This window comes from Aurantimonas sp. 22II-16-19i, assembly GCF_002088275.1.
Lineage (GTDB): Bacteria > Pseudomonadota > Alphaproteobacteria > Rhizobiales > Rhizobiaceae > Jiella.
In genome coordinates this window covers 1-54,246 of the sequence record NZ_AQQS01000041.1, presented here as the reverse complement: position 1 = coordinate 54,246, position 54,246 = coordinate 1, and the positions used below count along the sequence as shown (strand labels likewise).

The following is a 54,246-nucleotide window of genomic DNA, read 5'->3' as shown; positions in this document are numbered from 1 at the left end:
CGTGCCGATGTTCACATGCGGCTTGTTACGCTCGAATTTGCTCTTGGCCATAGTGCCACTCCATTCATTTCATCTTGGCTCAAGCGAGCCGAACTGGTCCGACCTGAAAGGGTCCTTAGGCGTATTTCTTCTGGATCTCTTCGGCGACCTGGTTCGGGACCGGCTCGTAGTGATCGAAAAGCATCGTGTACTGCGCGCGGCCCTGGGACATGGAGCGCAGCGTGTTGACGTAGCCGAACATGTTGGCCAGCGGCACCATCGCGTTCACGGCCTGAAGGATGCCGCGCGGCTCGGTGCCCTGGATCTGCCCGCGCCGGGAGTTCAGGTCGCCGATGACGTCGCCGACATAGTCTTCCGGCGTCACCACCTCGACCTTCATGACCGGCTCGAGCAGCCGCGGACCGGCCTTCTGGATGGCTTCGCGGAAGCCCGCCCGTGCGGCGATCTCGAAGGCGAGAACCGAGGAGTCGACGTCATGGAAGGCGCCGTCGGTCAGCTCCGACTTGATGTCGACCATCGGGAAGCCCGCGAGCGGACCCGAACCCATGACCGACTTGATGCCCTTCTCGACACCGGGGATGTATTCCTTCGGAACCGAACCACCGACGATCTTCGACTCGAACGAGAAGCCCGCGCCGATCTCGGCCGGCTCGAAGGTCATCTTGACGCGGGCAAACTGGCCCGTGCCGCCGGTCTGCTTCTTGTGGGTATAGTCCACTTCGGCCCGGCGGGTGATCGTCTCGCGATAGGCCACCTGCGGCGCGCCGATATTCGCCTCGACCTTGAACTCGCGCTTCATGCGATCGACGAGAATGTCCAGATGCAATTCGCCCATGCCGGCGATGATCGTCTGGCCGCTCTCTTCGTCGGTCTTGACGCGGAAGGACGGATCCTCGGCGGCGAGACGGTTGAGCGCGAGGCCCATCTTTTCCTGGTCGGCCTTGGTCTTCGGCTCGATCGCGATCTCGATGACCGGATCGGGGAATTCCATGCGCTCGAGGATGACGGGCTTCAGCGGGTCACACAGGGTGTCGCCGGTCGTCGTGTCCTTGAGGCCGGCCAGAGCAACGATGTCGCCGGCAAAGGCTTCCTCGATGTCCTCGCGGGAATTGGAGTGCATCTGCAGCATGCGGCCGATGCGCTCCTTCTTCTCCTTGACGGTGTTCTGGAGCGAGGTGCCCTTGGTCAGAACGCCGGAGTAGATGCGAGCGAAGGTGAGCGAACCGACGAACGGGTCGTTCATGATCTTGAAGGCGAGCATCGACAGTGGCTCGTCGTCCGAGGACTTGCGGATCATCTCCGCGTCGGTCTTCGGATCGATGCCCTTGATCGGCTTGACCTCGACCGGCGACGGCAGGAAGTCGACCACCGCGTCGAGCAGCGGCTGGACGCCCTTGTTCTTGAAGGCCGAGCCACACAGGACCGGCGTGAACCAGACGTCGCAGGTGCCCTTGCGGATCAGCTTGCGGATCTCGTCATTGTCCGGCATCTGGCCTTCGAGATACCGCTCCATCGCGGGCTCGTCGACCTCGACGGCAGCCTCGATCATCATCTCGCGATATTCTTCGGCCTGGGCGCGCATGTCCTCGGGAATCTCGAGGATGTCCCACTGGGCGCCGAGATTCTCGTCGCGCCAGACGAGCGCCTTCATCTCGATCAGGTCGATGACGCCCTTCAGCTCGTTCTCCGCGCCGATCGGCAGCTGGATGACGATCGGACGGGCACCGAGACGAGACTTGATCATCTCGACGCAGCGGAAGAAGTCGGCGCCGATCTTGTCCATCTTGTTGACGAAGATCATCCGCGGAACCTGGTACTTGTCGGCCTGACGCCAGACAGTCTCGGTCTGCGGCTCGACACCGGCATTGGCGTCGAGGAGCGCGATCGCGCCGTCGAGCACGCGCAGCGAACGCTCGACCTCGATCGTGAAGTCGACGTGACCCGGCGTGTCGATGATGTTGAAGCGGCGCTTCTTGCCGTCGCGGCCCTGCCAGAACGTGGTCGTGGCAGCGGACGTGATGGTGATGCCGCGCTCCTGCTCCTGCTCCATCCAGTCCATCGTCGCGGCGCCGTCATGGACTTCGCCGATCTTGTGGGACTTGCCGGTGTAGAAGAGAATCCGCTCGGTCGTCGTCGTCTTGCCCGCGTCGATGTGGGCCATGATGCCGAAATTGCGGTAGTCTTCGATCTTGTATTCGCGTGCCATCGGGCGTCGCCTTTCAGACGGAAGCTTGAATTACCAGCGATAGTGCGAGAAGGCGCGGTTGGCTTCGGCCATCCGGTGCGTATCCTCGCGCTTCTTGACGGCCGAGCCACGGTTGTTCGCCGCGTCCATCAGCTCGCCGGAGAGGCGGTCGACCATCGTGGTCTCGTTACGGTTGCGCGCCGCCGCGATCAGCCAGCGGATCGCCAGAGCCTGACGCCGCTCGGGGCGCACATCGACCGGGACCTGGTAGGTCGCACCGCCGACGCGGCGGGAACGAACTTCCACATGCGGCGCGATGTTCTCGAGCGCCTGGTGGAAGATCGCGACAGACTCCTGGCGGGTCTTCTCGTGCACGACGTCGAAGGCGCCATAGACGATGCGCTCGGCGACCGACTTCTTGCCGTCGTACATCACGGCGTTCATGAACTTCGACACGACGAGATCACCGAACTTCGGGTCCGGGTTGATCTCTCGCTTTTCGGCACTGTGGCGACGGGACATTCTATCGTCTCTTCAAACTGATCGCGGGTCGGTTACTTCGGACGCTTGGCGCCGTACTTCGAACGGCGCTGCCTGCGGTTCTTCACGCCCTGCGTATCGAGAACGCCGCGGATGATGTGATAGCGCACACCGGGAAGATCCTTCACGCGGCCGCCGCGGATCATCACCACGGAGTGCTCCTGAAGGTTGTGGCCCTCGCCCGGAATGTAGCCGATGACTTCGTAGCCATTGACGAGACGCACCTTGGCGACCTTACGAAGCGCCGAGTTCGGCTTCTTCGGGGTCGTCGTATAGACGCGCGTGCAGACACCGCGCTTCTGCGGGTTCGCTTCGAGAGCCGGGACCGTGTTACGCTCGGTCGGGCGCACCCGCGGCTTCCGGATCAATTGGTTGATGGTCGGCATCCAACCCTACCTTCTAAGTCTTCCAGTCCCAGGTTCATAACGATGCGTCAGCCCAGCTGACGAGGGTGACCTCGCCATGCGCGAAACCGGGCAGTGATCCGCATGTCTTGCGGATTGCCCGGCGAGAAGCAGAGGACCGCGAACGGTCATGCGCCAGAGATTGACGTCTCGTTGAACGAAGCCTTGTTTGAGGCGACTGTTTCCCGGACTTGGCGTCGACAGGAAGAATTCGGTCTCACATCGGCTTTGTTGAGGCGTAACTAAACGGTCGGCTTCCTCGCGTCAAGCGGCAGGACCCGCATTTCTGGGCCTTTTCCCCCTTATCGGCGCAGATCAGCCCTGCAAGCCCCGGTTCGCTCGTAATAGGCCACCCGCTTGGCGCCCCCCGGGAGCGCTGCGTCACCGATCCGGCGGAATCCGAGCGCCTCATGGAATCGGATGGAGCCGGGATTCGGCGGCTCGACGTTGATCTCGCAGACGACTCGGTCGATTCCCGCCGCCGACGCCGCCGCGAACAGCGATTCGTAGAGCGCCCTCGCCAGCCCCCTCCCCCGTGCCGCGGGAGACACGACCAGCCGGTCGACATAGACGTAGCGCTGGAAGCGCGCGCGGAACCAGAGAAAGTTGGGGCTGTCGTAGTCGCTCGCCTGATCGAAGGCGATCAGCAGGGCGGTCGCGTCCTCCGTCTGCAGCGCCAGGAAGGCCGTGTCGATCAGCCGCGCGAATCCGGGCCCGTCGAGGAGCGAGAGTTCGGCGGCGTGGTCGTTGTTGAGGACGAGGAGCAGCGGCTGATCCTCTGCCCTGACGGAGATGATCGCCGGTCTGCCGCCGTCCACGGGATCGGCGCCCGTTCTGCCATCCGCCATCGCTTCCGCTCCTTGTCGTGCCGCGATCTCGCTCCGGCGCGGGCCGCTCGCAGCTGCGTCCCCGGTGACCGGCGCTCCTCGGAGTGGCAGCGCTTCTCGCAGGCCCCTCATAGCGAAAGGCCGCCCCCTTTCGGAAGCGGCCTTTCACAGGATTGTCGATCAGATGCGGCCGACGTCACTCGGCGGCGTCGTCCACCGCGGTGAGCATCCGGTCGGTCTCGGCGGCGTTCGCCGCCTTGCGGCGATCCTCGATGATGAGGTCGTCGCGCGAGCCGGCGATGCGGCGCATCTGGGTCATCATGCCACCGGTGCCCGCCGGGATCAGGCGGCCGACGATGACGTTCTCCTTCAGGCCCTGCAGCGTATCCGTCTTGCCGGCGACCGCGGCCTCGGTGAGGACGCGGGTGGTCTCCTGGAAGGAGGCCGCCGAGATGAAGGACGGCGTCTGCAGCGAGGCCTTGGTGATGCCGAGCAGGACCGGGTTGCCGGAAGCCGGCTTCTTGCCCTCTTCCTCCAGCTTCTCGTTCAGCTCCGCGAGCTCGATCCGGTCGACGTGGTCGCCCGGGATGTAGCCGCTATCGCCGGATTCGACGATCTCGACCTTCTGCAGCATCTGCCGGACGATGACCTCGATGTGCTTGTCGTTGATCAGAACGCCCTGCAACCGGTAGACTTCCTGGATCTCGTTGACGAGGTAGCTCGCGAGAGCCTCCACGCCGCGGATCGCCAGGATGTCGTGCGGCGCCGGGTTGCCGTCGAGGATGTAGTCGCCCTTTTCGATCACGTCGCCTTCCTGAAGATGGAAGGGCTTGCCCTTCGGGATCAGGTATTCGACGGGCTCGACGCCATCCTCGTGCGGCTCGATGATGATGCGGCGCTTGTTCTTGTAGTCGCGGCCGAACTTCACCGTACCGTCGATCTCCGCGATCACCGCGTTGTCCTTCGGCTTTCTGGCCTCGAACAGCTCGGCGACGCGCGGCAGACCACCGGTGATGTCCTTGGTCTTGGCGCTTTCCATCGGAATGCGCGACAGGACGTCGCCGGCCTGGACCCGCTGCCCCGGCTCGACCGACAGGATCGCGTCGACCGACTGGAAGTAGCGGGCGTCCGAGCCACGGGCGAGCTTCAGGATCTCGCCATTGTCGCCCTTGATGATGATCGCCGGCTTCAGGTCCGTGCCGCGCGGGCTGGCCCGCCAGTCGATGACCGCACGCTTGGTGATGCCGGTGGCCTCGTCGGCCTGTTCCGACACCGAGATGCCGTCCACCATGTCCTCGTAGTCGACCGTGCCCTCGAGCTCGGTCAGCACCGGACGGGTATAGGGATCCCACTCGGCGATACGCTGGCCGCGCTTCACCGTGTCCCCGTCGTCGACATAGACGCGCGAACCGTAGGTGACGCGGTGCGAAGCCCGCTCCTTGCCGCTCGGATCCATGATCAGGATCGCCATGTTGCGGCCCATGGCGACGAGCTTGCCGCCCGAATCGCGAACCACGTTGCGGTTGCGGATCTTCACCGAGCCCTCGTAGGAGGCCTCGAGGAAGGAGGAGTCCACCACCTGCGCGGTTCCGCCCATGTGGAAGGTGCGCATGGTCAGCTGGGTGCCCGGCTCGCCGATCGACTGCGCCGCGATGACGCCGACGGCCTCACCCATGTTGACCGGCGTGCCGCGGGCGAGATCGCGCCCGTAGCAGGTGGCGCAGATGCCGGTGCGGATTTCGCAGGTCAACGCCGAGCGGATCTTCACCGACTGGACGCTGGCCTTCTCGATGATCTCGACATCCGGCTCCTCGATGGTCACGCCACCCTTGACGATGACCTCGCCGGTGAGCGGGTGGAGGATGTCCTCCAGCGCGGTCCGGCCGAGGATCCGCTGGCCGATCGAGGCGACCACCTGGCCGGCGTCGACGATCGGCTGCATCGTCAGGCCCTTCTCGGTGCCGCAATCGGTCTGCGTGATGATGCAGTCCTGCGCCACGTCGACGAGACGACGGGTGAGATAGCCCGAGTTGGCCGTCTTCAGGGCGGTGTCCGCCAGGCCCTTGCGGGCGCCGTGGGTCGAGTTGAAGTACTCGAGCACGGTCAGACCTTCCTTGAAGTTCGAGATGATCGGCGTCTCGATGATCTCGCCCGAAGGCTTGGTCATCAGGCCGCGCATCGCCGCCAGCTGGCGCATCTGGGTCGGCGAACCACGCGCACCGGAGTGCGACATCATGTAGATCGAGTTCATCGGCTTCTGACGGCCGTTGTCGTCGAATTCGATGGCCTTGATGCGGGCCATCATCTCCTCGGCGATCTTGTCGGTGCACTTGGCCCAGGCGTCGACGACCTTGTTGTACTTCTCGCCCTGGGTGATCAGGCCGTCATTGTACTGCTGCTCGTATTCCTTCGCGAGCGCCTGGGTCTCGCCGATCATCCGCGCCTTGGTCTCGGGGATGAGCATGTCGTCCTTGCCGAACGAGATGCCCGCCGTGCAGGCATTGCGGAAGCCGAGCTGCATGATCCGGTCGCAGAAGATCACCGTCTCCTTCTGACCGCAGTGGCGATACACCGTGTCGATCATCTTGGAGATGTTCTTCTTCGTCATCAGCTGGTTGCAGATGTCGAAGGGGATCATGTGGTTCTTCGGCAGCAGTTCGCCGATCATCATGCGGCCGGGCGTCGTCTCGTGGATGCCGGACACCGGCTTGCCTTCGGCGTCCACGGTCTTGAACCGGCCGCGGACCTTCGAATGCAGGGTGACCGACTTCGTCGCCAGCGCATGGTCGAGCTCGCCCATGTCGGAGAAGGCCATGCCCTCGCCCGGCTCGTTCTCGTTCATGATCGACAGGTAGTAGAGGCCGAGCACCATGTCCTGCGACGGCACGATGATCGGTGCGCCGTTCGCCGGATGCAGGATGTTGTTGGTCGACATCATCAGGACGCGGGCTTCGAGCTGCGCCTCGATGGACAGCGGCACGTGGACCGCCATCTGGTCGCCGTCGAAGTCGGCGTTGAAGGCCGTGCAGACCAGCGGATGCAGCTGGATCGCCTTACCCTCGATCAGCACCGGCTCGAAGGCCTGGATGCCGAGACGATGCAGGGTCGGCGCACGGTTCAGAAGCACCGGATGCTCGCGGATCACCTCGTCGAGGATGTCCCAGACCTCCGGACGCTCCTTCTCGACCAGCTTCTTCGCCTGCTTCACCGTGGAGGAGAAGCCCTTGGCGTCGAGACGGGCATAGATGAACGGCTTGAACAGCTCGAGCGCCATCTTCTTCGGCAGGCCGCACTGGTGCAGCTTCAGCTCGGGACCGGTCACGATCACCGAACGGCCGGAATAGTCGACGCGCTTGCCGAGAAGGTTCTGCCGGAAGCGGCCCTGCTTGCCCTTCAGCATGTCGGACAGAGACTTCAGCGGACGCTTGTTGGCGCCCGTGATGACGCGGCCGCGACGGCCGTTGTCGAACAGGGCGTCGACGGCTTCCTGCAGCATCCGCTTCTCGTTGCGGATGATGATGCCCGGCGCGCGCAGCTCGATCAGCCGCTTCAGACGGTTGTTGCGGTTGATGACGCGGCGGTAGAGATCGTTGAGGTCGGACGTGGCGAAGCGGCCGCCGTCCAGGGGGACGAGCGGGCGCAGGTCCGGCGGGATCACCGGCACGACCGTCATGATCATCCATTCCGGGCGGTTGCCGGATTCCAGGAAGTTCTCGACGATCTTCAGCCGCTTCATCAGCTTCTTCGTCTTGAGCTCGGACGTCGTGGTCGCCAGCTCCTCGCGAAGGTCGACGGCGATCTTCTCGAGATCCATCGAGGCGAGCAGGTCCTGGATCGCCTCGGCGCCGATGAGGGCCGTGAAGGAATCCTCGCCGAACTCGTCGATGGCGATCATGTACTCTTCCTCACTGAGGAGCTGGTGCTCCTTCAGCGAGGTGAGGCCGGGCTCGGTGACGATGTAGTTCTCGAAATAGAGGACCCGCTCGATGTCCTTCAGGGTCATGTCGAGCAGCGTGCCGATGCGGCTCGGCAGCGACTTCAGGAACCAGATGTGGGCGACCGGCGCGGCGAGCTCGATGTGGCCCATGCGCTCGCGCCGCACGCGCGAGAGGGTGACCTCGACGCCGCACTTCTCGCAGATGATGCCCTTGTACTTCATGCGCTTGTACTTGCCGCACAAGCACTCGTAATCCTTGATCGGACCGAAGATGCGGGCGCAGAACAGGCCGTCGCGCTCCGGCTTGAAGGTCCGGTAGTTGATGGTTTCCGGCTTCTTGATCTCGCCGAAGGACCAGGAGAGGATCTTTTCCGGGCTCGCCAGCGAGATCCGGATCGAGTCGAACGTCTGCGCCGCAGCCTGCGGGTTGAAGATGTTCATGACCTCTTGGTTCATGGCTTTCTCCTTTCGAGGCGCTGGGCCTCATTCATGCCACCCGAGATGACACTGAAAAATCAGCTCTCAAGAGGCGGCCGTCCTGCCGCCCCGCTGGATCGTGAGCGAACGATCCCCAAACCATGCTTCAACTGACGAAAGACCGCACCAGAAGCGCCACGATTCCGGCCACGCCGATCCCGGTCATCCATTTCAGGACGGCGAGATCAGTCCGGATCTCGCCGATCTGCTTTTGGTAGTCGGCGACTTCCTCAGCCGCCTTCCTCGCCTTTTCGTCGTCGACATTCGCCGAGCGGAGGGCGTCATAGAGTGATCCCATCATCAATGCCATGACGCCCCTCCCCGCTCGTTCGTTTGCCTCTTACTCTGCCGCATCCGGCAGGTTGGTCGGCGTCGCCGGCGCCGGCAGTTCGGCCGCTGTGTTCTGCAGGTCGACGTCGAGGCCGAGCGAGCGCATCTCCTTGACGAGAACGTTGAAGCTCTCCGGAATGCCCGATTCGAACGCGTCGTCGCCCCGGACGATCGACTCGTAGACCTTGGTGCGGCCCGCGACGTCGTCCGACTTGACCGTCAGCATCTCCTGCAGCGTGTAGGCCGCGCCGTAGGCTTCGAGGGCCCAGACCTCCATCTCGCCGAAGCGCTGTCCACCGAACTGCGCCTTGCCGCCGAGCGGCTGCTGGGTGACCAGCGAGTACGGTCCGATCGAACGGGCGTGGATCTTGTCGTCCACCAGGTGATGCAGCTTCAGCATGTAGATGTAGCCGACGGTCACCTGCCTGTCGAAGGCCTCGCCGGTCCGCCCGTCATAGAGCGTGACCTGGCCCGAGCCGTTCAGCCCGGCCCTCTCCAGCCATTCGACGATGTCCTTCTCGTTCGCCCCGTCGAAGACCGGGGTCGCGATGGACACGCCCTTGGTCATCTGCTTGGCGAGCGTGACGACGCTGGCGTCGTCGTAGGACTTCACCGGCTCGTTGCGGTCGTTGTCGCCGAGCAGACCGGCGATCTCGTCGCGCAGCGGCGAGGCGTCGTGGGTCTGCTTGTAGACCTCCATCATCTCGCCGATCTTCTTGCCCATGCCGGCGCAAGCCCAGCCGAGATGGGTCTCGAGGATCTGCCCGACATTCATCCGGCTCGGCACGCCGAGCGGGTTGAGAACGATGTCGACATGGGTGCCGTCCTCGGTGAACGGCATGTCCTCGACCGGCACGATCCGCGAGACCACGCCCTTGTTGCCGTGACGGCCGGCCATCTTGTCGCCCGGCTGGATCTTGCGCTTGACCGCGACGAAGACCTTCACCTGCTTCATGACGCCCGGCGGCAGCTCGTCGCCGCGCTGGACCTTCTCGACCTTGTCCATGAAGCGCTGCTCGAGCGTCTTCTTGGACTCGTCGTAGACGTTGCGCAGGTCCTCGAGCTCGGCCTGCAGCTTCTCGTCCTCGACGGCGAACATCCACCACTGCGAACGCGGATACTCCGCCATCGCCTCGGCCGACAGGGTCGAACCCTTCTTGAAGCTCTTCGGCCCCGCGATCGCGGCCTTGCCGTCGAGCATCTCGACGAGACGGCCGTAGACGTTGCGGTCGAGGATCGCCTGCTCGTCGTCGCGGTCCTTGGCGAGACGCTCGATCTCCTCGCGCTCGATCGCCATGGCGCGCTCGTCCTTCTCGACGCCGTGGCGATTGAAGACGCGCACCTCGACGACGGTGCCGTAGGTGCCGGGAGGCATGCGGCTCGAGGTGTCGCGGACGTCGGACGCCTTCTCGCCGAAGATGGCGCGCAGGAGCTTCTCCTCCGGCGTCATCGGGCTTTCGCCCTTCGGCGTGATCTTGCCGACCAGGATGTCGCCCGGCTGCACTTCCGCGCCGATATAGACGATGCCCGCCTCGTCGAGGTTCTTCAGCGCTTCTTCCGAGACGTTCGGAATGTCGCGGGTGATCTCCTCCGGTCCGAGCTTGGTGTCGCGCGCCATGACCTCGAACTCCTCGATGTGGATCGAGGTGAAGACGTCGTCGGCGACGATCCGCTCGGAGAGCAGGATCGAGTCCTCGTAGTTGTAGCCGTTCCACGGCATGAACGCGACGAGCACGTTGCGGCCGAGCGCCAGATCGCCGAGATCGGTTGAGGGACCGTCGGCGATGATGTCGCCCTTCGCCACCCGGTCGCCCACCGCCACCAGCGGACGCTGGTTGATGCAGGTGTTCTGGTTCGAACGCTGGAACTTCATCAGCCGGTAGATGTCGACGCCGGACTTGCCGGCCTCGAGGTCTTCCGTGGCGCGGATGACGATACGCGTCGCGTCGACCTGGTCGACCACGCCGGTGCGGCGGGCGCCGATCGCGGCACCCGAATCCCGGGCGACGATCGGCTCCATGCCGGTGCCGACGAACGGCGCCTCGGCGCGCACAAGCGGCACCGCCTGACGCTGCATGTTCGAGCCCATGAGGGCGCGGTTGGCATCGTCGTTCTCGAGGAACGGGATGAGCGCCGCGGCGACCGACACCAGCTGCTTGGGCGAGACGTCCATCAGGTCGACGTTGTCGCGCGGCGTCATGAAGACGTCGCCGGCATGACGGCAGACCACGAACTCGTTCTGGAACGTGCTCTCGTCGGTCAGGATGGCGTTCGCCTGGGCGACGTGATGCTTGGATTCCTCCATCGCCGACAGATAGACGACCTCGTGGGTCACCTTGCCGTCCACGACCTTGCGGTACGGGCTCTCGATGAAGCCGTACTTGTTGACGCGCGCGAAGGTGGCCAGCGAGTTGATCAGGCCGATGTTCGGGCCTTCCGGCGTCTCGATCGGGCAGATGCGGCCGTAGTGGGTCGGATGGACGTCGCGGACCTCGAAGCCCGCCCGCTCACGCGTCAGACCGCCCGGTCCAAGCGCCGAGAGACGACGCTTGTGGGTGATCTCGGAGAGCGGGTTGGTCTGGTCCATGAACTGCGAGAGCTGCGAGGAACCGAAGAACTCGCGCACGGCGGCGGCCGCCGGCTTGGCGTTGATCAGATCCTGCGGCATGACCGTGTCGACTTCGACCGAGGACATGCGCTCCTTGATCGCCCGCTCCATGCGGAGCAGGCCGACGCGGTACTGGTTCTCCATCAGCTCGCCGACCGAGCGCACCCGGCGGTTGCCGAGATTGTCGATGTCGTCGATCTCGCCGCGACCGTCGCGCAGGTCCACCAGCGTCTTGACGACGGCGATGATGTCCTCCTTGCGGAGCACGCGCACGGTATCCTCGGCGTCGACTTCCAGACGCATGTTCATCTTGACGCGGCCGACGGCCGACAGGTCGTAGCGCTCACTGTCGAAGAACAGCGAGTGGAACATCGCCTCGGCGGTTTCGATCGTCGGCGGCTCGCCCGGGCGCATGACCCGGTAGATGTCGAACAGCGCGTCCTGGCGCCCTTCGTTCTTGTCGGCGGCAAGGGTCGAGCGGATGTAGGCGCCGACATTGACGTGGTCGATGTCGAGCACCGAGATCTCGTCGTAGCCCGCGTCGATCAGGACCTTCAGGGTCTTCTCGTCGATCTCGTCGCCGGCTTCGAGGAACACCTCGCCGGTGGAGAAGTCGACGATGTCCTCGGCGAGATAGTAGCCGTAGAGATCGGCTTCCGTCGCGCGCAGGGCCTTGACGCCCTTCTCCTGCATCTGCCGGGCCTGGCGGGCGGTGACCTTCTTGCCGGCCTCGACCAGCACTTCGCCGCTGTCGGCGTCAATCAGGTCGACGGCGGCGTTCTGGCCGCGGACGCGGTCGACAGAGAAGGGCACGCGCCAGCCGTTCTTGTCGTACTTGAACTCGAGGACGTTGTAGAAGGTCGAGAGGATTTCCTCGCCGTCCATGCCGAGCGCCATGAGGAGCGACGTCACCGGGATCTTGCGGCGGCGGTCGATGCGCGCGTGGACGACGTCCTTGGCATCGAACTCGATGTCGAGCCAGGAGCCGCGATAGGGGATGACGCGGGCGGCGAACAGCAGCTTGCCCGAGGAATGCGACTTGCCCTTGTCGTGGTCGAAGAAGACGCCCGGCGAACGGTGCATCTGGGAGACGATGACGCGCTCGGTGCCGTTGACGATGAAGGTGCCGTTCATCGTCATGAGCGGCATGTCGCCCATGTAGACGTCCTGCTCCTTGATGTCCTTGATCGACTTGGACTGGGTGTCCTCGTCGATATCGAACACGATGAGGCGCAGCGTCACCTTCAGCGGCGCCGCATAGGTCAGGTCGCGCTGACGGCATTCGTCGACGTCGAACTTCGGTGCCTCGAATTCGTACTTGACGAATTCCAGCATCGCCTGGCCGGAAAAATCCGTGATCGGGAAGACCGACTTGAAGACGGCCTGGAGACCCTCGTCAGCCCGCCCGCCTTCGGGCTCGTCCACCATCAGGAACTGATCGTAGGAGGCCTTCTGGACCTCGATGAGATTGGGCATCTGTGCCACTTCGGGGATGTGCCCGAAGACCTTGCGCACCCGCCTGCGACCGGAAAATGTCGTCGTCTGGGACATCGTCGCTCCTTCTCGTAACGCCTTCGCCCTTGACCCAAGGGCTGACCCTGCTATCCCTCATCACATGAGGGCTGCCGCTTCGCAGCGGCAAATCGATTTGCGGGCGATGACCCCGTTTCCGGCCAAGCGGCCGGCAAGCCCCGCGCCATTCCGCAAGCCAGCGGAGGCGGCGCCCTCCCCGCAGCAAGCGGGGACATCCCTACGTCCTTGCGTCGAGCCGCCCGGCCCGCATCACCCAACACCCGCGCCGTCATCCGGGAGTTGAGAGATACGCCCTCGCATTCTCGACACCGCCCTGAATCCGGACGGCCGCCCGGCCTTCGCCGGGCCGTTGCCGGCCCCTGCATCTCGCAGCGGCCGGCAGGCACGGAAGGCGGGACGGCGAAACGCCGCCCCGCCCACCGAATTCGTCGTTGCGCCGGAGCGCCCCGATTACTTGACTTCGACCGTGGCGCCAGCCTTCTCGAGCTGGTCCTTGATCTTCTGGGCCTCGGCCTTGTCGACGCCTTCCTTGACGGGCTTCGGCGCGTTGTCGACGAGGTCCTTGGCTTCCTTGAGCCCGAGGCCCGTGAGCGCGCGGACTTCCTTGATGACGTTGATCTTCTGAGCGCCGGCGGAAGCGAGGATGACGTTGAACTCGGTCTGCTCCTCGGCAGCCTCGGCGGGGGCCGCACCGCCGGCAGCGGCAACCGCGACCGGAGCGGCGGCGGAGACGCCCCACTTCTCTTCCAGCATCTTCGACAGCTCGGCCGCCTCGAGGACGGTCAGGCTCGACAGGTCTTCAACGATCTTGGCGAGATCAGCCATGTTACATTTCCTTCAGGTTCGAACTTTGGTTTGAGCAGCGAGGAACCAACCTCACGCCGCCTCGTCCTTCTTGGCATAAGCCCCGAATACGCGTGCGAGCTGCGCCGCAGGCGCCTGGACCACCCCGGCGATGCGCGTGGCCGGCGTCTGAATCATGCCGACGAGCTTCGCCCGCAGTTCATCCAGCGACGGCAGCGAGGCGAGAGCCTTCACACCGTCCGCATCGAGGGTTGAGGCCCCCATCGCCCCGCCGAGGATCACGAGCTTGTCGTTGCCCTTGGCGAAGTCGTTGGTGACCTTGGCCGCCACCACTGGATCGCTGGAATAGGCGATCAGTGTCTGGCCCTCGAACAGGTTCGAGATGCCTTCGGCGTCCGTGCCTTGAAGAGCGATCTTGGCGAGACGGTTCTTCGCGACTTTGACGGACCCGCCCGCATCGCGCATCTTCGAACGATAGTCGTTCATCTGCGCCACGGTGAGTCCGGCATAGTGGGCCACCACGACGGTCGACGAGGCCTTGAAGGTCTCGTTGAGGGTCGTGACGAATTCGCGCTTTTCCGCTCTGTCCACTGCCTCTCTCCAGTTGACCGAAACACCCCTTGCGGAGCATCGCGGTCGGTTTGCCTTTTGCCGCCCGGATCAGCCGGGCGACGCTCGGAGATCCTGTCCCCTTACCCGTTACCTGCGGATGGAACCCGCGGGCGGCGCAAGGCATTCAGAGTTCGAACCCGGCCCCGGCAATCGCCGGAAAACGGTTCTTCGCTCGTCTCATGCGGGCTTTCTGACGATTAAGACCGGAACCGAAGATGGTTCGCGGCCGCCCACAATCTCGGACAGGCATGCGTGGAAGGCCCCGTGAGGCCTTCCTGTTCCGGGTCACCCCGGAATTCTTCGAAATCGCAAGCACCGGATATAGTTGCCCGGCGCGGCGATTGTAAGGGACCCGGCCGATCAGGCCGAGGCAGCGCCCGACAGGGTCGACGGGTCGATCTTGACGCCCGGGCCCATGGTCGAGGAAATCGCCACGCGCTTGACGTAGTTGCCCTTGGCACCCGACGGCTTGGCCTTGGTCACCGCATCGGCGAAGGCGCGGATGTTCTCGGCGATCTTCGCCGCGTCGAAGGACACCTTGCCGACGCCGGCGTGGACGATGCCCGCCTTCTCGACGCGGAACTCGACTGCGCCGCCCTTCGACGCCTTGACGGCAGCCGTGACGTCCGGCGTCACCGTGCCGACGCGCGGGTTCGGCATCAGGCCGCGGGGGCCGAGCACCTTGCCCAGGCGGCCGACGAGGCCCATCATGTCGGGCGTCGCGATGGCACGGTCGAAGTTGATGTTGCCGGCCTGGATCTCGGCGACGAGATCCTCGGCACCGACGATGTCGGCGCCCGCGGCCTTGGCCTCGTCCGCCTTGTCGCCGCGCGCGAAGACTGCGACGCGGACGGTACGGCCGGTGCCGTTCGGCAGGTTGACGACGCCGCGGACCATCTGGTCGGCGTGGCGCGGGTCGACGCCGAGATTCATCGCGACTTCGATGGTCTCGTCGAACTTGACGCTCGACTTGCCCTTGATCATCTCGATCGCCTCGTCGAGAGTGTAGAGCTTGGTGCGCTCGACACCTTCGCGGGCGGAGCGGATACGCTTGCCAGTGTTCGCCATGATGCCTACTCCGTGACCTCGAGACCCATCGAACGCGCGGAGCCTTCGATCATCGCAGTCGCGGCGTCGAGGTCGTTGGCGTTGAGGTCGACCATCTTCTTCTCGGCGATCTCGCGCAGCTGGGCGCGGGTGATCGTTCCGGCACTGGCCTTGCCCGGGGTCTTGGAGCCGGACTTCAGGTTGACCGCCTTCTTGAGGAAGTAGCTCACGGGCGGAGTCTTCATCGCGAAGGTGAAGGACTTGTCCTGATAGTAGGTGATGACGACGGGGATCGGCTGCCCCTTCTCCATCTCCTGAGTCTGCGCGTTGAACGACTTGCAGAACTCCATAATGTTGATGCCACGCTGACCGAGCGCCGGACCGATCGGGGGCGACGGCGTCGCCGAACCGGCCGCGACCTGCAGCTTCAGCTGGCCCGCTACCTTCTTAGCCATTTTTCCTGCCTTCTTTCGTCATGCCGGAGATCTCGGACCATCCGGCGGTTCGCAGTCCGCGCGGTACGGCGTGGCATGGGCCGGCTTGAAGAGCCCACGACGCCTTCCGCACGACAATGGCGCCCGCATCGGCGGGCGCCGCTCTTCGGGTCAGGTCTTTTCGACCTGGCCGAATTCCAGATCGACCGGCGTCGCGCGGCCGAAGATCGAGACTTCCACCTTGAGGCGGGCGCGCTCCTGATCGACTTCCTGGACGACACCGCTGAACGAGGCGAAGGGGCCGTCGGAGACCCGGACGTTCTCGCCGATGTCGAAGGACATGGTCGGCTTGGGGCGCTCGACGCCATCCTGGACCTGGTTCAGGATGTGGGTTGCCTCGGCCTCCGAAATCGGCACCGGGCGATTGTCGGGCCCGAGGAAGCCGGTCACCTTCGGGGTGTTCTTGATCAGCGAGAAGACCTGGTCGGTCAGCTCGGCCTTGACGAGGACGTAGCCGGGGAAGAACTTGCGCTCCGCATCGACCTTGCGGCCGCGGCGCACCTCGACGACCTTCTCGGTCGGAACGAGGATCTTCTCGAACTTGTCGGAGAGCCCCTTCTGGCGGGCCTGCTCCTCGATCGACTCGGCCACCTTCTTCTCGAAATTCGAATAGGCGTGAACGATGTACCAGCGGGCGGTCATGTAAACTTCAATATCTCCTGCGGCAGCGTCAGACGCCCGCATTCATGATCAGGCCGACGGCATAGCCGAGCGCCTGATCCGCGATGAAAAAGAATGCCGCCGCGAATGCGACCATGACGAAGACCATGAGCGTCGAGATCATGGTTTCGCGCCGGGTCGGCCACGTCACCTTCCCCGTCTCGGAACGCACCTGCTCCAGAAATTTGAACGGATTGGTCTTGGTCGCCATCGACTGCTCACGGCTAAAGCGCGTGAAGAGTGCCTCAACACCCCACGCGCCGTTTCCATTGGATGGGTCTTCTAACGGCCTTTGCCCCGATTCACAAGCCCCTGGCAAGGCGAAAAGTCGTGAACATAGGGTAAAGATTCGGACGGTCCATCGGCGATCGGACGGCTGTGGCTTGCCCTTCCCCGACCGCCGGGAAAAACATGGGATCAGTCGAACGCGTCCGCAAGATCGGACCGCGCCCGCGCCAGGTTCCAGCGCAGGATCGGGAACAGAACGGCCGCGACGAGGAGGAAGTTGGCGAGCGCCAGCCCCGCCGCCGCCAGCACGGTGACGGCGGCATCCGCGACGGGAGCCAGCGGCGAAGCCTCCGCCGGAACGAAGTCGGCGAGGCGCACCGCCAGCCAGAAGGCGATCGCGTCGAGCGGCAGGACGCGCGCCAGGAACCCCAGCGCCATTCCGAGGAGCAGCGAAGCGAGCCCGTAGGCCAGCGAGAACTGCAGCGCCACCCGCAAGGCGAGCCGGGCGACCGTCGACCGCGCGTTCCCCACGCTCCCGGCCCGGCCCCTCACATCACCTCGTAGACCGGTCCCTCGCCGCCCTGTGGCGGGACCCAGTTGATGTTCTGGTTGGGATCCTTGATGTCGCAGGTCTTGCAGTGGACGCAGTTCTGGGCGTTGATCACGAACTTGTCCTCGCCGCCCTCCTTCACCCACTCGTAGACCCCCGCAGGGCAGTAGCGCTGGGACGGGCCGGCATAGACGCCGAGTTCGGAAGATTTCTGGAGCGCCGGGTCCTTCACCTGGAGATGGACCGGCTGGTCCTCCTCGTGATTGGTGTTGGAGAGATAGACCGACGACACCTTGTCGAAGGTGAGTTCCCCGTCGGGCTTGGGATAGGCGATCGGCTTGTGCTTCTCTGCCGGCTCCAGGCAGGCATAGTCCGGCTTGCCATGGCTTTTCGTTCCGAAGAAGGAGAAGCCGAGGAGAGAATTCGTCCACATGTCGAGACCGCCGAGCATGATGCCGATGCGGGTTCCGTATTTCGACCACAGCGGCTTGACGTTGCGCACCGGCTTCAGGTCCTGCCCGATCGGCGAAGAACGCCACGTATCGTCGTAACCGGAGAGGAGATCGTGGGAGCGGCCGGCCTTCAGCGCCTCGGCCGCCTGTTCGGCCGCCAGCATGCCCGAGGTCATCGCGTTGTGGACGCCCTTGATGCGCGGCACGTTGACGAAGCCCGCCGAACAGCCGATCAGCGCGCCACCCGGGAAGACGAGCTTGGGCACCGACTGGTAGCCGCCCTCGGTGATCGCCCGCGCGCCATAGGCGATGCGCTTGCCGCCCTTGAGCAGCTCGGCGACGTCCGGATGCGTCTTGAAGCGCTGGAACTCCTCGAAGGGCGAGAGATAGGGGTTCTTGTAGTTCAGGTGGACGACGAAGCCGACATAGACCTGATTGTCGCCGAGATGGTAGAGGAACGACCCGCCGCCGGTCTTGTCGCCGAGCGGCCAGCCGAAGGAATGCTCGATGCGGCCGGGCTTCGCCTTCTCCGGCTCGATCTCCCACAGCTCCTTGATGCCGAGGCCGAACTTCGCCGGCTCGCGCCCCTGGTCGAGGCCGTAGGCGTGGATCGCCGTCTTCGCCAGCGACCCTCTGACGCCTTCGCCGAGGAAGACGTACTTGCCGAGCAGCGCCATGCCGCGCTGATACATGCCGCCGGGTTCGCCCGAGCGGGTGACGCCCATGTCGCCGGTGGCGACGCCGATGACGGCGTTGGCGTCGTCGAACAGCAGTTCGGACGCGGCAAAGCCCGGATAGATCTCGACGCCGAGGGCTTCGGCTTTTTCCGCCAGCCACTTGCAGACGAGGCCGAGCGAGACGACGAAATTGCCGTGGTTCGACATCAGCTTCGGCATCAGGGCGTTGGGCAGGCGGACCGAGCCCCCCTCGCCGTAGAAATAGAAGCGGTCCTCGGTGACGGCGGTCTTGATCGGCGTCTCCTCCTGGCGCCACTCCGGCAAGAGCCTGTCGAGGGCGGAGGGATCGAGGACGTTGCCGGACAGGACATGCGCCCCGACCTCGGCGGCCTTCTCGAGGACGACGACGGAAATCTCGGGGTCGATCTGCTTCAGCCGGATGGCCGCTGCCAGCCCGGCGGGCCCGGCGCCGACGATCACGACGTCGAACTCCATGGACTCGCGTTCGGGGGACTCGCGTTCAGGGGATTCGCGTTCCGGCGTCTCGGCTGCTTGGCTCAATGTCGTCTCCCTCGATTGGTCTTGCCGCCCCTGCGGCCGCCTCGCGCCCGCCACGTCCCGAGGCGGAGGCCAGGGCGCCTTCATAGCCGGCGCTTTTGTAGTCGTTCTAGTCCTTTCGCGCCAAAGATCGACCGGAACGGCCGAATTCGCCCGGATGCGTCCCGCCCACCGGCGGTTGACGGGGCCGATCGGGAGGGTGCTAAAGCGGGGCGAAATCGGAAGACGGCGGAGCGATGTCATGAATGCGGTCTATCTCGGCGTCGCCATCGTCTGCGAGATCATCGGCACCAGCGCGCTGAAGGCATCCGACGGCTTCACCCGGCTCGCGCCGTCGCTGGTCACCGTCCTCTTCTACGCCTTCGCCTTCTATTTCCTCTCGCTGCCGCTGCGCACGATGCCGGTCGGCGTCGTCTATGCCATCTGGTCCGGCTGCGGCATCGCCATGCTGGCGATGATCGACCTCTTCTGGTTCCGCACCCAGCTCGACGCCGCAGCCTTCCTCGGCCTCGGCCTCATCGTCGCCGGCGTCCTGGTCATCAACCTGTTCTCCTCGTCCGTCGGGCATTGAGGCGGGCTGCAATCGTGGCGGGGATCGGCTAGGGATCGGGGATGCTCGAGGAAACGCCCCGTCTGACCCGCGACGCCGCCGTCGCCCTGCTCGCCTGGTACCGCGAGGCGGGGATCGAGTCGCTGCTTCTCGACCAGCCGCGCGACCGCTTCGCCGAGACCGCCGCGGAGACCGAACGGCGCAAGGCGAAGGCGCGGCCGGCCGGCACCGCGGCGACGCAGGCTCAGGGTCGGCCGGACGGACGGCCAGACGGACGGGCCGAGAGCGTGCAGCGCGAGCGCGGCGCGCCGTCGGCCCCGCCATCGCCACCGAGCCGGCAGGCCTTCGGCGAACCTTCCCCCACCACCATGGGCGATTCGGCCTTTCCCTCGACGCGGATCGCGATCCCCGACGACGCAGCGCTTGCCGACGCCCGGGAGCGGGCGGTGAGCGCCGCCTCGCTGGCAGAGCTGCGCGAGCTGCTTCATGGCTTCGGGGGCTGCAACCTGAAGATCACCGCCAAGCACACCGTCTTCGGCGACGGGCCGGACAAGGCCGAGCTGATGCTGATCGGCGAGGCGCCCGGCCGTGACGAGGACATGGCGGGCGTGCCCTTCGTCGGCCGGTCGGGGCAGCTCCTCAACCGCATGCTCGCCGCCATCGGCATCGAGCGCGAGAGCGTGCGCGTCACCAACACCGTGCCCTGGCGCCCGCCCGGCAACCGGGCGCCGACACCGGCCGAGACGCGCATCTGCCTGCCCTTCGTCCAGCGGCAGATCGAACTGGTGGCGCCGAAGGTCATCGTCTGTCTCGGCTCGCCCTCGGCCAAGGCGATCCTCGGCTCGGCGGAGGGGATCCTCAGGATCCGGGGCAAGTGGCAGAGCTACAGCTTCGACATCGATCCGGGCGCAACGATCCCGGCGATCGCCATGCTGCACCCGGCCTATCTCCTGCGCCAGCCGGCCCAGAAGAAGCTCGCCTGGCAGGATCTCCTGGCCCTGAAGGCGAAGCTGGACGAGCTCTGAGCGCGGGCGCAACGACCTGTCGCTCCGGCCGGACGGCGTGCCCGAAATCCGTAACATTGCGCCCTTACAAGTCCTCGCCAAACACGGCCCGACGACGTAAGGCACGGCGGATCGATTCCCTCCGGCGCCGACCGCCGCAAATCCTCCTGCCGCGCGAGCTCCCGATGCACCTCCTGCCCATCGCCGCACTCCTCACATCGACCTTCTTCCTGATGGCGGGAGCGGGTCTGATGGGCATCCTGTTGCCCGTGCGCGGCTCGATCGAGGGCTGGACGAGCTACGAGATCGGCGCCTTCGGCACCAGCTACGCCCTCGCCTTCACCCTGGGCTGCGTGGTGATCCCGTGGATGGTGCGCAGCGCCGGCCATGTGCGGACGTTCTCCAGCCTCGCTGCCCTGCTGGCGATCTCGATCCTTCTCTGCGGCCTCTTCGTCGATCCGGTCGGCTGGGTGGTGTTCCGGGCACTGTCGGGCTTTGCCCTTGCCGGCAGCTACATGGTCATCGAGAGCTGGCTCAACGAGCGCGTCACCAACGAGACCCGCGGCACCATCTTCTCGGTCTACATGATCGTCACCATGGCCGCGATGATGGGCGGCCAATACGTCATGCCGCTGTCGAACCCCGGCGTCGCCGCGCCCTTCATGCTCTGCGCCATCGTCTTCGCCCTGTCGGTGATCCCGACCGCGCTGTCGCGGGCCCAGTCGCCGTCGCCGATCGCCACCGTCAAGATCGACGTCCTCATGCTGTTCCGCAATTCGCCGGTGGCGGCCGTCGGCATCCTCCTCGCCGGCATCCTGTCGGCCGGCTGGGGCAACATGGCGCCGGTGTTCGGCCAGCAGACCGGCCTGTCGACCACCGACATCGCCACGCTGACGGTCTCGGCGATGTTCGGCGGCGCGGTGTTCCAGATCCCGCTCGGCCGGATCTCCGACAAGACCGACCGACGCTACGTGATGACCGCCGCCGGCATCATCGGCGTCGGCGCGGCGGTCGCCGGCGTCTATCTCGCCGGCTCCTCGCCCATCGCCCTCTTCGCCACGGCCTTCGTCCTCGGCGGGATCATCTATCCGGCCTATTCCCTCGCCGTCGCCCATGCAAACGACTATGCCGCCGACGCCGACTTCGTGAAGGTGTCGAGCGGCCTTTTGATCCTCTACGGCATCGGCACGATGATCGGGCCGATCTACACCGCCGTCCTGATGGAGACGATCGGGCCGGTCGGCCTCTTCCAGGCGATGGGCTCGGCCATGGCGATCTACGCCGCCTACGCCTTCTACCGGACCTTCCGCCGCGTCGCGATCCCGGCCGACGAACGCCCGGACTTCCAGACCATCCCCTTCGCCCGCGTCCAGACGCCGGCGAGCTTCAGCCTCGACCCCCGCGCCGAGGCGAGCCTCGAGGCGGATGCCGTAGCGAGCGAGCACGATCTGGAAGACACCGGCAGGCCGCGGTCCGGCGGCAACCGGGAAGCCGCCTGACGACGCCCGGGACGCGCGATCAGATCGCCCCCCCGGGAAACCGCGTCGCCACCCAGTCGATGAACACCCGCACACGCCGCGACAGCTGGCGGTTGCGGGGGTAGAGAACGACCAGCGGCGTCGGCTGCGGCGGGCTCTCCGGCAGAACCTCGACGAGCGTGCCGGCCGCAAGGTCCGCCGCAAAGCGGTAATATGGCGCCTGCACGAGCCCGAAGCCGCGCCGCGCGAGATCGGCCATCACCTCGGAGCCGTTGACGGTGATGCGAGCCGGAAGGGCGATGGAGCGGACCTGCCCCTCGACGGTGAATTCCAGCGGCAGCACGGTGCCCGTGCGCGACGAGACGAAACCGACCGCCTCGTGGTTCGTCAGGTCCTCCACCGATCGAGGCGTCCCCGTCTTCGCCAGATAGGCCGGGCTTGCCACCGTGACCTCGCGGATGAAGGCGAGGCGCCGGGCGATCATCGAGCTGTCGTCGAGTTCGCCGGCACGAAGCACGCAGTCGACGCCCTCCCGCACGAGATCCACCATCCTGTCGCCCTCGCCGATGAACAGCTCGATCTCCGGATAGAGCGCGAAGAACGCGTCGAGGTGGGGCAGGATGAACGACATCGCGATGCGCGGGTGGACGTCGATGCGCAACCGGCCCTTCGGCCGCACGTCGGCGAACATCGCGTCGGCATCGTCGATCTCGTCGAGGATCTGCAGGCAGCGCCGATAATAGGCCTCGCCGTCCGGCGTCGGGGCGACGTGCCGCGTCGTGCGCGTCAGGAGTTGGGTCGCAAGCCGCGCCTCCAGCCGCTTGATGGCATCGGTCGCGGTCGAGCGCGACAGGCCGAGATCGCCGGCCGCGACCGTGAAGCTGCGGGTTTCGACGACGCGGGCGAAGAGGCGCATCTGATCGATCTGGTCCATTGTTCCCCTCGTCCGAATAGTCTTGCCGGTTGTCAGGGGATTATACCGGTCGGCCGATGATTTATCTCCCGGTCATCGTCCACGGACCGGGAGAGAACCATTGTCCAGAACAGCCACCAGGGTGGCGATCGTCACCGGCGGCTCGCGCGGCATCGGCGCGGCCATCGCGGCCCGGCTCGCCCATGACGGCTTCGCCGTCGTCGTCAACTACGCCCGCAACCGCGCTTGCGCCGATCAGGTCGTCGGCACGATCGAGGCGGCGGGCGGCAGAGCCCTCGCCGTTCAGGCGGATGTGGGCGCGAGGGACGGCCTGAAAAGCCTCTTCGACGCTGCGGAGGCGGCATTCGGCGGCGTCGACGTGCTCGTCAACAACGCCGGGATCATGAAGCTTTCCCCCATCGCCGGGGTCGATGACGAGAGCTTCGACGCCCAGGTCGCCGTCAATCTCGGCGGCGTCTTCCGCGGCATGCTGGAGGCGGCGAACCGGCTGCGCGACGGCGGCCGGATCGTCAGCGTCTCGACCAGCGTCGTCGGCATGAAGCTGCCCGTCTACGGCGTCTATGCCGCGATCAAGGCGGCCATCGAGACCCTGACGCCCATCCTCGCCAAGGAGCTCGGGCCCCGCGGCATCAGCGTCAACGCCGTCGCGCCGGGGCCGGTGGAGACGGAACTCTTCCTTTCGGGCAAGAGCGACGAACAGGTCGCGGCGATGGCCGCCATGAACCCGTTCAAGCGGATCGGCCGGCCGGAGGAGATCGCCGGCGTCGTCGCCTTTCTCGCCGGCCCGGACGGCGGCTGGGTCAACGGCCAGACGATCCGCGCCAATGGCGGCGTCGTCTGAGGCGGAGCAATCTCCCCCTTCATCAACTGCAAACAGGAGAACGGCCATGCCCTTCGCCAATTTCAAGACGCCGGAAGGCGCCCTCTCTAAGGCCCAGAAGGAAGAGATCGTGCACCGCACCACCGCGATGTTCGCCGAATATTTCGGCGAGGGCGTCAGGCCCTACACGATGGTGCTGATCGAGGAGGTCAAGGATGGCGGCTACGGCCGCGCCGACGAGGTCTTCGAGATCCCGACGGAGTATCGCGCAACCTGATCAGTCTTGCGCAGGCAAGACAGGACGGATAGGTCGATGACCGCCCGTCCTGTTCTTCAGCGAGCGCAGCGGCAGCGTCGAAGGGTTGATCTCGCAGATGCGAGATGGCAAGAAAGCGGCATAAGGACCCATTCGCTTGGGTGGCTATGCCGGGCGCCTATCCCTCGGCCAACCTCGAGAACATTCTGTTCGGGCCGCATTTTCAGGCCCCGTTTCTCCGCGCAAGCTGAAGACATCCATGACCTTTGCTGAAACCCTCCGCCACGAGTGGTTCGGGAACGTGCGAGCCGACATCCTGGCCGGCCTCGTCGTTGCCCTCGCCCTCATTCCCGAGGCCATCGCCTTTTCCATCATCGCCGGCGTCGATCCGAAAGTCGGCCTCTACGCCTCCTTCTCGATCGCCGTCCTGATTTCCTTCACCGGCGGGCGGCCGGGCATGATCTCCGCCGCCACCGCCGCCACCGCGGTGCTGATGGTCACGCTGGTGCGCGACCATGGCCTGCAGTATCTGTTCGCGGCCACCGTACTTGCCGGTATCCTGCAGATGATCGCCGGCGTCCTGAAGCTCGGCAACGCCATGCAGTTCGTCTCGCGCTCGGTGATGACCGGCTTCGTCAACGCGCTGGCGATCCTGATCTTCATGGCGCAGCTGCCCGAGCTGATCGGCGTGCCGCCGATGACCTACGTCATGGTCGCGGCGGGCCTCGCCATCATCTATCTCTTCCCCAGGCTGACCACGGCGGTCCCCTCGCCGCTGGTCGCCATCGTGGTGCTGACGGCGATCTCGCTGGCCTTTCCGATCGATCTGCGCGTCGTCGGCGACATGGGCGAGCTGCCGGATTCCCTGCCCTTCTTCCTGCTGCCGGACGTGCCGCTGACCCTCGAGACGCTGCTGATCATCCTGCCCTATTCGGCCGGCATCGCCGTCGTCGGCCTCTTGGAGTCGCTGATGACCGCGCAGATCATCGACGACCTGACGGACACCGGCTCGAACAAGAACCGCGAATGCGTCGGCCAGGGCGTCTCCAACACCGTCACCGGCTTCTTCGGCGGCATGGCAGGCTGCGCGATGATCGGCCAGTCGATCATCAACGTGAAGTCCGGCGGCCGCGGGCGGCTGTCGACCTTCTGCGCCGGCATCTTCCTGCTCATCCTCATCGTCGGCCTCGGCGACTGGGTGGCGATCATCCCGATGGCGGCCCTCGTCGCGATCATGATCATGGTGTCGATCGGCACCTTCTCCTGGTCCTCGATCCGCAACCTGAAGGACCATCCGCGCCGCTCGTCGGTGGTGATGCTGGCGACCGTCGTCGCCGTCGTCTGGACCCACAATCTGGCGATCGGCGTGGTCATCGGCGTGATGCTGTCCGGCGTCTTCTTCGCCTCCAAGGTCGCGCAGATCTTCCGCGTCACCTCGGCCCTGTCGCCCGACGGGCGCACGCGCACCTATAGCGTCGAGGGGCAGGTGTTCTTTGCCTCGACCGAGCGCTTCGCCTCGGCCTTCGACTTCAAGGAGGCGCTGGACAAGGTCATCATCGACGTCGGCGCGGCGCATATCTGGGACCTCTCCGGCGTCGGCGCGCTCGACCGGGTCATCCTGAAGTTCCGCCGCGAGGGCGCCGAGGTCGAGCTGCGCGGCATGAACGAGGCGAGCGCCACGCTGGTCGACAAGATCGCCGTCCACGACAAGCCCGGCGCGCTGGATCAGCTGGCGGCGCACTGACGGGGCCCGGCGTGGGGCGACACCAGCCCCGCGCGTCTGCTACGCTTCGTGGCGGGCAGCCCTTCGGTCGATGGTTCAAGAAAAGAGAGAGGGTCCCATGGCGATCATTCCTGGGGAGGAAACCATGCAGACGATCCTGGCCTGCGTCGACGGGTCGATCTACGGCAAGAGCGTCACCGACCACGCCGCCTGGGCTGCGACGCGGCTGTCTGCGCCCGTCGAGGTCGTGCATGCGATCGGCCGACGCGAGGCCGGCGGCGGCGCCTTCGACATGTCGGGCAATCTCGACCTCGACGAGCGCAGCATCCTGATGAGCGAATTGTCCGAACTCGACGAGAAGCGCGCCAAGATCGCCATGAAGCGCGGCCGGGTCGTGGTCGACGAGGCGGTCGCGCGGCTGAAGGCCGCCGGCGTTGCCGAGGTGAGCGGGAAGCTGCGCCATGGCGACATCGCCGACACCATCGCCGACCTTGCCGAAGAGACCCGTCTCGTCGTCGTCGGCAAGCGCGGCGAGGCGGCGGATTTTGCCAAGGGCCATCTCGGCTCCAACCTCGAGCGGGTGGCGCGCTCCGCCAAGCGCCCGCTGCTGATCGCGTCGCGGGCCTTCCGGCCGATCGGCAAGTTCCTCGTCGCCTTCGACGGCGGCAAGAGCTCGGCGCAGATCGTCGAACGGCTGTTCGCCAGCCCGCTCCTCAAGGACGTCCCCTGCCAGCTCTTCATGGTGGGCGAGCCGAGCGGCGATGCCGGCCAGCGGCTGCACGAGGCCGAAAAGCGCCTTCGTACGGCCGGGTATGCAGTATCCGTCCATATCGAGGAGGGCGATGCCGAGGAACTGATCGCCCGGAAGGTCGAGCGCGACGCGATCGACCTCGTGGTGATGGGCGCCTATGGCCACTCGCGCATCCGCACCTTCATCGTCGGCTCGACGACCACCGAGATCATCCGCCGCTGCGCGGTCCCGGCGCTGATCATCCGGTAGGCGTCGTCAGGCGTCGTCATCGCGGCGGCATCATCCGGTCGTCATCGCCGGGTGGCATCGTCGGTGCATTGCAGCGAATACGAGGCTTCCGATGCGACGCCTGACGGACATGCTTCGAGCGATCGCCCTTCGGGCCGGTCTCGCCCTTTGTCCCCTCGCCGCGGCGGCGCTTGCGGCGATGCCGGCGCAGGCCGAGACCGTCCGCGCCGCGATGGTCACCGTCGGCGATGGGTCCGGACGCTCCCACACACTCGCGGCGCTGATGCATGGCCAGCCGACGATCCTGCATGTCTGGGCGACATGGTGCGTTCCCTGCCGGGACGAACTGCCGGCCGTCGACCGTTTCGCGGCCGGTCTCGGGGCGGGCATCCGCGACCGCCTGATCGCGGTCTCGGTCGACACCCGGCCGCACGCCGACATCGCAGCGTTCCTCGCGGAGCTCGACGCGTCGCATCTGCGCCCCTGGCAGGTCACGGACGGCAATGCCGGCACCGCCTTCAGGCTGTTCGGCTATCCCGCGACGCTGCTCGTCGCCGCCGACGGGACGGTGGTCGAACGCTTTGCCGGGCCCGTCGACTGGGACGATCCGGCGGTTGCAATGCGGTTTGAGGCTTTCGTCAAAGTCGATCAGACCAGCGGTCTCGGAGATTGATTCCCGAGCTGCGAGGCCGCCCGGCACCTGAGCCCAAACCCCGTGGCGCCGGCCGAAGACCGAGCCGGACGGTCCAAGCAGCGGCCTCGGCTCAGTGCTGGTGCCCGGCGTGGCTGTGCTGGGTGGCGTCGGCGGCCTCGACCTGGACATGCATCTCCAGATGGCCGGTGTCGAATTCGAACTCGACCTCCAGCTCGTCGCCCTTCTGCAGCGGCTGCGCGAGCCCCACGAGCCGGATCGCCAGGCCCTTCGGCTGCAGGACGAGCTTGCGGCCGGGCTTGACCGACACGAAGGGCAAAGCGACGTAGGTCGGCTCGCCGTCCTTCAGCTGGAAGCCGACGAGCTCGGCCGTCTTCGCCGCCGCGCTCTCGGCGCCCTCGAGCTTCACCTCGGCCTCGCCCTTGTTCTCGATCGTCACGAAGACCAGCGCGGTGCCTTCGCTCGTCGCCCGCGTCCAGGCGTGCAGGGCCCGGACGCCCTCGATCTCGGCCAGATGGTGGGCCTCTTCCTCCTTGTGGCCGGGATGCCCCGCCTCGTCGTGGCCTTTCTCTTCGTGACCTTCCTCGTGGTGGGCTCCGGCCTGATCGCCATGCTGCCCGTTGGCGTCATGGGCAAGGCCCGGCGCGGCGAGAGCGACGAGAAGCGCGAGCGCGGCGGCGGTGGTTCGGATCATCGGGAAGGCTCCGGAGATGGTTGACCAGGCAGCATTCAGGATCGCAGGTCGGTGATGACGTCGCGCGACAGGGCGCCGAAGGCGGGGAGCAGCGCGATAAGGACGGTGAGGCTGACGAAGCCGGCGACGAGATGGAACTCCGGCCAGCCGAGGGTCGCCTCGACCAGGATGTCGGTGCGCGCGGTGACGATCCGCGAGATGATCCCGACGGCGGCGAGGCCGACGCCGATGCCGAGGACGGCGCCGGCGCCGATCAGCGTCGCGGCATAGGTCCAGACGACGGAAAACACGAAGCGGTCCGGCGCGCCGAGAGCCCGCAAAAGGGCGAGGCGCCGGGCATAGAGCCGGATCAGCACGGCGAGGCCGGCGAGGACCCCCGCGGCGACCAGGAGCTGGGTGACCACCGCCATCACCGACATCACCTGCCGCACGTCGCCGAGGAGTCCATGGAGCTGGGAGAGCACCGCGCCGGGGAAGAAGGCCATGGTCCGCTCCGTGGTGAATTCGGAGCGCAGGGCATAGTTCGCCCAGAGCTGGTCGGCGCGTACCAGGATCGCCGGCGTGCCGGGAAAATAGTCCGGGTCGAAGGGCGGCCCGATCTGCCCCTCCCGCTCCGGCCCATGGCCGAGCGGCAGGCCGTGGACCTTCCAGACGCTCTCGACCGGCACGAGGATCGCCTTGTCCCAGGGATTGCCGGTCGGCGCCATCCGGCCGACGACGCGCAGCGACACGCCGTCATGGGCGTGCTCCTCCGCCCCGTCGCCGACGCCGTGCGAGGGGGTGAACAGGGCGCCGACGTCGAGGGGAACCCGGGCGCCGACCACGGCCTCCTCGATCGTTGCAAACATCCGGCCCTCGGCGAGATCTCCGGACAGGTGGGTGACAAAGGCCGCCGTGGTGCCGACCACCGAGGAGTCGCGGTACGAATCCCCGTAGGCGATGGGCGCGGCCAGGGCGACGTCCTCGTTGGTCGCGATCTCATCATAGGTCGCACCGTCGATGAGCGGTACGTCGACCGGCTGCAGATAGACGGTGGCGAGCATCATCTGCACCTCCGAGCCGGGCGCGGTGACGACCAGGTCGAACTTCTCCGCCGCCCGCGCGGTGCCCTTCCGGATGCCGCGCTCCTGGGCGATCAGCCCGACGCCGAGGCCGACCGAGACGGCGATGAGCAGGACGAACAGCGCATTGGTCCAGCGATAGCGCCAGATCATCGCCCGGACGAGCGAGAACGGCCGGTAGGACCACACCACCGCCACCCCGGCGAGGAGCGCCGGCAGCAGCAGGAGGACGAACCAGAGCGCATCCTGCGCGACGACGGGCAGCCCATACCAGAACTCGGACCAGAACTCGGAAACCACGCTCGGCCTCTTGCAGCGGCAGGAAACTTCAGACGAGCGGGCGCCCGTCGACGACGTCGATGACGCGGTCCATGCGGGCATGGAGCGCCGCGTCATGGCTGACGGCGATGAGCGTGCGGCCGGTCTCGGCCGACAGCGCCGCCAGATCGTCGATCAGCCGGTCGGCGGAGGCCCGGTCGAGGCTTGCCGTCGGCTCGTCGGCGAGGATAATGGCGGGATCGTTGGCCAGCGCCCTCGCGACCGCGACGCGCTGGCGTTCGCCGCCGGAAAAGCTGTCGACCCGGCGGCCGCCGAGCGCTTCGAGACCCAGCCTCGCCAGTCCGGCCCGGGCGGTCTCGACGATCCGGCGCCGGGAGGAGCGCCTCGCATAGCGGGCGGCGATCGCCGCATTGCCGAGGGAGGAAAGCTCCTCGAACAGGAGGAAATCCTGGAACACCAGCCCGACATTCTCCCGGCGAAAGCGGGCGCGCTCGGCCGCCCCCATTTCCGAGACGAGATGCTCGCCCCAGGCGACGGCACCGCTGGCCGGCTTGAGGAGACCGGCGACGGCGAACAGCAGCGTCGACTTGCCCGCACCGGAGGGCCCTCGGATGCCGATCCTCGCACCCGCCGGAACGTCGAGCCGCTCGACGGTCAGGAGCGAGCGGCCCTCGCGGGTCGCAACGACGAGATCGCGGATCTGAAGGTCGAGGGACATCCGCCCTGCCTCAGCTTCGCTCGTAGACGGCGTCGGCGAGGCGCACGCGGCTGACGAAGCCGAGCTCGGGATCCTTATAGGTGCCGAGTTCGAGCTTGCCGTTCGTGACGATCTTCACGTTGAACGGCACCTGGTCGATGATGCGCTGGGTGTAGACGGCGAGGATGTCGTCCGGCCACTGCGCCTCGCTCTCGCAGAACGGGCAGACGGCCATCGGCCGCTTGGTGAGGACGAAGAAGTTCGATTCGGCCTTCAGAGGCGGCGCCATGAAGCCTTCGACGGCGATCCGTTCGCCCTCCCGCTCCTTGGCGTAGTCGGAGAAGGTGAGATCCTTGTTGTAGAGATCGCGCATGCGGACCGGCCCATCGCCGGCCGGGGTATCGGCCCTGGCAAGGTGCGGAACCAGAAGCGTGGCCGCCGAGGCCACCAGAAACTGACGTCGCTGCATCGCTCGTCTCCTCTGTCGTTATCGTCGACGCGTCGTGACAGTCGGGGAATCTGCGTCGAGGATCAAAAACGGGAAAGACCCGGCACGGCGGCCGGGTCCCTCCATTTGGTGTCGAGACGCCTTACTTGGCGGTCTCGCCGTCCTGAACGGCCTTGTTCATGACGTGGAAGATGTAGTTCTGCTCGACGGTGCCGTCGAACAGGTGCGACCAGGGGCCCTTGGCGTAGATCGCGACGTCGGTGCCGGCGTGGGTTTCCGAGTTCATCGGGATCAGCGCCTGCTGCAGATATTCCTTGTCCTGCGCAGCTTCGTTGGTGACGTCTTCGCGCGCGCCGGAGAAGGTGCCGTCGGTCTGTTCCTTGAGCACCGAGCCGGCGCCGTTCAGGTAGCCGATGACGGTGTAGGGCTTGCCGTCGGCCGCCAGATTCGGTTCGGCGGCGTGCTTGTAGTTGCCGCCGGCGGTGTTGGTGTTGACGTCGTAGCACAGGCCGAGGATCGGCGAGCCGCGACCGCAATAGCCGTTGAGGGCGATGGCATGCTCGTGGTCGGCGGTGACGATGATGAGGGTGTCCTCGTCATTGGTCATCTCGTCGGCCATGGCGACGGCCTTGGAGAAGGCGACACCGTCGGTGAGGGTCCGATAGGCGTTGCCGTCATGGTTGGCGTGATCGACGCGGCCGGCCTCGATCTCGAGATAGTAGCCGTTCTCGTTCTTGGAGAGGTATTCGATGGCCGCCTTGGTCATGTCGGCGAGCGAGGGCTCGTCGGCGTCGGTGCGGTCGGCCTCGTACTTCATGTGGCTGCCCTCGAAGAGAGCGAGCACCGGCTTGTCGGCCGCAAGATCGAGGCCGCTGAAGGTCTCGGTGTTCCAGGCGTACTGCGCGCCGGCCTGGGTCGCCTCGTCGATGAGGTTCTTGCCGTCGGCGCGCTTGCCCTTGGTGCCTTCCTGATCGGCGAGCGTCGTCTCCGCACCGACGAACATGCCGCGGCCGCCGCCCATGGCGAGGTCGATCACGCCGGCCTTCATCTGGTCGACGAGCTGCGAAGCGATGTCCTTCTGCGTGGTGCAGCCTTCCGGAACCGATTCCTCCCAGTCGCGGGCGGCGGTCTTGGCGTAGACGGCGGCGGGCGTCGCATGGGTGATGCGGGCGGTGGAGATGACGCCGACCGACTTGTCGCTCTCGCTGACGATTTCGGCGAAGGTCTTGAGCTGGTTGCCCTCGACCGAGGCGCAATCTTCGAAGACGCCGTTCTCGGAGAGGTTGATGGTGTTGAACAGCTGCTTGACGCCGGTGTTCATCGCGCCGGCGGTCGGTGCGGAGTCCGGGGTCTGGGCGTTGAGGTTGTAGGTCTTGGCGAGGGCGAGATGCGGGAACGTCTCGAAGGGCAGGACGTAGTCGTCACCCATGCCACCTTCCTGCTGGCCCATGAAAAGGCGCGTCGCATAGTTGGTGGTGACGCCGTTGCCGTCGGAAACCAGCAGAATGACGTTCTTGGCGCGCTTGGTGTTGGGCTGGCGCGCCATGATCTCGTTGATCTTCGCCTGGGCGTCGGTGAACCACGGGCTGTTCGCCTGCGGCAGGGAATCCTGCGCGACGGCAGCGGTGGAAACGAGCGCGGCAACGCTTGCGAGCAGCAGTTTCTTCATTTTTGGGAGCCTCTCCTGTCGAGGGGCAACCGCGCCCCTCCCCGGCATCCCTCTAGCGGTGCCAGATGACAGGAATGTAATGCTCGGCCGTTCTCGGACGGTGCCATTGCCGCACCGCCGAGTCCGCCCCTGTCCTCGCAGGGCCTGGCTGTCGCCGATCCCCGGGTCGCCGCTGGGGCGGCCCGGGATTTCCTCCCCGTCAGACGCCGATCTTGCCGCCGCCCTGCCTGGTGATCGCCACGACCGCCGGACGCACCGGCATGTCGTCGCGAAAGTCCGGCCAGCGGGTGGAGAGATCCTCGTAATAGGACGGCCGGCCGAAGCCTTCCCAGTCGTCGCCGCCATCGGCCGGATGCTGGACCGCGACGAAGAAGGTGGTGAGATCCGGCGTCGGCAGCGGGCCGCACATCTCGGCGCCGATCGGCACGCGGAAGAACAGCTTCGAGGTCGGCCGCTCGCCCTCGGTCTCGACGGCCCACAGGCCGTCGGTCCGGCCGGTCGCCTTCGGCGAATTGCCGTCGGTCGACACCCACAGGCGCCCGTCGGAATCGACGGCGCAGTTGTCCGGCATGCCGAACCAGCCATTCCTGGTGGTCTCGGTCGAGAAGGTCGCACCGACTTCGGCGACGGACGGATCGCCGCACTTCAGGAGGATCTCCCAGCGGCCCTCGGTCGACGCGAAGTCGCCGCCCTCCTCGTTGATCTCGATGATGTGGCCGAAGGCGTTGTCGACGCGGGGATTGGCCGCATTGGCCTCCTTGCGCCGGGTGTTGTTGGTCAGCATCACGTAGACGCGGCCGTCGCCATGGGGCTCGATGTCCTCCGGACGATCCATCGGCGTCGCCCCGAGAAGGTCGGCGGCGCGGCGGGTCTCGATCACGACGTCCGCCTGGCTCGCAAAGCCGTTTTCGGCGGTCAGCGGGCCCTCGCCGTGGACCAGCGGCATCCAGGTGACGGTGCCGGCTTCCTCGAACTTCGCGACATAGAGGGTTCCCTCGTCGAGAAGGTTCATGTTGGCGGCGCGGTCGTTCTCATCGTAGGTGCCGGCGGTCACGAACTTGTAGACATAGTCGAAGCGCTCGTCGTCGCCGAGATAGAAAACGACGCGGCCGTCCTTGTTGACGATCGACTCGGCACCCTCGTGCTTGAAGCGGCCGAGCGCGGTGCGCTTCTTCGGCACCGAGTTCGGATCGGCGACGTCGACCTCGACGACCCAGCCGAAGCGGTTCGGCTCGTTCGGCTCCTTGGAGACGTCGAAGCGCTCGTGGAAGTTGCCCCAGGCATAGGAGCCGTCCGGCACGCCGTAGCGCTTGTAGTTTTCGGCTTCCGGATGGCCTTCCGGCAGTTCGCCGATGAAGTAGCCGTGGAAGTTCTCCTCGGCCATGATGTAGGTGCCCCAGGGCGTGACGCCGCCGGCGCAGTTGTTGATCGTGCCGAGAACCTTGGTGCCGGTCGCATCGGCGGAGGTCTTGAGGCGGTCGTGGCCGGCAGCCGGGCCGGTCAGCTCCATCTCGGTCGTGGACGTGATGCGACGGTTCCTGGCGCCGTCGCGCACCACCTGCCACTTGCCGCCGTCCTTGCGGATCTCGACGATGGTTCCGCCATGGGCGGCCATCTCGATGTCGACGCGTTTCCGGTCGGCCGGGGCCACCTCGACCTTGCCGTCGACGACCGTCACGATACCCGGGAACATCAGGTGCTCGTTGGTGTATTCGTGATTGACGACAAGCATGCCGTGCTCGGACGAGCCGTCGATCGGGATGAAGCCGACATAGTCGTTGTTGTAGCCGAACTGGCGGGCCTGGGCCTCCGGCGTCTGGTTCGCCGGGTCGAAGTCCGGCGAGTCGGCAAACACCGCGTCGCCCCAGCGCAGCAGGATGTCGGCGTCATAGCCTTCGGCGACGTGATGGGTCGCGTCGACGCCCGCCTCGACTTCGGTGAAGGAGAACTTCGCGGTCTGGGCCTTGGCCTTCCCGGCGGTCATCAGCGCCATCGGGCTGACCGTCGCGGCGATCGCGGTGGCCGCCAGCGAACCGCGCAGGAAGCCGCGGCGGGAGAAGCGCGCCGCGATGATCTCGCCCATTGTCCGGTTGCTGGTCGGATTGAGGCCGTCGCCGTCCGCTTCCTCGAGCCGGCTCGTGCGGAAAACCGACTGGTTCGATGTCTTGTCGCTCATCTCGTCTACCCCGTTGTCGAAGCGCGTCCCGCGCGGCCGGCTCGGTCCCGGCCCCATCAAGTTCGAACGCTTCCAGATTTTAAACGGTATAACGTAACAAGACAGTGACATGACGGCCGTCGCAGGTCGCCCGGCGGATGCCGGGGCGACATGGCAAGGCGTTGCGCGGAAAGATGGATCTGCGAGGGCCTTGCCCTCGCCCTCGGGGCCTCAGCTGCCGCCCGGCGGCGAGACGCGCCGCGCCTTGCGCCGCTCGATGCCGAGCTGGTGCTCGCGCCAGATGATGAAGATCCCGGCCGACACGACGATCGCCGCGCCGAGGACCGTCGTCCAGGCCAGCGGATCGCCGAACAGGAACACCCCGATGGCGACGGCGAGGATCAACGAGGTGTATTCGAAGGGGGCGATGGTCGAGGTGTCGGCGTAGCGGTAGCTCGCCGTCAGGAGCAGCTGGCCGACGCCGCCGAGGAGCCCGGCGACGATCAGCACCGCCGCCTCGCGAGGGGCGGGAAGCACCCAGCCGAACGGCACCGACAGGAGTGCCAGGAGCGACGAGGTCAGGGAGAAGTAGACGACGATCGTCGCGGTCTTCTCCTTCTTCACCAGCCGCCGGATCTGGATCATCGCGACGGCGGCGAGGCAGGCCGAGCCGAGCGCGCCGAGGGCGCCCAGCGCTTCGGCGCCGCCGAGCCCGCCCGCCGACAGAAGGCTGAGATTGGGCGCCGTCACCACGCAGACGCCGACGAGGCCGATCGCCACCGCGGTCCAGCGATAGGCCCGCACGACCTCTTTCAGAAAGATCGCCGCGAAGACCACCGTCAGCAGCGGCGCCGCGTAGGAGATCGAGATCCATTCCGGATAGGGCAGCCGCGCCAGGGAATAGAAGGACAGGATCATCGACGTGACGCCGACGACGCCGCGCAAGAGGTGGCCCGAGACGTCGTCGGTCACCAGCGATCGCCGCAGGTCACCGAGCCAGGCGAGATAGATGATGACCGGGATGAGCGCGAAGAAGGAGCGGAAGAAGACGACCTCGCCGGGAGGGACCTCCTCCCCGACCGTCTTGATCAGGGTCTGCATCGCGACGAAGACGACGACCGAGATGCATTTCAGGCCGATCCCCACCGTGGGGTTCGGGTCGGCCGGCGGCGACATCGCCATGATCTGGTTCCTGCCCGCGAGGCTTCGGCCCGCCGGCACCTTGTTCTCGATCGGAAAGACGCCGCCCGGCCGGCCGTCTGGGACGACATCAGGGCGCCGGGCGAAATGAGAGTGCGGAATGAAACTGATGAAAAATGGTTACGATAGTGCTGACGCGCCGCCGAACTTTTTGTGCGGCGGCGCGCCGGGACCGTTCAACCCTCTCAGGCCGCCGTCGAGCCGCCCTGCAGCGCCTGCCACACCCGCGACGGCGTCGCAGGCATGTCGATGTGGTCGACGCCCACCGGCCGCAGGGCGTCGGCGACCGCATTCATCACCGCCGGCGCCGCGCCGATCGTGCCCGCCTCGCCGGCGCCCTTGATCCCGAGGGCATTGGTGGTCGAGGGGACGTTGCGGGTCTTGAAGTCGAACATCGGCAGGTCCCAGGCGCGCGGCATGGCGTAGTCCATGAAGCTCGCCGAGACGAGCTGGCCGTCGGCCGAATAGACCGTGTCTTCCAGAAGCGCCTGGCCGAGGCCCTGCGCCACGCCGCCATGGATCTGGCCGGCGAGGAGGACCGGGTTCACCGTCACTCCGAAGTCGTCGACGATCGTGTAGGCGACGATGCGGGTGGCACCGGTCTCCGCCTCGATCTCGACCTCGCAGATATGGGTGCCGTTCGGATAGGTGCACTCGTCCTGCTTGAACTCGCCCATCGCCTTCAGATCGTCGGCGCTCTTCGCCGCGGCCGCGAGCGCGGCGAAGTCGATGGCCCGGTCGGTGCCGGCGACCCGGGCGAAGCCGCCCTCGATCTCGATGTCGGCCGCCGCCGCCTCGAGCTCGTCCGAGGCGAGCTTCTTCAGCTTCTCCGCCAGCGCCTGGCTCGCCCGACGCACGGAGACGGCGCCGAGCGGGATCGAGCGCGAGCCGCCGGTGCCGCCGCCGGTCGGCGTCTCGTCGGTATCGCCCTGGCGCACGTCGATCCGGTCGTAGTCGAGCTTCAGCGCCTCGGCGACGAACTGCGCATAGGCCGTCTCATGGCCCTGGCCGTTCGACTGGGTGCCGATCTTCAGGGTCACGCGGCCGTCGGAGGTCAGCTCCGCATAGGCCGGCTCGGAGCCGGGGAAGGCGCAGGCCTCGACATAGGTCGCCATGCCGATGCCGCGCAGCTTGTTTTCGGCCTTGGCCGCCTCACGCCGCGCCTCGAAACCCGCCCAGTCGGCGCGGCGCATGGCCTCGGCCATGTGCCCGGCGAAGTCGCCGGTGTCGTAGAGCCGGCCGAACGCCGTCCTGTAGGGAAGCTGCTCCGGCTTGACGAAGTTCTTGCGCCGGATCTCGTCCCGCGTCACGCCGAGTTCGGCGGCGCATTTGTCGACGAGCCGCTCGATCAGATAGGCCGCCTCCGGCCGCCCGGCGCCGCGATAGGCGTCCACCGGCACGGTGTTGGTGTAGTAGACCGCGCAGGAGACGTCGATCGCCGGGATGTCGTAGAGCCCGGTCGCCATCGACATGCCGAACCACGGGATCATCGGGCCGTATTGCGAGGAATAGGCGCCGAGATTGGCGGCGATGTCGATCTTCAGCGCGGTGAAGCGGCCGTCAGCGTCGATCGCCATCTCGCCGGACACGATGTTGTCGCGGCCGTGGGTGTCGGTGACGAAATGCTCGCCGCGATCGGCGGTCCATTTGACCGGCCGGCCGAGCTTCCGGCCGGCGAACAGCACCAGCGCGTATTCGCGGTAGAGGAAGGCCTTGGTGCCGAAGCCGCCGCCGACGTCGCGGGTGAGGACGCGGATCTTCGAGGGCTCGACCTTGAAGACGATGTTCGCCAGCGTGTCGCGCAGACCGTGGACGCCCTGGCTGCCGGAGGTCAGCTGATAGCGACCTTCCTCCTCGACGAACTCGCCGATGGCCGAGCGGACCTCCATGTAGTTGCAGACCAGCCGGTTCTGGACGAGATCGATCCGCACCGTCCGGGCGGCGGCGGCAAAGGCTGCCTCGCTCGCCGCCTTGTCGCCCACATGCATGCGGCCGGCGACGTTGCTGCCGGCTTCCGGCCAGACCAGCGGGGCGCCCTCGCCCATCACCGCCTTGAGGTCGGCGACCGCGTCCAGCGGCTCATAATCCACCTCGACCAGTTCGGCGGCATCCTTGGCCTGCATCGCGGTCTCGGCGACGACGAAGGCGACGGCGTCGCCGACATGGCGCACCACGTCGCGGCACAAGACCGGCGCGTTGCGCGCCGCGAAGGGCACGCCGTCCTCCATCGCCGGCATGCCGAGGCAGGGAATGTCGCCGAGCCCGGCGACGTCCGCATGGGTCAGCACCAGCTTCACGCCCGGCGCGGCCTTCGCAGCCTCGACATCGGCGATGGTGAACCTGGCGCTCGCATGGGGCGAGCGCACGACGGCCGCGTGCAGCATGTCGGGCCGGCTCTCGTCGTCGGTGTAGCGTCCGGCGCCGCGGATCAGGCGGTCGTCCTCGACGCGCAGCACGGACGCGCCAAGGCCAAACTTCGGTGTCATCACGGTCATTGTCGAACTCTCCGGCGACGATGGCTAAGGGTGCCTGCGTCGGCAACTGGCTGGCGGACGCTTGCCCATCGGCTCGGCGTGGAACACACTTCGACGGGCGAACGAGGATAACACTTATTGCGACGGACGAACGGCGTCGAGTGCATTGCTGCCAACAATGATGCCGCGCGGCCCGGTCGACGGCCGTCGCGGCCGGCTGCCATCCTCTCGCAGCACTTGCAAGCCGGCGCGACGCAGGCCATTGCGGGCGATAGCAGAAGACGCACCGGACGACGCGCCGCGCACTGCGCCGGACGCGGAGCCCGCCACTCGGCCAGCCACAGGGCCAGATTCCGGACGAGACACCGGGCCGGACAACGAGGATGACGATCATGCAGCGCACCGAAGACGGCCAGACCGTGAAGCTCGCCGACTACCGGCCGACCGATTTCGTCCTCCATGGCGTCGACATGACGCTGATGCTGTTCGAAGGCCATGCGGAGATTGCCACGACGCTGACGCTGGAGCGCCGCGCCGGCGTCGCGGCGGATGCGCCGCTCGTCCTCGACGGCGACGAGCTGATCCTCGAGAGCCTCGCCCTCGACGGCGAGACGCTGTCCCCGTCCCGCTACGTGGCGACGCCCGAGCAGCTGACGGTGACCGGGCTCGCCGAGAGCGGGCGCTTCGAACTCGCCATCGGGACACGCATTGCGCCCGAGGCCAATTCCAAGCTGATGGGCCTCTTCCGCTCCAACGGCATCTGGTGCAGCCAGTGCGAGGCCGAGGGCTTCCGCCGCATCACCTATTTCCTCGACCGGCCGGACGTGCTGGCACCCTACCGGGTGCGGATCGAGGCAGACCGGACGGCGGCGCCGATCCTCCTGTCCAACGGCAACCCCGTCGAGGCCGGCGATCTCGAAGGCGGCCGCCACTTCGCCGTCTGGGACGACCCGTTCAACAAGCCGTCCTATCTCTTCGCCGTGGTCGCCGGCGACCTCGACCTCCTCACCGACGAATTCGTCACCATGAGCGGCCGGCGGGTCGCCCTCGGCATCTACACCGAAAAGGGCCGCGCGCCCCAGGCGGCCTATGCGATGGACGCGCTGAAGCGCTCGATGGCCTGGGACGAGCGGCGCTTCGGCCGCGAATACGACCTCGACGTCTTCAACGTCGTCGCCATCGCCGACTTCAACATGGGCGCGATGGAGAACAAGGGCCTCAACGTCTTCAATCACAAATACGTCCTGCTCGACCAGGACATCGCCACCGACGGCGACTATGCCGGCGTCGAGACGGTGATCGCCCACGAATATTTCCACAACTGGACCGGCAACCGCATCACCTGCCGCGACTGGTTCCAGCTCTGCCTGAAGGAAGGCCTCACCGTCTATCGCGATCAGGAGTTCTCCGCCGACGAGCGCGAGCGCACGGTGCAGCGGATCGGCTCGGTCCGGCGGCTGAAGGCGCATCAGTTTCCCGAGGACCAGGGCCCGCTGCAGCACCCGGTGCGCCCGGGCGAATACCGCGAGATCAACAACTTCTACACGGCGACCGTCTACGACAAGGGCGCCGAGCTCGTCCGGATGATCGCGACCCTCGCCGGCGAGGCCGATTTCCGCAAGGGGATGGATCTCTACTTCGAGCGTCATGACGGCGAGGCGGCGACGATCGAGGAGTTCATCGCCTGCTTCGAGGACGCCGCCGGCATCGACCTGTCGCAATTCGCGCTCTGGTACGTGCAGGCCGGCACGCCGACGCTGGCGGTGAGCGAGAGCTGGGACGACGAGGCGCGCACCCATGTGGTGACGCTGCGCCAGTCGCTGGTGCCGGGCGCGGCCGGAACCGGCATCCAGCCGATGGTGCTGCCGGTGCGCTTCGGCCTCGTCGGCGGCAATGGCGAGGACCGGGACGCCGCAGCCAGCGTCAGCGGCGGCGCCAGCCTCAAGGACGACCTGATCGTCCTCACCGGCCGCGAGGCGAGCATCACCTTCACCGGGCTTCCCGACCGCCCCTATCTGTCGGTGCTGCGGGACTTCTCCGCCCCGGTGACGCTCGACCACGAGCAGGGCGAAGCCGACAGGCTCGCCCTCGCCCGCCTCGATCCGAACCTCTTCAACCGCTGGCGCGCCCTCGACGACCTCATCTCCGGCGCCCTGACCGAAGCCTCCGGGCGCCCGCTCGGCGACACCGCCCCGGTCATTTCGGAGGCCGTCGTCGAGGCGCTGCTCGCCTCGGCCGGTGACGACGGGCTCGACCCGGCGTTCCGGGCCCAGGCGCTGGCGCTTCCCGGAGAGGCGGACATCGCCCGCCAGATCGGCGTCGACGTCGACCCGGACCGGGTCCACGAGGTCGTCGACGCGGCGCGTCTGGCGATCGGCACCAGAGGGCTTGCGATGTTCGAGCGGCTGCATGGTCTCGCCGCCGACGCCCACTTCTCGCCCGATGCGGCCAGCGCCGGCCGCCGCGCCCTCGCCAATGCCGCCCTCGGCTATCTCTCCGCCGCGCGGCAGGAGCCGGCCGCTGCGCTCGCCCAGTACGAGGCCGCGACCAACATGACCGACCGGATCGGCGCGCTGGCGATCCTCGCCCATCGGTTCCCCGGCGAGGCGAGCACCGAGGCGGCTCTGGACGACTTCTACCGGCGGTTCGAGGGCGACGACCTCGTCCTCGACAAGTGGTTCGCGCTGCAGGCCGCGGCCCCCTTCAACGGCGCCCTGGAGACCGTCATCCGGCTCGCCGGGCATCCCCGCTTCACCATGCGCAACCCGAACCGCGTGCGCGCCCTCGTCGGCACCTTCGCCGCCAGCAACCAGGTCGCCTTCCACCGGCCGGACGGCGCCGGCTATCGCTGGGTCGCGGAGAAGCTGGCAGCGCTCGACAGGATCAACCCGCAGATCTCCGCCCGCATCGCCACGACCTTCCGGGCCTGGCGCAGCTTCGAGCGCGGGCGGCGCTCCCAACTTGAGCAGACCTTGCGTCAACTCTCTGAAATAAAAGGGCTTTCCAAAGATCTGCAGGATATTGTGGATCGTTCGTTGAAATAACGGTTCGGCTTATTGAAAATTTTACCGACCTGAGTCCGTCAGCTATGGACAAGGCGATTCGTGTCTGATCAATTCATTGCGATTCGGTAATGCGGATACCGGATCGATGATGCGGCAACGAGGGGTCTTTGATGCGAGCGGACGCGTCCAGCGCACCGAACGGGGAAGGTGTGTTTGCATGGCGGGGGCTGTTTCCCGGTGCGGCACGCACCGGGGCGGAACCGGCGCTCTGGGGGCCTGATCACGACGGACCTGACGGGAGCCGATCGCAAGAGCCGACCTTCCTGGTGTCCCGCAAGGTCATCCCGACCCTCGTCCTGCTCTTCCTTCTGACCCTGGCGGCCTCGCGCCTGGTCATGACGCTCGCCGACCGCTCCCTCTATGTCGACGGCGCCGAGAAGAATCTCTCCACCGTAACCGCGCTCATCGCGACCAGCCTGAAGCTGATCGAGACCAGCGGCGCCGAGTTCGACCAGCAGAGCTTCCTCGACGGTCTCGTCGTCGGCAACGTTCTCCCCGCCGAGGCCCTGCTCCTGGTGACCGACCGCGACGGTATCGTCATGGCCTCGATCCCCACGGACGCCAGCAGGATCGGCACGAGCATCTACGATCTCGTCGCCGACCCCCGCGATCTTCTCGGCTCGAAGGCCAGCGGCAGCATCCTCGACATCCACTACACCGGCGACATGGCGATCGCCGCTGCCGCCGACCTGCCGCGCCAGGACGGCAGGATCAGCCTGATCCTGCCGCAGGCCGCCTATCTGGCCAAATGGCGCGAGAAGACCGCCGTCAGCGTGTCGCTCTTCGCGCTGACCGGCACCATCATGCTTCTCGTCCTCAACGCCTATTTCCGCCAGACGCGCCGTGCCGAAGACTTCAGCGGGCTTTGCGCCGAGACCCACCAGCGGGTGGAGATCGCCCTGTCGCGCGGCCGCTGCGGGCTCTGGGACTGGGACATCGCACGGGGGCAGATGTACTGGTCGCGCTCGATGTACGAGATCCTCGGGATGGAACCGCGCGACGGCATCATGTCCTTCGCCGAGATCGCGCCGCTGATGCATCCGAGCGACGGCGGCCTGTTCCAGATCGCCCGCAGCGTCGCGGAAGGGCGGATCGACCATCTCGACCAGGTCTTCCGCATGCGCCGTGCCGATGGCGCCTACATCTGGATCAGGGGCCGGGCGAACATCGTGCACGGCAGCGACGGCGACATGCACCTGATCGGGATCGCCGCCGACATCAGCGAGCAGAAGGAGCTCGTGCGCCAGACCGACGAGGCCAACCACCGTCTCCAGAACACCATCGAGCACATCTCGGAGACCTTCCTCCTGTGCGATCGCGACGGCAAGGTGGTGATCTGCAACTCGGTCTACCGCAAGACCTTCGGTCTCGACGAGGCCGACGTCGTCGCCGGCACGCCGGTCGACATGGTGCTGCGCAAGGCCCGGCGGCCGATCCGCTCGATCGCCCTCGACGCCGACAACCTCGCCGCCGGCGAGAGCGCCGTCGAGGCGCAGATGCCGGACGGGCGCTGGCTGCTGATCTCGGAGCGCCTGACCACCGACGGCGGCACCGTCTGGGTCGGCACCGACATCACCCAGATCAAGCACCACAAGACGCTGACCAAGGATTCCCGCCAGAAGCTCCTCGCCACCATCGCCAAGCTCGAGGCGGCGACGGAAGATGCCGAGCGCAAGGCCGACCAGCTGAGCGAGCTCAACCTGCGCTACATCGCCGAGAAGGACCGCGCCGAGCGGGCCTCCCGGGCCAAGACCGCCTTCCTCGCCAACATGTCCCACGAGCTGCGCACACCGCTGAACGCCATCCTCGGATTCTCCGACATCATCCGCCAGCGAATCTTCGGCGGCATCGGCGAGAAATACGGGGAATATGTCGACGACATCCACACCAGCGGCAGCCACCTCCTGCGGATGATCGACGACGTGCTGCAGATGGCGACGATCGAATCCGGCCGCCTCGAGCTCAAGTCCGAGGAGGTCGAGTTCAGCGAGATCGTGCGTGCCAGCGCCGCGATGATCGAGCCGCTGGCGCGCAAGAAGGGCATCGACCTGACCGTCGAGGTGCCGGACACGTTGCCGATGATGTCCGACCGGCGGGCGACGTCCCAGGCCGTCCTCAATCTCCTGTCGAACGCGGTGCACTTCACCCCCGAGGGCGGCAAGGTCGGGCTGCGGCTGCGCCAGGTCGGCGACACGGCGTGCCTGTCGATCATCGACGACGGCCCGGGGATCCCGAAATCGGCCCTCGCCTTGCTCGGCGTGCCCTTCGCCCAGCTCGGCAGCGAACTGGTCCGGTCGAAATGCCACGGCACCGGCCTCGGCATTGCCATCGCCAAGGCCCTCGTCCATCTCCATGGCGGCCGGCTGCGCATCGGCTCTTCGGTCGGGCGCGGAACCCTGGTCAGCCTGCGCCTGCCGCTGAAGCGCGAGGCGGCGCGGATCGACAGGCCGCAGGAGCCGACGCTCGCACCGAACATGCGCCCCCGGCAGCGGACCGAGAAGCAGCAAAGCCGCGCCGCGGCCTGATCGGCGCGTCCTGGCGAAACAGCGGCGGCGGCCAGTCGCGGGGCCCACTCCGCGCGGCACCCCGTCGCGCCTCGCGCGATCCGACACGGCCAGACCACCGGTCCGACGACGCCGTCCGATCGACCTATGACGGCTCCGGATCGCCGAGGACATTCCGGAAGACCGCGCGCACCCGGGCCGTTTCCGTCTCCAGCGCGTCTCCCAGCGCCGACCAGCCGTCGAGACCCGCGGCCGAAACGATCGCCCGGGCAAGGCCCTCCGGCACGTCATCGGGGTTGCGCGCCTCGGCCGGCCCCAGCCGCAAGAGCTGGATGATGCGGGTGAAGCGATCCATCGCCCGCGCCAGCTCAGCGCCGTCGACGCCCTCGCCGAAATCGGCGGCGGCAAGCACCGTCGCGGTCGGCGCACCGCGAAGGTCGAGATCGGCCCGGCCGGTCAGAAGCGCCCATTGCGCCAAAAATTCCAGATCGATCAGGCCGCCCGGCCTGAGCTTCAGGTCGAGGGCTCCGGATGCCGGCTTGCCGGCCTCGATGCGCTGGCGCATCGCGGCGACGTCCCGCGTCACCTCTGCCGGATCGCGCCGCTCGGCGAGGATCGAGCGGATCGTCGCCGCGACCTCGGCGATGAACGCCGGATCCCCCGAGACCGCCCGCGAGCGCGTCAGCGCCATGCGCTCCCAGGTCCACGCCTCGTTCTGCTGGTAGCGCCGGAAGGCGTCGACATGGGTGGCGAGCGGCCCCTTGTTGCCCGACGGCCGCAGCCGGAAGTCGACATCGTAGAGGACGCCCTCGCGCATCGGCGCCGTCATCGCCGCGATCAGGCGCTGGGTCAGGCGCGCGAAATAGGTGCTGGGCGCCAGCGGCCGGGCGCCGTCGGATGCCTCGGCATCCGGGTGGTGGTCGTAGAACAGGATCAGATCGATGTCGGAGCCGGCGGTCAGCTCGCGGCTGCCGAGCCGGCCCATGCCGAGAAGCGCGATCCGGGCGCCGGGAATGCGGCCGTAGGTGAGCGCGAACTCGGCCTCGACAGCATCCAGCGTCGCCTTCAAGACGACGTCGGCGATGTTGGCGAAGGCGGCGCCCGCCTCGCCCGCATCGACGATGCCGCTCAGCATCCGGGCGCCGACGAGGAAGCGCTGCTCCGAGGCGAAGATGCGCAGGCGGGCGAGAGCGTCCTCGTAGTCCCGGGCAAGCCCCATGAACACCGACAGGCGCTCGTCCAAAAGATCGCGGTCCGGCACCTCGCCGAGAAAGGCCGGATCCAGCAGCGCGTCGAAGACGTGCGGGCGGGCCGCGATGGTCTCGCGCAGCGCCGGCGCCGCCGTGATGATGTCGGCGAGAAGCTGCAGGATCTTCGGGTTGGAGGCGATCAGCGAGAAGAACTGGATGCCCGACGGCAGACCGGCGAGAAACCGGTCGAAGGCGAGCAGCGCGGCGTCGGGGTCATGGGCCTTGCCGAAGGCCTCGAGCAGCGTCGGCAGGAGTTCGGCGAGCCGCTCCTTGGCGGTGGCCGAGCCGGTGGCGCGGTAGCGCCCGAGCGTCCAGCCATGGACGACGCGGGCGATATCGGCTGGCCGGCCGTAGCCGAGTGCGGCGATCGCCGCGATGGCCTCGTCGTCTTCGGCCGATTGCGCCAGGCGCTCCAGGGCGCCGGCGGCGCCGTGACCGGGGCTGTCGTCCCGCTCGCCGCCGAACAGCCGCCCGTAGCGCCGGTCGACCCGCTTCAGGCAGGGCAGCAGGGCCTCGCCGAGCGCCGTCTCGTCGGCAAAGCCGGCCAGCCGGGCAACGCCGCGCAGCTTCTCGGCATCCTCCGGCAGTGTGTGGCTCTGCTCGTCGGCGACCATCTGGATCGCATGCTCGATCCGGCGCAGCAGCCAGTAGTCGGCGGTGAGTTCCGCCGCCGTCTCGGCGTCGATCCAACCGCCGGCGGCAAGCTCCGCCAGCGCCTCGTCGGTCCGGCGCCGGCGCAGCTTCGGGGCCCGCCCGCCGGCGATCAGCTGCTGGGCCTGGGCGAAGAACTCGACCTCCCGGATGCCGCCACGGCCGAGCTTGACGTTGTGGCCGCCGATGCCGATGTCGTCGAAGCCGCGATGGCGGTCGATGCGCTGCTTCATGTCCTGGATGGCGGCGACGGCGGAAAAGTCGAGATATTTGCGCCAGACGAAGGGGGTGAGTTCCTTCAGGAAGACCTCGGCCGCCTCGACGTCGCCGGCGATCGGCCGCGCCTTGATCATCGCCGCCCGTTCCCAGTCGCGGCCCGAGCTTTCATAGTAGCCGAGCGCCATGGCGGTGGAGATCGCCAGCGGCGTGGCGCTCGGATCCGGCCGCAGCCGCAGGTCGGTGCGCGCCACGTAGCCGTCGCCGGTGCGCTCGCTGAGGATGCGGGCGAGCCGCCGCACCAGCCGCGACAGCGTCTCCGGCGCATCCAGCGGATCCTTGGTCAGCGCCCGCCGCTCGTCGTAGAGGACGATGATGTCGATGTCGCTGGAGTAGTTGAGCTCCTGCCCTCCGAGCTTGCCCATGCCGAGGACGAAGACGCCGGAGCCCTTCTCCGGCTCGCCCGGATGCGGCAGCACGATCTTATCCCGGCCGTGAAGGTCGAGCAGGCAGAAGCGCAGCGCCGCGGCGACGGCGGCCTCGGCGAAACCCGAGAGGATGCGGGTGGTCTCGTCCGGCGTCAGCGCCCCGAAGACGTCGGCAAGGCCGACGAACAGGGCGACGCGGCCCCTCGCCCGTCGCAGCGCCGCCATCACCGCCTTTTCGCTGTCCTGCGCGGCCGGAAGGCTGGACACCTCGACGATCGTCGAGCGTGCGAGTTCCACGGCGGACTGCCGCGTCAGCTCCTCGAGCCACTCCGGGTTTCGGAAGATCAGCGCGCCGAGATGCGGCGACAGATCGAGGACCGCGGCGAGCCGAGCGGCGTCGGGGTGGTCGCCGGCGAGCAGCGCCGACAGCCCGGAGAGGCCCCGTTCCTGGGCGAGGCCGGCGAGGTCGGCGCGCCAGCGGCCGGCCTTTTGCGCGCTCAGCGGCGCCGGCGACCAGTCTCCGCCGATCCGCAATCCACCGTCCCGTTGCTGTCCGTCATCCATCGCCTCGCCCGCTCCCCTGCCGTTCCTCCGTCGGCACATCGAGACGAACGGTCAGTCCGGGACCGGCATCGTCGAGCACCAGGCGCCCACCATGGACGCGCGCGATCGCCTGCACCAGCGACAGGCCGAGGCCGGAGCCGGGCATCGAACGGCTCTGGTCCAGCCGGTAGAAGCGCTCCAGCACCCGCTCGCGCTTCTCGCGCGGAATGCCCGGCCCATCGTCGCTGACGGCAAGGCTCCACGCACCGTCGCCCTCCGAGAGCGTGACGCGGATCCGGATCTTTCGTTCCGGATCGGTGGCATATTTCAGGGCATTGTCGACGAGATTGGAGAGCGCCTGGGCGATCAGCTCGCGGCTGGCGACGACGGTGAGGCTGGATGGCGCGTCGAGCAGCAGCTCGGCATTGGCGTCCTCGGCGAGAGGCTCGTAGAGGTCGACGACGTCGGCGGCGATGGCGGCGAGATCGATCGGCGACTTGATCACCTGGTCGGAGCCGGCCTCGACCCGCGAGATCATCAGCAGCGCGTCGAAGGTGCGGATCATCTGGTCGCATTCGGCGATCATCTGCTCCATCGCCTCCCGCGCCTCCCCGACATCCGGCGGCGCGGCAAGCGCCCCCTCGGCGCGGGTGCGAAGCCGCGTCAGCGGCGTGCGCAGGTCGTGGGCGATGTTGTCGGAGACCTGCTGCAGCCCCTCCTGCAGCAGCGAGACCCTCGCCAGCAGCGTGTTGAGATTGTCCGACAGGCGGTCGAACTCGTCGCCCGCCCCCGTCACCGGCAGCCGCTCCGACAGATCGCCGGAGAGGATCCGCGCACTGGAGGCGGTGACGCCGTCGAGCCGCTTCAGCGCGCTGCGGCCGACGACGAACCAGGCGATCAGCGCGGCGACGCCCATCAGGGCCAAGGCGAGGATCAGCGCGCTCTGGACGACGCCGCGAAACCGCACCTGCTCGCTCTGGTCGCGCCCGACGAGGATGCGCATGCCGTTGGGCAGGCTGACGACCTCGGCGATGGCGAGATGGTAGCGGCGGCCGGTATCGTCGGCGTAGCGCTCGTAGGAAAAGGCGTCCGGCGTCGGTCCCTGGTCGTCGAGGACGCCCGCCTGCAGGCTCTCGACATTGCCGGCGATGATCCGGCCGACGGGATCGGTGACGAGATAGAGCGAGGCGCCGGGCTGGCGCGAGCGCCGGTCGATGGTCCGCACCAGGCCGACGATGCCGCTCTGCTGGTAGACCTGCGCCAGGTCGGAGAGTTCCTCGGAGATCGCCCGGCGGCTCTGGTCCTCGACGATGGTCGAGGCGGTCGCCGTGACATAGACGACGAGGACCACCGCGCAGATGGCGAAGAGGAGGAAATAGACCGCCGAGAGGCGCACCGCGGTCATCCGCATCAGCGAGCGGAAGCGTCCCATGCGGCCGAGATTGAAAGGACGAAATCGTTGCACCGGCAGATCCTTGTCCGCGCGCCCGGCGCCGAAGGAAGGGCGGGAGAACGGCCGGGTCAGGCTTCGGCTTCGGCGCGCATGATGTAGCCGGCGCCCCGCACGGTGTGCAGGATCGGCGAGCCGAAGTCGCGCTCGATCTTCGAGCGCAGCCGCGAGATATGGACGTCGATGACGTTGGTCTGGGGGTCGAAGTGGTAGTCCCAGACGTTCTCCAGGAGCATGGTCCGGGTCACCACCTGGTTGGCGTGCTTCATCAGATATTCGAGCAGCCGGAACTCGCGGGGCTGCAGCACGATCGGCTTGCCGGCCCGGCGCACCTCGTGGGACAAGCGGTCGAGCTCGAGGTCGCCGACGCGGTAGGACGTCTCGACGTCCTTGGCGCCGCGTCGCCGGCCGAGCACCTCGACCCGTGCCAGCAGCTCCGAGATCGCGAAGGGCTTCGACAGATAGTCGTCGCCGCCGGCGCGCAGGCCCTTCACCCGGTCGTCGACCTGGCCGAGGGCCGAGAGGATCAGCACCGGCGTCGCCTGGCCGCTGTCGCGCAGCTTCGTGACGATGGACAGGCCGTCGAGCTTGGGCAGCATCCGGTCGACGATGAGGACGTCATAGCCGCGCGTCTCGGCCGCATGCAGCCCCTCCTCGCCGTCGGCGGCGTGATCGGCGACGTGTCCAGCCTCCTTCAGCGCCTTGACGAGATAGGCGGCGGCCTCGCGGTCGTCTTCGATGATGAGGATTCGCATGGACTCCGTCGACGTGGTGGCGGCTGGGGCTGGCATCATGTCACTTCCCTAGATCGACGACATCGGGTCCGAAATCAATGCGGCGGCGGCAACTGCTTGGTTGGCCGTCGCCAGGAGGCGGGCGCCGTACGGGACGGCACCCGCCTGCCCGGGGGGACGAAAAGCGGGCAACGCCGCTCCTCGAAAGACATGATCGCGATGGGGTCGGCCGGGGCTCGCCGGGGCCTGCGGAGGGTGGGAGCAGGCTGCCGGCCGTGCCGCCGGCGCCACCTCGAACGATCATGCCGATGCAACTGGCGGGGGCGAGGCGGCGCATGGTGCGCCGCCTCGCCCGTCCTTCATCGACCGATCAGCCCTTCGACAGCGGCAGCGCGACGAAGCGGTTCTGGTCGCCCTGGCGCAGCTGGAACAGCGCCGCCTTGCGGCCGGACTTCGCGGCATCGGCGAGCGCCTGGCTGACGTCGCTGCGGTTGGTCACGGCCCTGCCGTTCACCGAGACGATGACGTCGCCGGCCTGCAAGCCCTTTTCGGCCGCCGTCGAGTCCGGATCGATGTCCGTCACCACGACCCCGTTGCCGTCCTCCGAGGGCGTCAGCGTCAGGCCGTAGCCGGAGAGCGACGACGGATTGGTCGGCACGCGCTGGCTGCCCTGGCCGTTCGCCGAGGCCGCCTCGTCGAGGCTGGCAAGATTGCCGAGCGTGACGTCGAGGGTCTTCGCCTCGTTGTCGCGCCAGAGCGTGACCTCGACCTTGGTGCCCGGACGGTCGTTGCCGATCAGCCGGGCGAGCTCGCGCGGTCCCTCGACGGTCTCGCCGTTCACCGCGGTGATGACGTCGCCGGTCTTGATGCCCGCCTTGGAGGCCGGCGTCTCGTTGTCCGGCAGGGTGACGATGGCACCCTTCGCCTCGGCGAGGCCGACCGCCTCGGCGATGTCGTCGGTGACCGGCGCGATCTGCACGCCGAGCCAGCCGCGCTCGACCGAGCCGTTCTCCTTCAGCGACTGGATCACGTCCTTGGCGACGGAGGCGGGAATCGCGAAGGCGATGCCGACATTGCCGCCGGAGGGCGAGAAGATCGCGGTGTTGATGCCGACGACTTCGCCGTTCAGGTTGAAGTCGGGGCCGCCGGAATTGCCGCGGTTGACCGCCGCGTCGATCTGCAGGAAGTCGTCATAGGGGCCGGCGCCGATGTCGCGGCCGCGGGCCGAGATGATGCCGGCGGTGACGGTGCCGCCGAGGCCGAACGGGTTGCCGACCGCCACGACCCAGTCGCCGACGCGCACCTTGCTGTCGTCGCCCCAGCCGACATAGGTGAACTTGTGATCTTCGGCATCGACCTTGAGGAGCGCGAGGTCGGTGCGCGCGTCGGTGCCGATCAGCTTGGCGTTGTACTCCGTCCCGTCATCCATGACGACAGTGTATTTCGAGCCGCCGTCGACCACGTGGTTGTTGGTGACGAGATAGCCGTCCTCGGAAATGAAGAAGCCGGAGCCCTGGCCGGTCGCTTGACGCGGCGCCTGACGGCCGCGCGGCTGCAGGCCCGGCATGCCGGGGCCGCCCGGAATGTCGAAGAAGCGGCGGAGCGGATGATCGCGCGGCAGGTTGTCGAAGGGATTCTGCATCTGCTCGCCGTCGCCATCGTCGGAGGCCGGCGCGATGTCCTGGTCGACCCGGACCGAAACGACCGCCGGAGACACCTTCGCGACGACGTCGGCGAAACCGAAGTTCTGCTGGGGCGCCTCGACACGCACCGGCTCGGCGAAAACGGGAAGCGTGTTGGAGACCATGCCGCCTGCCAGCGCCGCGCCGGCGACACCCGCCGCCAGGGCACCCGCGACGAGCCGGCTGCGCTTCGTCCTCGGCTGATTTTGCTGTTGCATCGTGGTTCCTTTCCAGGGGTCCGTGATTTCGGAGCAACGGTAGGCGGAAACGCCGTGCCGTCCATTGCTTGGAAGTGAACCTAGCGATCGGGACGTTACGGGAGTTTTTCTCCCGGGTGAAAACTCGGTAAGGTTGGGGCGCCGCCCTGGGCGCTACCCGCGGCCGCCGGTGATCCTGGCGATCGCCTCTTCCTCGGCCGCCGACAGTTCCGGCGGTGCCTGGCGCCTGCGACGTCGCCCCGCGACCGTCGCCACGGCCAGCACGGCGCCGCCGAAGAGCACCACCAGCGGTGTCGCCCAGAGCGCCAGGTTCAGCCAGTCGAGCCGCGGCCGCAGCAGCACGAACTCGCCATAGCGCGAGACGAGATAGTCGATCACTTCCGTGTCAGTGTCGCCGGCCTCGAGGCGGGCGCGCACCAGGAGCCGCAGGTCCTTGGCGAGATCGGCGTTGGAATCGTCGATCGATTCGTTCTGGCAGACGAGGCAGCGCAGCCCTTCGGACAGCTTGCGGGCCCGCGCCTCCAGCGCCGGATCGGCCAGCACCTCGTCCGGATTGACGGCGAAGGCCGGCGCGACGAGCAGTCCGGTCGGCGCAGCCGTGACGACCACGAACACCGCGCCGAGGACCAACAGGATGCGGCGGAGCGCCCCCACGTCAGGTCCCCGCCCCGACCGCCGGGGAAGCCCCGGTGCCAGCACCCTTGCCCTTGCCCTTGTTGCGGGCCGGCGCGCCGACCCGCAGGCGGCGGTCGGCCAGCGAGAAGACGCCGCCGAGCCCCATGAACACGGTGCCGATCCAGATCAGCGTCACCAGCGGCTTCGACCAGATCCGCACGACGATCGACTGGCGATCCTCCGACGGGTCGCCGAGCGAGACGTAGAGCTGCGAGAACCAGTGGGTCCAGATGCCGGATTCGGTGGTGGTCATCTGCCGCACCGGGAAGAACCGCTTGGAGGTGTCGATCTCGGCCAGTTCGACCCCGCCCCGGCGCACCGAGAACTGGGCCGCCTGGGCCTCGAAATTCGGGCCGTCGCGCTGCGCGATGGTGTCGAAGGTGAGGGTGTAGCCGGCGATTTCGGCGCTTTGGCCCGGCGCCATGGTGGTGATCAGTTCCTCCTCGAAGCTCGACACCGAGACGATGCCGAGCAGAGTGACGCCGAGGCCGAAATGGGCGAGCGTCGTGCCGAAGGTCGAGCGCGGCAGGCCGAGAAGACGCGACAGCCCGGTGCGCCAGCCGGTGCGCAGGAACGCCGCCTTGAGGAACAGGTCGGTCAGGCTGCCGGCCAGCAGCCAGAAGGCCAGCGCGAAGCCGAAGGCCGTCAGGATCCGCGTGCCGCCGGTATAGGCGAGGACGCCGATGAGGGCCGCGAGCGCGCAGCCGGCGGCGAAATACAGCCGCTGCGCCGCCCCGAGGAGGTCGCCGCGCTTCCAGCCGAGCAGCGGGCCGAAGGGCACCGCGAACAGAAGCGGCACCATCAGCGGGCCGAAGGTGAGGTCGAAGAACGGCGCGCCGACGGAGATCTTCTTGTCGGCCAGCACCTCGAGCACCAGCGGATAGAGCGTGCCGACGAGCACCGTCGCCGCCGCCGTCGTCAGGAACAGGTTGTTGAAGACCAGCGCCCCCTCGCGGCTGATCGGCGCGAACAGCCCGCCGCCTTCCAGCGACGAGGCGCGCAGGGCGAACAGGAACAGCGCCCCGCCGATGAACAGACACAGGATGCACAGGATGAAGATGCCGCGGGTCGGATCGGTGGCGAAGGCGTGCACCGAGGTCAAAACGCCCGAGCGCACCAGGAAGGTGCCGAGCAGCGACAGCGAGAAGGTCAGGATGGCGAGGAGGATGGTCCAGATCTTCAGCGCCGAGCGCTTCTCCATGACCAGCGCCGAATGCAGCAGCGCGGTGCCCGCCAGCCAGGGCATGAAGGAGGCGTTCTCGACCGGATCCCAGAACCACCAGCCGCCCCAGCCGAGCTCGTAATAGGCCCAGTAGGAGCCCATCGAGATGCCGAGGGTGAGGAAGATCCAGGCGATCAGCGTCCACGGCCGCACCCAGCGCGCCCAGGCGGCGTCGATCCGCCCGTCGATCAGCGCGGCGATGGCGAAGGAAAAGGCGACGGAAAATCCGACATAGCCGAGATAGAGCAGCGGCGGATGGATCGCGAGGCCGATGTCCTGGAGGATGGGGTTGAGATCCTGGCCCTCCATCGGCGCCGGATCGAGGCGCTGGAACGGGTTGGAGGTCAGGAGGATGAACAGGAGGAAGGCGGCGAGGATCCAGGCCTGGACGGCGAGCACGTTGGCCTTCAGCGTCGCCGGCAGGTCGCGGCCGAACAGCGCGACGAGCGAGCCGAAGAAGGCGAGGATCAGCACCCAGAGGAGCATCGAGCCCTCGTGGTTCCCCCAGACGCCCGTCACCTTGTAGAGCATCGGCTTGGCGGAGTTGGAATTCTCGAAGACGTTGAGCACCGAGAAGTCCGAGGTGACGTTGGCCGTCACCAGCGCCGAGAAGGCGATGGCGATGAGCACGAAGCCGCCGGTGGCGGCGATCGTCCCGGTCTCCATCAGCCGCTGGTCGCCCTGCCTCGCGCCGATCAGCGGCAGCACCGACTGGAACAGCGCCACCGACAAGGCGAGGACGAGGGCGAAATGTCCGATCTCGACGATCATGAGCCTGCTCCCACCGGCGTTGCCGAAACCGTCTCCTCGGGCTTCTTGACGAGGCCCTTGCCGTCTTCCCACAGGCCCCGCGCCTTGAGGTCGTCGACCACTTCCTTCGGCATGTAGGTCTCGTCGTGCTTGGCAAGGACGGTGTCGGCGAGGAAGACCCGGTCCGGCCCGAGGGTGCCCTCGGCGATGACCCCCTGCCCCTCGCGGAAGAGATCCGGCAGGATGCCGGTATAGGTCACGGGGACGCTGTCGACGGTGTCGGTGACGCGGAAGAAGATCTGGGACGATCCGTCGCGCTTCACCGAGCCGTCCTCGACGAGGCCGCCGAGCCGGATGCGCTGGGCGGGGCCGGGGACGTTCTTGACGAGGTCGGTCGGCGACTGGAAATAGGCGACCGAACTCGACAGCGCGGTCAGCACCAGCGCCAGGGCTCCGCCGACGACGACGAACATCGCGCCGATCGAATAGAGTCGTTTGGCCTTGCGGGTCATCGGGACATCGCCTCCTCTCCCCTCAAAGACCGATCTCGTCGGCAAAAGCGGCGATTTCGCGAGCCGCCGCCGAATCCGCCGGGAAGGTCTTGCGGGCATCGGCGAGCGCCGTCTTCGCCTCGTCGGTCTTGCCGAGCACCGTATAGGAGCGGATCAGCCGCTTCCAGCCCTCGACGTCGTCGGGGCTCTGCTTCAGCCGTTCCGCGAGCTGGGCCACCATGCCCTCGATCATCTCCTGGCGATCGCCCGCCGGCAGCTGCGATGCCGCGGCGACGGCCGCCGCATCGGGGCCGGCAAAGCCGGCGCCCGTCCCGCCAGCCGCGCCCGCCCCGGCGCTGCCGGCATCCGGG

At 67.2% G+C, this 54,246-nt stretch carries 42 protein-coding genes and 1 other annotated feature; of the genes, 10 read left to right on the top strand and 32 right to left on the bottom strand.

Annotation, left to right across the window (positions count from 1 at the left end; translation table 11 throughout):
• Positions 1-115: 115 nt before the first annotated feature.
• From fusA to ATO4_RS23265, 15 genes are all read right to left on the bottom strand, one after another.
• A complete protein-coding gene (gene fusA / locus ATO4_RS23335) occupies positions 116-2,206 on the bottom strand; it encodes an elongation factor G (RefSeq protein ID WP_083594174.1) in 2,091 nt (696 codons plus the stop codon).
• Between the two features lie 30 nt (positions 2,207-2,236).
• Positions 2,237-2,707: a 30S ribosomal protein S7 gene (rpsG, locus tag ATO4_RS23330; RefSeq protein ID WP_083594173.1), complete on the bottom strand. Its 471-nt coding sequence runs from the start codon at positions 2,705-2,707 to the stop codon at positions 2,237-2,239.
• A 32-nt stretch (positions 2,708-2,739) separates the two neighbouring features.
• On the bottom strand, positions 2,740-3,111 hold the full coding sequence (gene rpsL, locus ATO4_RS23325; protein ID WP_083594172.1) for a 30S ribosomal protein S12: 372 nt from the start codon (positions 3,109-3,111) through the stop codon (positions 2,740-2,742).
• 320 nt (positions 3,112-3,431) lie between these two features.
• Positions 3,432-3,977 carry a GNAT family N-acetyltransferase gene (locus ATO4_RS23320; protein WP_083594171.1) on the bottom strand — a complete coding sequence of 182 codons (546 nt, stop codon included), beginning with the start codon at positions 3,975-3,977 and terminating at the stop codon, positions 3,432-3,434.
• A 175-nt stretch (positions 3,978-4,152) separates the two neighbouring features.
• The gene (rpoC, locus tag ATO4_RS23315; protein ID WP_083594170.1) at positions 4,153-8,349 is read right to left on the bottom strand and encodes a DNA-directed RNA polymerase subunit beta'; all 4,197 of its coding nucleotides are present in this window, start codon (positions 8,347-8,349) and stop codon (positions 4,153-4,155) included.
• 127 nt (positions 8,350-8,476) lie between these two features.
• Positions 8,477-8,680 carry an integrase gene (locus ATO4_RS23310; RefSeq protein ID WP_210191129.1) on the bottom strand — a complete coding sequence of 68 codons (204 nt, stop codon included), beginning with the start codon at positions 8,678-8,680 and terminating at the stop codon, positions 8,477-8,479.
• Between the two features lie 30 nt (positions 8,681-8,710).
• A complete protein-coding gene (rpoB, locus tag ATO4_RS23305; protein ID WP_083594169.1) occupies positions 8,711-12,859 on the bottom strand; it encodes a DNA-directed RNA polymerase subunit beta in 4,149 nt (1,382 codons plus the stop codon).
• Positions 12,860-13,291: 432 nt separating this feature from the next.
• Entirely contained in the window at positions 13,292-13,666 is a 375-nt protein-coding gene (gene rplL / locus ATO4_RS23300; protein WP_083594168.1) for a 50S ribosomal protein L7/L12, read from the bottom strand.
• A gap of 51 nt (positions 13,667-13,717) precedes the next feature.
• Complete coding sequence (gene rplJ, locus ATO4_RS23295) at positions 13,718-14,236, bottom strand: 50S ribosomal protein L10 (protein WP_083594167.1); 519 nt, start codon at positions 14,234-14,236, stop codon at positions 13,718-13,720.
• 381 nt (positions 14,237-14,617) lie between these two features.
• On the bottom strand, positions 14,618-15,325 hold the full coding sequence (gene rplA, locus ATO4_RS23290; RefSeq protein ID WP_083594166.1) for a 50S ribosomal protein L1: 708 nt from the start codon (positions 15,323-15,325) through the stop codon (positions 14,618-14,620).
• 5 nt (positions 15,326-15,330) lie between these two features.
• On the bottom strand, positions 15,331-15,759 hold the full coding sequence (rplK, locus tag ATO4_RS23285) for a 50S ribosomal protein L11 (RefSeq protein WP_083594165.1): 429 nt from the start codon (positions 15,757-15,759) through the stop codon (positions 15,331-15,333).
• A 150-nt stretch (positions 15,760-15,909) separates the two neighbouring features.
• Positions 15,910-16,440: a transcription termination/antitermination protein NusG gene (gene nusG / locus ATO4_RS23280; protein ID WP_083594164.1), complete on the bottom strand. Its 531-nt coding sequence runs from the start codon at positions 16,438-16,440 to the stop codon at positions 15,910-15,912.
• 28 nt (positions 16,441-16,468) lie between these two features.
• Positions 16,469-16,669: a preprotein translocase subunit SecE gene (gene secE, locus ATO4_RS23275; RefSeq protein ID WP_083594163.1), complete on the bottom strand. Its 201-nt coding sequence runs from the start codon at positions 16,667-16,669 to the stop codon at positions 16,469-16,471.
• Positions 16,670-16,875: 206 nt separating this feature from the next.
• Positions 16,876-17,217, bottom strand: a complete 342-nt coding sequence (locus tag ATO4_RS23270; protein ID WP_083594162.1) for a hypothetical protein — start codon at positions 17,215-17,217, stop codon at positions 16,876-16,878.
• A gap of 17 nt (positions 17,218-17,234) precedes the next feature.
• Positions 17,235-18,860, bottom strand: coding sequence for an electron transfer flavoprotein-ubiquinone oxidoreductase (locus ATO4_RS23265; protein ID WP_083594161.1), 1,626 nt, complete (start codon positions 18,858-18,860; stop codon positions 17,235-17,237).
• A 304-nt stretch (positions 18,861-19,164) separates the two neighbouring features.
• Between ATO4_RS23265 and ATO4_RS23260 the strand changes: the two genes are divergently transcribed.
• The 3 genes from ATO4_RS23260 (at position 19,165) to ATO4_RS23250 (ending at position 21,976) form a co-directional block, all read left to right on the top strand.
• Positions 19,165-19,494: a multidrug efflux SMR transporter gene (locus ATO4_RS23260; protein ID WP_083594160.1), complete on the top strand. Its 330-nt coding sequence runs from the start codon at positions 19,165-19,167 to the stop codon at positions 19,492-19,494.
• A gap of 41 nt (positions 19,495-19,535) precedes the next feature.
• A complete protein-coding gene (locus ATO4_RS23255; RefSeq protein ID WP_083594159.1) occupies positions 19,536-20,498 on the top strand; it encodes a uracil-DNA glycosylase in 963 nt (320 codons plus the stop codon).
• 164 nt (positions 20,499-20,662) lie between these two features.
• Positions 20,663-21,976 (top strand): MFS transporter, encoded by a 1,314-nt coding sequence (locus ATO4_RS23250; protein WP_083594158.1) that lies wholly within the window; start codon positions 20,663-20,665, stop codon positions 21,974-21,976.
• 19 nt (positions 21,977-21,995) lie between these two features.
• On the opposite strand, the gene ATO4_RS23245 is transcribed toward ATO4_RS23250, so the two are convergent.
• Positions 21,996-22,889: a LysR family transcriptional regulator gene (locus ATO4_RS23245; RefSeq protein WP_083594157.1), complete on the bottom strand. Its 894-nt coding sequence runs from the start codon at positions 22,887-22,889 to the stop codon at positions 21,996-21,998.
• A gap of 100 nt (positions 22,890-22,989) precedes the next feature.
• Between ATO4_RS23245 and ATO4_RS23240 the strand changes: the two genes are divergently transcribed.
• The 5 genes from ATO4_RS23240 to ATO4_RS23220 all read left to right on the top strand — a co-directional run bounded on the left by ATO4_RS23240 (position 22,990) and on the right by ATO4_RS23220 (position 27,340).
• Positions 22,990-23,730 (top strand): SDR family oxidoreductase, encoded by a 741-nt coding sequence (locus tag ATO4_RS23240; RefSeq protein ID WP_083594156.1) that lies wholly within the window; start codon positions 22,990-22,992, stop codon positions 23,728-23,730.
• 46 nt (positions 23,731-23,776) lie between these two features.
• Positions 23,777-23,986, top strand: a complete 210-nt coding sequence (locus ATO4_RS23235) for a 4-oxalocrotonate tautomerase family protein (RefSeq protein ID WP_083594155.1) — start codon at positions 23,777-23,779, stop codon at positions 23,984-23,986.
• A gap of 121 nt (positions 23,987-24,107) precedes the next feature.
• Positions 24,108-24,160: a sequence feature (sul1 is cis-regulatory element that is thought to sense ions involved in sulfur or methionine metabolism; They are found in Alphaproteobacteria), on the top strand.
• A gap of 64 nt (positions 24,161-24,224) precedes the next feature.
• Positions 24,225-25,709, top strand: a complete 1,485-nt coding sequence (locus ATO4_RS23230; protein ID WP_083594154.1) for a SulP family inorganic anion transporter — start codon at positions 24,225-24,227, stop codon at positions 25,707-25,709.
• A 97-nt stretch (positions 25,710-25,806) separates the two neighbouring features.
• Positions 25,807-26,688 (top strand): universal stress protein, encoded by an 882-nt coding sequence (locus ATO4_RS23225; RefSeq protein WP_245308903.1) that lies wholly within the window; start codon positions 25,807-25,809, stop codon positions 26,686-26,688.
• A 91-nt stretch (positions 26,689-26,779) separates the two neighbouring features.
• A complete protein-coding gene (locus tag ATO4_RS23220) occupies positions 26,780-27,340 on the top strand; it encodes a TlpA disulfide reductase family protein (protein WP_083594153.1) in 561 nt (186 codons plus the stop codon).
• Positions 27,341-27,431: 91 nt separating this feature from the next.
• Here ATO4_RS23220 and ATO4_RS23215 read toward each other — a convergent pair whose 3' ends face one another.
• From ATO4_RS23215 to ATO4_RS23180, 8 genes are all read right to left on the bottom strand, one after another.
• On the bottom strand, positions 27,432-28,013 hold the full coding sequence (locus ATO4_RS23215; protein WP_083594152.1) for a copper chaperone PCu(A)C: 582 nt from the start codon (positions 28,011-28,013) through the stop codon (positions 27,432-27,434).
• 35 nt (positions 28,014-28,048) lie between these two features.
• Positions 28,049-29,374 carry an FtsX-like permease family protein gene (locus tag ATO4_RS23210; protein WP_245308902.1) on the bottom strand — a complete coding sequence of 442 codons (1,326 nt, stop codon included), beginning with the start codon at positions 29,372-29,374 and terminating at the stop codon, positions 28,049-28,051.
• 28 nt (positions 29,375-29,402) lie between these two features.
• On the bottom strand, positions 29,403-30,071 hold the full coding sequence (locus tag ATO4_RS23205; RefSeq protein ID WP_083594151.1) for an ATP-binding cassette domain-containing protein: 669 nt from the start codon (positions 30,069-30,071) through the stop codon (positions 29,403-29,405).
• A 10-nt stretch (positions 30,072-30,081) separates the two neighbouring features.
• Positions 30,082-30,519 (bottom strand): hypothetical protein, encoded by a 438-nt coding sequence (locus ATO4_RS23200; protein WP_083594150.1) that lies wholly within the window; start codon positions 30,517-30,519, stop codon positions 30,082-30,084.
• Between the two features lie 121 nt (positions 30,520-30,640).
• Positions 30,641-32,167 carry an alkaline phosphatase gene (locus tag ATO4_RS23195; RefSeq protein WP_083594149.1) on the bottom strand — a complete coding sequence of 509 codons (1,527 nt, stop codon included), beginning with the start codon at positions 32,165-32,167 and terminating at the stop codon, positions 30,641-30,643.
• Positions 32,168-32,366: 199 nt separating this feature from the next.
• Entirely contained in the window at positions 32,367-34,343 is a 1,977-nt protein-coding gene (locus ATO4_RS23190; RefSeq protein WP_083594148.1) for a PhoX family phosphatase, read from the bottom strand.
• A gap of 210 nt (positions 34,344-34,553) precedes the next feature.
• Entirely contained in the window at positions 34,554-35,504 is a 951-nt protein-coding gene (locus ATO4_RS23185; RefSeq protein ID WP_083594147.1) for a DMT family transporter, read from the bottom strand.
• Between the two features lie 203 nt (positions 35,505-35,707).
• On the bottom strand, positions 35,708-38,017 hold the full coding sequence (locus ATO4_RS23180) for a xanthine dehydrogenase family protein molybdopterin-binding subunit (protein WP_083594146.1): 2,310 nt from the start codon (positions 38,015-38,017) through the stop codon (positions 35,708-35,710).
• Between the two features lie 371 nt (positions 38,018-38,388).
• Here ATO4_RS23180 and pepN point away from each other — a divergent pair, with 371 nt between their 5' ends.
• Positions 38,389-41,040: an aminopeptidase N gene (pepN, locus tag ATO4_RS23175; RefSeq protein ID WP_083594177.1), complete on the top strand. Its 2,652-nt coding sequence runs from the start codon at positions 38,389-38,391 to the stop codon at positions 41,038-41,040.
• 287 nt (positions 41,041-41,327) lie between these two features.
• Complete coding sequence (locus ATO4_RS23170) at positions 41,328-43,586, top strand: PAS domain-containing sensor histidine kinase (protein ID WP_245308901.1); 2,259 nt, start codon at positions 41,328-41,330, stop codon at positions 43,584-43,586.
• Positions 43,587-43,710: 124 nt separating this feature from the next.
• Here ATO4_RS23170 and ATO4_RS23165 read toward each other — a convergent pair whose 3' ends face one another.
• From ATO4_RS23165 to ATO4_RS27895, 8 genes are all read right to left on the bottom strand, one after another.
• The gene (locus ATO4_RS23165) at positions 43,711-46,674 is read right to left on the bottom strand and encodes a bifunctional [glutamine synthetase] adenylyltransferase/[glutamine synthetase]-adenylyl-L-tyrosine phosphorylase (RefSeq protein WP_083594144.1); all 2,964 of its coding nucleotides are present in this window, start codon (positions 46,672-46,674) and stop codon (positions 43,711-43,713) included.
• On the bottom strand, positions 46,667-48,085 hold the full coding sequence (locus ATO4_RS23160) for an ATP-binding protein (RefSeq protein ID WP_083594143.1): 1,419 nt from the start codon (positions 48,083-48,085) through the stop codon (positions 46,667-46,669). Before ATO4_RS23160 ends, ATO4_RS23165 begins: the two co-directional genes overlap by 8 nt.
• A gap of 89 nt (positions 48,086-48,174) precedes the next feature.
• The gene (locus ATO4_RS23155; RefSeq protein ID WP_210191128.1) at positions 48,175-48,858 is read right to left on the bottom strand and encodes a response regulator transcription factor; all 684 of its coding nucleotides are present in this window, start codon (positions 48,856-48,858) and stop codon (positions 48,175-48,177) included.
• 349 nt (positions 48,859-49,207) lie between these two features.
• Entirely contained in the window at positions 49,208-50,737 is a 1,530-nt protein-coding gene (locus ATO4_RS23150) for a Do family serine endopeptidase (RefSeq protein WP_083594142.1), read from the bottom strand.
• A gap of 153 nt (positions 50,738-50,890) precedes the next feature.
• Entirely contained in the window at positions 50,891-51,352 is a 462-nt protein-coding gene (locus tag ATO4_RS23145; protein ID WP_245308904.1) for a cytochrome c-type biogenesis protein, read from the bottom strand.
• Positions 51,353-51,392: 40 nt separating this feature from the next.
• Positions 51,393-53,405 carry a heme lyase CcmF/NrfE family subunit gene (locus ATO4_RS23140; protein ID WP_083594141.1) on the bottom strand — a complete coding sequence of 671 codons (2,013 nt, stop codon included), beginning with the start codon at positions 53,403-53,405 and terminating at the stop codon, positions 51,393-51,395.
• Positions 53,402-53,896, bottom strand: coding sequence for a cytochrome c maturation protein CcmE (gene ccmE, locus ATO4_RS23135; RefSeq protein ID WP_083594140.1), 495 nt, complete (start codon positions 53,894-53,896; stop codon positions 53,402-53,404). The genes ATO4_RS23140 and ccmE overlap by 4 nt, the downstream gene beginning before the upstream one ends.
• A gap of 22 nt (positions 53,897-53,918) precedes the next feature.
• On the bottom strand, positions 53,919-54,246 hold a 328-nt coding region (locus ATO4_RS27895), incomplete at its 5' end, for a tetratricopeptide repeat protein (RefSeq protein ID WP_176223131.1).

Bases quoted from the DNA above. Each gene is read 5' to 3' on its own strand.
- ATO4_RS23185 (WP_083594147.1), bottom strand. From the start codon at position 35,504: ATGGCGATGTCGCCGCCGGCCGACCCGAACCCCACGGTGGGGATCGGC.
- ATO4_RS23220 (WP_083594153.1), top strand. From the start codon at position 26,780: ATGCGACGCCTGACGGACATGCTTCGAGCGATCGCCCTTCGGGCCGGT.
- ATO4_RS23205 (WP_083594151.1), bottom strand. From the start codon at position 30,071: ATGTCCCTCGACCTTCAGATCCGCGATCTCGTCGTTGCGACCCGCGAG.
- ATO4_RS23310 (WP_210191129.1), bottom strand. From the start codon at position 8,680: ATGGCATTGATGATGGGATCACTCTATGACGCCCTCCGCTCGGCGAAT.
- rplK (WP_083594165.1), bottom strand. From the start codon at position 15,759: ATGGCTAAGAAGGTAGCGGGCCAGCTGAAGCTGCAGGTCGCGGCCGGT.
- rplA (WP_083594166.1), bottom strand. From the start codon at position 15,325: ATGGCGAACACTGGCAAGCGTATCCGCTCCGCCCGCGAAGGTGTCGAG.
- ATO4_RS23230 (WP_083594154.1), top strand. From the start codon at position 24,225: ATGACCTTTGCTGAAACCCTCCGCCACGAGTGGTTCGGGAACGTGCGA.
- ccmE (WP_083594140.1), bottom strand. From the start codon at position 53,896: ATGACCCGCAAGGCCAAACGACTCTATTCGATCGGCGCGATGTTCGTC.
- rplL (WP_083594168.1), bottom strand. From the start codon at position 13,666: ATGGCTGATCTCGCCAAGATCGTTGAAGACCTGTCGAGCCTGACCGTC.
- ATO4_RS23215 (WP_083594152.1), bottom strand. From the start codon at position 28,013: ATGATCCGAACCACCGCCGCCGCGCTCGCGCTTCTCGTCGCTCTCGCC.
- rpsG (WP_083594173.1), bottom strand. From the start codon at position 2,707: ATGTCCCGTCGCCACAGTGCCGAAAAGCGAGAGATCAACCCGGACCCG.
- ATO4_RS23245 (WP_083594157.1), bottom strand. From the start codon at position 22,889: ATGGACCAGATCGATCAGATGCGCCTCTTCGCCCGCGTCGTCGAAACC.
- ATO4_RS23320 (WP_083594171.1), bottom strand. From the start codon at position 3,977: ATGGCGGATGGCAGAACGGGCGCCGATCCCGTGGACGGCGGCAGACCG.
- ATO4_RS23190 (WP_083594148.1), bottom strand. From the start codon at position 34,343: ATGAGCGACAAGACATCGAACCAGTCGGTTTTCCGCACGAGCCGGCTC.
- ATO4_RS23180 (WP_083594146.1), bottom strand. From the start codon at position 38,017: ATGACCGTGATGACACCGAAGTTTGGCCTTGGCGCGTCCGTGCTGCGC.
- ATO4_RS23195 (WP_083594149.1), bottom strand. From the start codon at position 32,167: ATGAAGAAACTGCTGCTCGCAAGCGTTGCCGCGCTCGTTTCCACCGCT.
- ATO4_RS23265 (WP_083594161.1), bottom strand. From the start codon at position 18,860: ATGGAGTTCGACGTCGTGATCGTCGGCGCCGGGCCCGCCGGGCTGGCA.
- ATO4_RS23150 (WP_083594142.1), bottom strand. From the start codon at position 50,737: ATGCAACAGCAAAATCAGCCGAGGACGAAGCGCAGCCGGCTCGTCGCG.
- ATO4_RS23260 (WP_083594160.1), top strand. From the start codon at position 19,165: ATGAATGCGGTCTATCTCGGCGTCGCCATCGTCTGCGAGATCATCGGC.
- ATO4_RS23155 (WP_210191128.1), bottom strand. From the start codon at position 48,858: ATGCGAATCCTCATCATCGAAGACGACCGCGAGGCCGCCGCCTATCTC.
- secE (WP_083594163.1), bottom strand. From the start codon at position 16,669: ATGGCGACCAAGACCAATCCGTTCAAATTTCTGGAGCAGGTGCGTTCC.
- ATO4_RS23140 (WP_083594141.1), bottom strand. From the start codon at position 53,405: ATGATCGTCGAGATCGGACATTTCGCCCTCGTCCTCGCCTTGTCGGTG.
- nusG (WP_083594164.1), bottom strand. From the start codon at position 16,440: ATGACCGCCCGCTGGTACATCGTTCACGCCTATTCGAATTTCGAGAAG.
- rpoC (WP_083594170.1), bottom strand. From the start codon at position 8,349: ATGAACCAAGAGGTCATGAACATCTTCAACCCGCAGGCTGCGGCGCAG.
- ATO4_RS23235 (WP_083594155.1), top strand. From the start codon at position 23,777: ATGCCCTTCGCCAATTTCAAGACGCCGGAAGGCGCCCTCTCTAAGGCC.
- pepN (WP_083594177.1), top strand. From the start codon at position 38,389: ATGCAGCGCACCGAAGACGGCCAGACCGTGAAGCTCGCCGACTACCGG.
- ATO4_RS23255 (WP_083594159.1), top strand. From the start codon at position 19,536: ATGCTCGAGGAAACGCCCCGTCTGACCCGCGACGCCGCCGTCGCCCTG.
- ATO4_RS23200 (WP_083594150.1), bottom strand. From the start codon at position 30,519: ATGCAGCGACGTCAGTTTCTGGTGGCCTCGGCGGCCACGCTTCTGGTT.
- rpsL (WP_083594172.1), bottom strand. From the start codon at position 3,111: ATGCCGACCATCAACCAATTGATCCGGAAGCCGCGGGTGCGCCCGACC.
- ATO4_RS23250 (WP_083594158.1), top strand. From the start codon at position 20,663: ATGCACCTCCTGCCCATCGCCGCACTCCTCACATCGACCTTCTTCCTG.
- ATO4_RS23165 (WP_083594144.1), bottom strand. From the start codon at position 46,674: ATGGATGACGGACAGCAACGGGACGGTGGATTGCGGATCGGCGGAGAC.
- ATO4_RS23225 (WP_245308903.1), top strand. From the start codon at position 25,807: ATGGCGATCATTCCTGGGGAGGAAACCATGCAGACGATCCTGGCCTGC.
- ATO4_RS23160 (WP_083594143.1), bottom strand. From the start codon at position 48,085: ATGGGACGCTTCCGCTCGCTGATGCGGATGACCGCGGTGCGCCTCTCG.
- fusA (WP_083594174.1), bottom strand. From the start codon at position 2,206: ATGGCACGCGAATACAAGATCGAAGACTACCGCAATTTCGGCATCATG.
- rpoB (WP_083594169.1), bottom strand. From the start codon at position 12,859: ATGTCCCAGACGACGACATTTTCCGGTCGCAGGCGGGTGCGCAAGGTC.